We start from the raw sequence: 43258 nt of genomic DNA on the forward strand, positions 1-43258 counted from the left end.
ACTTCCTTTTGGCCGCGCCGACCGGCCGGGCCGCTAAGCGGATGAGCGAAGTGACCGGCTATGAGGCCAAGACCATCCACCGCCTGATTGGGCTGGGAATTGACGGGACGGAGCTTGACGACTTGAAGGAGCTGGAAGGGGCCATTTTGATCATTGACGAAATGTCCATGGTTGACATTTACCTCTTCAAGAAGCTTTTGTCCTGCATCAGCTATGTTTCCCATATCGTTTTGGTGGGGGACAAGGACCAATTGCCATCAGTCGGGGCCGGGAACGTCTTCAGTGACCTGATTGCCTGCCAGCACTTTCCGACGGCTAAGTTGACGGTCGTGCACCGGCAAAAGGACGGGTCAACCATCATTCCTCTGGCCCACGCCGTCAACGAGGGCAAGGACGACCAGCTTTTGTTCCAAAAGACCAAGAGCTACTCCTTTATCAAGTGCCCGCCCAGCCAGGCCGCGTCCGTTGTCGGCCAGATTGCCGCGGCAGCCTTGAAGAGCGGCTTTCCGGCTGACGACATCCAGGTCTTGGGGGCCATGTACCGGGGGGATGCCGGAATCAACCGCCTCAACGACGTCCTGCAGGAAGTCTTGAATCCGCCTCAGGCCAAAAGCAAGCTCTTGCAGGTGCACGATGAGGTCTTCCGGGCCGGCGATCGGATCCTGCAGCTGCAGAATGATCCGGAAAAGGGCATCTTCAACGGGCAGATTGGCAAGGTCATTGCCGTCAACCCTGAGGACAAGGAAGAGCGGCTGCTGGCCAATTTTGACGGCAAAGAGTTGGCTTTTGCCCCTAACGACCTGAACAACCTGACCCGGGCCTACGCGGTCACCATCCACAAGTCCCAAGGGTCAGAATTTCCACTGGTGATTCTCTGCTTGACCATGCAGAACTTCATCATGCTCAAGCGGAATCTGTTGTACACGGCCATTACCCGGGCTTCAAGCAAGCTGGTAATGGTCGGCGATCCGCGGGCCTTCTCGCAGGCGATGAAGCAGGAAGGCAACCAGCGGCAGACCAGCCTGGTCTATTTGCTGCGGGAGAAGTTTGGCGAGCCAGCGGAAGAAAAGGCAGCAGCGCCAATTTCTGAAGCGGCAAAGGCAGCGCCGGCAGAAGAAAAGGCAGCCGCCTATCTGACGCCGGAATTGATTCATTCGGGCATGATTTCGCCGATGATCGGGATGGAGGAGCTTACCGCCGGCTGCGAAAATCTGCAAGAAGTCATTGCCAAGCGCGGCCAATAAGCACTGGCATGAAAAAAGACTGCATTGACTCATTTTGAGCTAATGCAGTCTTTTTGCGAAAATGTCCGCCATAAATTGCAACAGTTTGGCAATTTGTTTCCTGGCAGCTGACGGCAGGCAGCGAGTGTGGTATCCTCTAAGTATTGGTTACAAAAAGTAAGTATCTTTAGCTAACCATGTGCAAAGGCAGCGTATTTTTTCTTGATTGTCTCTTACCATTTATTACTTTTATCTTGGAAAAATACGCATTGAGGAGAAAACAATGAAGCAAGTCAAGAACATTATCATCGGCTTTGGCAAGGGGGGCAAGACCCTGGCCAAGTATTTGGCGGGGCAGGGCGAAGAAGTCCTGGTCATTGAAAAGTCAGCCCAAATGTATGGCGGCACCTGCATCAACATTGCCTGCCTGCCCTCTAAGCGCCTGATCATTGAGGCCGCTGAGGGGACGGAGTTCGTTGACGCGGTCGGCGAAAAGAATAAAATGACGGCCTTCTTGCGGAACAAGAACTATCACATGCTGGCTGATGAACCAAGCGTCACGGTCTTGGACGGAACCGCGAAATTTACTGGCAGCCACGCCGTGAGCGTGCTGACCAAAAATGGGCAGCGGGAAGACTTTACTGGCGAAAGAATTTTCATCAACACGGGTTCTTTGCCGATGATTCTGCCCGTCCCTGGCTTAAAGTCCAGCAAATTCCTGCTGGATTCAACTGCGGCCATGAATCAACAAGAGCTGCCTAAGCGGCTGCTCATCATCGGGGCAGGCTATATCGGCTTGGAATTCGCGGCCATGTTTGCTAAGTATGGCAGCCAGGTAACCGTGCTTGAACACAATCCGGTCTTTTTGCCTCGAGAAGACGAGGACATTGCCGCTTTAATCAAAAAAGACCTGGAAGACTTGGGCGTCAAGTTCATCTTAGGGGCTGACCTCAAGGGCGTCGCTGATGGAGAAGCGGAGGTCAGCTTGACTTACGAGCTGGCTGGCCAGGCAAAAGTCATCAAGGGCGACCGCGTTCTGGCCGCCACTGGCCGCAAGGCCAATACGGCCGGCTTGGATTTGGAAAAGGCCGGAATCCAAGTGGATGAGCGGGGCAATATCAAAGTCGATGACCAATTAAAGACCACGGCGAAAAACGTCTGGGCGCTGGGGGACGTCAAGGGTGGCCTGCAGTTTACGCCCATTTCCCTGGATGACTTCCGCATTATCAAGGACCAGCTGCATGGCTCAGGCCAGCGTCGCGTCAGCGACCGCAAGGTCTTGCCGTACAGCGTCTTTATCGATCCGGCCTTGTCAGCCGTTGGCTTGAATGAAAAAAGCGCCAAGCAGGCAGGAAAGAACTACCAGCTCTTCAAGCTGCCGGTCGCGGCGATTCCCAAGGCCCGCGTTGCCAAGGACCCGCGCGGGCTCTTCAAGGCACTGGTTGATCCGGAGACTGGCCTGATCCTGGGGGCAACTTTGTATGGAATTGAATCATATGAATTGATCAACCAAATCGCGCTGGCCATGCGGGCTGGCCTGCCATATACCGTTCTGCGGGATGCCTACTATACCCACCCGACGATGAGCGAGGCCTTTAACGACCTGTTCAAGTAAGACTGGCCACAAGCCGCAAAAATAAAGCAAAAAACAAAATAAAACAAAAAAGAGTGAAGCACAGCTTCACTCTTTTTCTTGTGGCTATTAAGCTTTATTTCTTTTCAACCAGCATCGGCAGGATCATTGGCCGGCGCTCAGTCTTGGAGTACAGGAAGTCCTGCAGGTTGTCGATGATGGCCTTGCGGATCTCGCTGTCCTTTGGCTTTTCCTTCTTAGCCATTTCCGTCTTCAGGACATGGTAGACATGCTTTTGGGCGGCGTTGATCAGGTCTTGGGATTCGCGCATGTAGACAAAGCCCCGGCTGAGGATGTCTGGCCCGGCCAAGACCCGCTTGTGCTTGTAGTCAACGGTGGCCACGGCCACTACCAGACCTTCTTCAGACAGGATCTGCCGGTCGCGGACCACAATGTTGCCAACGTCAGCCGCGCCAGAAGTATCGACGAAGACGTCCTTGACGTGGATGTCGCCAGCGATTCTAGCGCCTTCAGGGCCAAAGCAGACTACTTCACCATTCTTCAAGACGAAGGTGTTTTCCTTAGGCACGCCAGCTTGCTGAGCCAAGTGGGCGTGCACGACCTGCATGCGGTATTCGCCGTGGACAGGAATCATGTACTTCGGCTTGGCCAATTCCACCATCAGCTTCAGTTCTTCCTGGCCGCCGTGACCGGAAGTGTGGACATTGTTGATGCGGCCATGAACGACGTTGGCGCCGCCTTCCATCAGCTTGTTGATCAGGTGGTTGACGCTCAAGGTGTTGCCTGGAATTGGGTTGGATGAGAAGATGACCGTGTCCTTTGGCTTCAGCTTGATCTGCCGGTGGGTGCCGTTGGCGATTCTGGACAAGGCGGCCAGGGGTTCGCCTTGGCTGCCAGTACACAGGATCATGACCTTCTCAGGCGGCAGGGAGTTGATGGTTTCCGCATCGACGATCAAGCCGTCTGGCACATGCAGGTAGCCCAGGTCAATCCCGTTTTGGATGCCGTTTTCCATGCTCCGCCCGAAGACGGCAACCTTGCGGCCAGTGTCGATCGCGGCCTTGATGGCTGTTGAGACCCGGTAGAGGTTGGAGGCGAAAGTGGCAAAAATAATCCGTCCCTTGATCCCGGTGATGATATTGTGCAAAGAGCCGGCGACAAAACGCTCAGACTTGGTAAATTGCGGCACTTCAGCGTTGGTCGAGTCAGAGAGCAGGGCCAAAACGCCTTCTTTGCCCAGCTGGGCCATTCTTTGGAAGTTTGGTGCCGGCTGGTTCATGACTGGCGTCAAGTCGAACTTGAAGTCGCCAGTAAAGACCACCGCCCCAAGCGGCGTGTGCACCGCGATCCCCAAGGTGTCGGGGATGGAGTGGGTGGTTCTGAAGAAAGTGACTGACAGCTTGTCAAACTTGAGGACCGTGTCCTCGTATTCCTCATGAAGCTCAGTCTTGTTTAAAATCCCGTGTTCCTCGCACTTGCTCTTGATCAGGGCCAAGGCAAAAGGCGTGGCGTAAACTGGGATTTCCGGGATCTTTTCCAGCAGGAAAGGAATCCCGCCGATGTGGTCTTCGTGGCCGTGGCTGACAACCAGGGCCTTGATCTTGTCCCGGTTCTTGACCAGGTAGGAGTAGTCGGAGATGACATAGTTGATCCCTAAGAGGTCATCTTCCGGGAACTTGATCCCGCAGTCCATGATGACGATTTCATCCTGGTACTGGACGCAGTACATGTTTCGGCCGATTTCGTGCAATCCCCCAATAGCGAAAACGGCAACTTCGTTGTCCTTAATCTTCACTTGGCTTGTCAAAAGTGGTCAGCTTGAAGTCCGCGTGTTCTTGTTCGTACTTCAAGGAGTTGCCAGTCAATTCTTGGATGAGCTCAATGTTGTAGGGGGTGTTTTGTTCAACAAGAGTTCTAGCTTCTACCACATTGTCAGCTTCCATGTAGAGGGTTTGGGTGGTTTCTCTACGTGGGTTAACAATCTTGTTCTTCTGGTACAAAACTTTGTAGATCATAAAAATCTCCTTAAATATTTAGTTGTCGATTTGTTCTCAGTGAGAAATTTGTCAAAAATACTCAATAGCTAGATAAATTCTAACATATTTGCAAAAGCAAGTATAGAATAGGCGCTTTTGCAAAAGAGAAAAGATCCCAGCCGCCAGCAGGCAAGTGGGATCTTTAAAAATTCTTTTCAGGAAACTAAGCGATTACGATGGTATCGTCGTCCAAGGCAAACGGGTTTTCCTTGTTGATGCGGTCATAGAAGAGGTGACCGTTCAAGTGGTCGATTTCGTGGCCGGAAACGATGGCCGGGTAGCCCTTCAAGCGGATGGTCTTTTCCTCGCCGTCAACCGTCCAATAGTGGATGGTAACCTTGTTTGGCCGGGGAACGTAGCCGTCGATGACCTTGTCAACGCTCAGGCAGCCTTCGCCTTCAGCCAGGCAGGTCTTGCGGACTGATTCGGAAATGATTTCCGGGTTGACGTAGGTTTCCTTGAAGATGATTTCGCCCTTGTCGTTTGGAACCAGGAGGGCAGCCATTGAGACCCCTTCGCCGACCTGCGGGGCAGCCAGGCCAACGCCGGCCCGCAATTGGTGCTTAGCCGCGATCTTTGGATCTTGTGAGTTTACCAAGTATTCCATCATGTCGTCGGCCAGCTTCTTGTAGTGGTCAGACAATGGGAAGGTCAATTTCTTAGCAACTTGCCGCAGGACCGGATCGCCGTCGCGGACAATATCTTTCATTAAGATCAATGTAGGTTCTCCTTTTAATATAGTTTAAGCTTCGAGCTGATTTGCTTTTGGCCAGAATGCAAAATGATTTTGGCAAAAGCAGTTCTAATACTAGTTTAAACTAATGAGAAGTTGTTGACCAGCCCCTAAGGAGGTAGTACAATAAATGATTGTAAAAATTATCAACGATTACTTCGGCCAGCCTTATCATAAGAGGGCTAAAGGGAACTGTGATTAAATCACAGTTCTTTTTATGAGGAACGGGGAGGAAACATTTTTGGCAGATCAAAAGAGAAGAGAAAACATTAGAAATATCGCGATTATTGCGCACGTCGACCACGGTAAGACTACCTTGGTCAACCAGCTGTTGAAGCAATCCGATACTTTGCCAGAACACATGAACCTGGAAGACCGGGCAATGGACTCCAACGCCATTGAACGTGAACGCGGGATCACGATTTTGTCAAAGAACACCGCGGTTAAGTACAAGGATACCACGATCAACATCTTGGACACGCCAGGCCACGCCGACTTTGGTGGGGAAGTTGAACGGATCATGCACATGGTTGACGGTGCTTTGCTTTTGGTTGACGCCTACGAAGGCCCAATGCCACAAACTCGCTTCGTTTTGCAAAAGGCCTTGGAAGCCGGCGTTAAGCCAGTTGTCGTTGTCAACAAGATTGACCGTCCAGGCGCCCGTCCAGCTGAAGTCTTGGACGAAGTTCTGGAACTGTTCATTGAACTTGGCGCCAACGACGACCAACTGGAATTCCCAGTTGTCTACGCTTCTGCCCTGAATGGTACTTCAAGCTACTCAGACGACCCAGCTGACCAAGAAGAAACCATGGACCCAATCTTCGACACGATCCTGGAAAACATTCCTGCGCCGCTGGACAACGAAGACGAACCGCTGCAATTCCAGATCACCATGCTGGACTGGGACGACTACGTTGGCCGAATCGGCGTTGGCCGCGTCTTCCGCGGCAAGATCAAGGTCGGCGACGAAGTTACGGTGATGAAGCTTGACGGCACTAAGCAAAACTTCCGCGTGACCAAGCTGTTCGGCTACTTCGGCCTGAAGCGCAACGAAATCAAGGAAGCCAAGGCGGGCGACATCATTGCCATCAGCGGGATCAACGACATCTTCGTCGGCGAAACCATTGCTTCTAAGGATGAACCGGAAGCCCTGCCAGCCCTCCGGATCGACCCGCCAACCCTGCAAATGGACTTCGTTGCCAACGACTCACCATTTGCTGGCCGTGAAGGCAGCCAGGTTACTCCAGCCAAGCTGGAAGAACGCTTGATGCGCCAAACCCGGACTGACGTTTCCCTGAGGGTTGAGCCAACTGACCAATTGAACGCTTGGACTGTTTCCGGCCGTGGTGAGCTGCACTTGTCAATCCTGGTTGAAGAAATGCGCCGTGAAGGCTTTGAACTGCAATTGTCACGTCCAAAGGTTATCTACCGTGAAGTTGACGGCCAATTGTGCGAACCATTTGAAAACGTCCAAGTCGACGTGCCAGACGAATACGTTGGCTCAGTTATCGATGGCCTGTCCCAGCGCAAGGGTGAAATGCAGAACATGGAATCCAAGGGCAACGGCCAAACCCGCCTTGAATTCTCAGTTCCTTCACGTGGCTTGATCGGCTACAACAACGAATTCATGTCAGCCACTGGCGGCTACGGGATCATGAACCACACCTTTGCTGAATACAAGCCAGTCGTTAAGAACTGGAACCCAGGCCGCCGCAACGGTGCCCTGGTTTCCATCAACCAAGGTCAGTCAACCACTTACTCCCTGCAGTCAGTTGAACAGCGCGGTACCTTGTTCATCGGCGCCGGCGTTCAAGTCTACGAAGGGATGATCGTGGGGATGTCATCACGTGACCGCGACATTGCCGTTAACGTCACTAAGGGCAAGAACCTGACCAACACCCGTGCTGCCGGCAAGGACCACGCCGCAGCCATCAGAACTCCAAAGAAGATGACTTTGGAAGAATCAATCGAATTCCTGAACGATGACGAATACTGTGAAGTAACTCCAGAAAGCCTGCGCCTGCGCAAGAAGATCCTGAACACTTCAGAACGTCAAAAGTTCGACAAGAAGAAGGCCAAGACTGAAAGCAAGTAATTCTTGTTTTTTTCAGAAGTCTCTGCTTCAGCGATGAAGCAGGGGCTTTTTTGTTTTATAATAGTAAGCAACTATTGTTTTAAAGAGGGATCAAACGTGAACGAAAATCCAAAATTGGCCTGGCTTAAGAACAAGCTGCGGGGCATCAACTACCGCATCTTTCTGCCATACATCATTCTGATGACGATGGGGGTGGTTGCCGTCTACTCCGCCAGTTCAGAAATACTGATGATCAGCGGCCGGCCGGCTGCCTATTACGGAATGAAGCAGCTGGCGTATGCAATCATTGGCGTCTTCATCTGCCTGGGCTTATATTCCATCAAATTGGACTGGCTGCAGAACGGGCGGAACCTGTTTCTGCTGATTGCGCTGACCACGGGGCTGCTAGTCTATGTCCGCGTCTTTGGCCAGGCGGTCAACGGGGCCAGGGGCTGGATCAACCTGGGCGTAGTCAACGTGCAGCCGCTGGAACTAGCCAAGCTGGCCTTGATCCTGTATCTGGCTGAAATGCTGGCCAAGGCCGACGGGCACCTGGTTCCCGGGCACATCATGGAGCGGCTGCTGCCGCCGGCGATCATCGCCGGGTTCATGATGTTCCTGGTCGTGATTGAGCCAGACTTCGGCGGGACCGCGATTCTGTTTTTCCTGGTCGCGATCATGTACTCCGTTTCCGGGATTCCATCAGGCTACGCCCTGCTGAGCCTGTTTGGCATCGCCGTCTTGGTGGTCGGGGGCTTTTTCCTCATCGTCAAATGGAATCCGGACTTTTTGCAGCACGTCTACGTCTTCAAGCGTTTTATCGCCTTTTTGAACCCATTCAAGACGGCAGCCAATGAAGGGGCCCAGCTGGTCAACTCCTACTACGCCATCCACAATGGCGGCCTCTTTGGGGTCGGGATCGGCAATTCCATTCAAAAGCGGGGCTACCTGCCAGAGCCTTACACTGACTTCATTTTGTCAATCATTGCCGAAGAAGTCGGCTCAATTGGGGCTCTCCTGGTTCTGGGCCTGCTGTTCTATCTCCTGATTCAGATTATGGAAAACGGCGTCAATGCTGGTTCCCAGTACACGTCTTTGGTCTGCTTCGGGGTTTCGGCCATCATGTTCTTCCAGATCCTGTTCAACGTCGGAGCCGTTTTGGGCTTGATGCCGATTACCGGGGTGACCCTGCCCTTTATTTCCTACGGCGGGTCCTCCCTCTTCGTCTTATCGGCCAGCATCGGCCTGGTCATGAACGTGGTCGCTGAAGACGACAAATTAAAAGCAAGGAAGCATAGCAATGAGCGTAAACCAAGAACTGTCTGAGCAAGACATCACCCAGCGCACGAGCCTGATCGTCTATCTGCGCAATGCCAGCAACGATCAATTCAAATTGCGCCGCTATGGGGACATCGTTTATTTTTCCAAAAAGCTGCACTACCTGGTGATGTACGTCAATGCCAGTGAGGCAGAAGAGACCGCTGTCCGCCTGCGCGCGCTCAGCTTCGTCAAGGGCGTGGACCTGTCCGCGGCTGACGAGCTCAAGCTGGACAACGAAGACACGGAAAAGCAGCTGACTGAAATGGCCAAGGAGGCCGAAGCCAAACTGGCCGCGGCCAACAATGGCGAAAGAAGCGAGGACTGGATCAAGTGAGAATCATTTCCGGCAAATATGCCAAGCGCAACCTGTTTACTTTGAAGAGCCAGAAGACCCGGCCAACCAGCGACAAGGTCAAGGAATCCTTGTTCAATTCGCTGGGCCAGTTCTTTGCTGGCGGCCAAGTTCTGGACCTGTATGGCGGCTCTGGCGCCCTGGGGATTGAGGCCGTGTCGCGGGGGTGTGACCATGCCGTCTTAAACGACGTCAGCCGGGCTGCAGTGGCCATCATCAAAAAGAACGTGGCCTTGACCAAGGAAGCGGACCGCTTTGACGTGACCAACATGCCGGCCAAGGTAGCCTTGAAAGTCCTGGCCCAAAAGGGCCGCAAGTTCGACCTGGTCTTTTTGGACCCGCCATATGCCAAGCAGCAGATGGTCAAGGATATGACGGTCATGAAGCAGCTGGACTTGCTCAATGACGGCGCGCTGGTCGTGGCCGAGACTGACGACCAGACCGACTTGCCGGCCATCGCGGGCTTTGACCTGCTGAAAGAGCACCATCTGGGCAAGACTTTAGTGAGATTCTATCGAAAGGCAGCAGAATGACGAACGCGCTTTTTCCCGGAAGCTTTGATCCGGTAACCAAGGGACACATGGATACGGTCGTGCAGGCGGCCAGAGCCTTTGACCACCTGTATGTGGTCGTGATGACCAATACGAGCAAGCAGCAGCTGTTCACGCCGGCGGAGCGGGCGGATTTTTTGCAAGCTGCGGTGGCTGAAGCTGGCTTGACCAACGTTACGGTCTTAGCCCGGCCAGCCCAATTGACGGTGGACTTGGCCCGGGAGCTGGGGGCTGACGTCTTGGTGCGGGGAGTCCGCAATAGCGCCGACTTCTTGTACGAGCAGCAGATTGCCGGGGTAAACGGCAAATTGGCGCCTGACCTGCCAACGGTCTTGTTTTTGGCCAAGCCGGAAAACGCGGCCGTTGCCTCCAGCATGGTCAAAGAAGTGGCCCGCTATGGGGGCCGGGTTGACCAGTTTTTGCCCAAAAAGGCCGCGGCGGCCCTGGAAAAGAGGCTGAAGAATGAAGATCAAGAACAAGAATAAGTTCGCCAAGCGGGCCAAAAAGCTCTTCCTGGGGGCTGCTGCCATCGTGGTCCTGCTGGTGGTGGCCCTCTTGCCAACCAAGTATGTGATTGAGGCGCCCGGGGCTGCCTTGCCGGTGGGCGACTACATCAAGACCAGCGGGGTGAAAAGCCAGAAGAACCTGTATCTGGTGACCGTCAGCGAGCGGCGGGCGGTCCTGGCTGACTATCTCTGGTCCTTTACCCAGCCTTATGAAGAGCGGTTGACCTGGGATGAGGCAACGGGCGGCACCAGCAGCGACCAATACGAGCAGCTGCAGGAATGGTACATGCAGACCAGCCAGCAGAATGCCATCTATTACGCGGCCAAGGCGGCCCATAAGCAGGCCAAGCTGAAGTACCAGGGGGTCTACGTAATGGCGGTCCAGAAGCGCTCGTCCTTTAAGGGCAAGCTGCTCATGGGCGACACCATTGTCGCGGCCAATGGACACAAGTTCCAGTCAACCAAGGGCTTCATGAGCTATTTGCAAAAACAGCGGATCGGCGACAAGGTCACGATCACGGTTTTGCGCTCCGGGCAAAAGAAGCGTTTTTCCGGTAAGATCGTCAAGGTCAAGGGGACCGGCAAGCCGGGGATCGGGATTTCCATGGTGGAGCGGGTGAAGGTGGAAACCAGCCCGAAGACCACGATTGAAGTCGGTGACATCGGCGGCCCGTCAGCCGGATTGATGTTCAGCCTGGGCTGCTACCAGAACTTTACGGGCAAGAACCTGGCCAAGGGCCACAAGGTGGCCGGGACGGGGACGATTGACGCCCAAGGCAAGGTTGGCATTATCGGCGGCGTGGACAAAAAGGTCGTGGCGGCCGACAAGGAGGGGGCAGAGGTCTTCTTTGCCCCAACCGACCGGACTGGCGGGGTCAAGAAGTCCCAGACCAACTACGCCGTAGCCAAGCGGACGGCCAAGAAGCTGGGGACCAAGATGAAGATCGTTCCAGTCGCTGATTTTGAAGACGCGCTGCACTACTTGGAGCAGCACTACAAATAAGGCCGGATTAAGCCAAATTCAATTAGCTGAAGAGCAAGCGCTCTTCAGCTTTTTTCTTGGCAAAATTTTTTGAAATTTTTTCGGTAAAAAGGGGGTGAAAATGCGTATTAGTAAGTGAGGTGATAAAAATGAAAAAAATCAATCCAGATCAGATCAAAGATTGGCTCCTGGACAAGAAGGTCTACGTCGTGGCCGTGGCTTTGGCCGCGGGAGCCTTCTTTTACTGGCAGCAAAAGCCGCAGCCAGCCGACAATTCAGCGCTCCTGAGCCAGACAAAGCTGCAGTCCAGCAGTCAGTCAGCGGCCAGCCGCCAGACGGGTGCCTCCAGCGCGTCAAGCGCAGCCAGCAGCAAAGTCGTCTGCGATATTTCCGGGGCAGTCAAGGAAGAGGGGGTCTATACCCTGAAAAGCGGCTCCAGGCTGCAGGACCTGATTGACGCGGCGGGCGGCTTGACTTCCCGGGCCCAGATCAAGGCCATCAACCGCAGCCTGCTTCTGCAAGACCAAGACAAGGTCTACATCCCCTATAAGGGGGAAAAGACCGCGGCAGCCCCAACGGCGGGGATGGCCAGCAATGCAGTTGCGTCCAGCTCTTCCAGCTCTTCCAGCTCATCCAGCCCAGCCGCGTCCAACGCGGCCGGCAAGGTCAACCTGAATACGGCCACGGCTGCTGACTTGCAAAAATTGAATGGGATCGGGGAAAAGAAGGCCGAACAGATTATTGCCTACCGGGAGCAAAAAGGGGGCTTTAAATCTATTGACGAATTAAAGGAAGTGTCAGGCATTGGCGACAAGACTTTCGACGCGCTCAAGGACCAAATTACGGTCTAGCCTGGAGGCGGGCTTTTTCTGCTTATGCGCGCTGTGCGCGGCTTCCCTGGCGGCCTGCATCTGCTTGCCCCAGCTGCCCAGCCGCCTGGCTGCGGGCTTGTTTGCGGCCTATTTTGCCGGCCTGCTTTGGCACAAGTATTCCAGTCTGCGCGCTTTGGCGACTGCACTTATGGCCATAATTGGCTTGGCTGTGCTTTTTGGCTTGAGAAAGCCCGCTCTGCTGACCCATGCTCCAGAGACGGTCCTCCTTTATCCCGATGAAGTTCAAGTCAAGGATGGCTGCCTGACCGGCATTGGGCATTTAAAAGACCGCAAGCTGGTGGTTTTTGGCAAGGCCGACGAGCAGCTGGAGGGATTGGTCATGTCCGGGCAGACCGTGCTGCTTGGTCCTGGAGAGGGCGAGATCAGCGAACTTGAGCCGGCGACCAACCAGGGGCAGTTTGACTACCGGACCTATTACGCGGCTAAAGGCATCAGCCAGCGGCTGAAGTTCACGGGCGCGGTCCTGGAAGGGACGAAAAATTCGCCAGTCGCCCGTTTGCACGGCCTGCGCCGAAAAATCGCCAGCCGCCTGGCGGCCTTGCCGCGCCTTTTGGCCTTTTTTGCCAGCGAGCTCCTGCTGGCCCAAAATCCCAGCCAGGAAAACGCGGTCAACATGAACAACTACCGGGACCTGGGCGTGATTCACATTTTGAGCATCTCAGGGATGCACGTGGGGATTTACGTCATGGCCCTGTCGCTGGCCTGTGCCTGGGGCCGGCTGACGGAAGAGGAGACTTTTGCCGTCTGCATGCTCTTTCTGGCTTTTGAGATCTTTTTAAGCGGCTGGCAGCCGGGCTTCATCCGGGCCAGCCTGACCTATGGCCTGCGGCAGGCTTTTTCCTTGAAAAAGGTCCAGGTGACCGGGGCGGACGTGCTGGGGCTGACTTTCCTGCTCCACCTGCTCGTCAGTCCCAGACTCCTGCTGTCGACGGGGGCTGTCTTAAGCTATGTCCTGGCTATGGGCTTGGTGCTGACGCCGGGGATGCCTAAGCTGGCCCAGTCCTGCTGGTTAAACCTTCTGCTAACCCCTTTTCTGCTCAAGAATTTTTACCAGATCAATATCTGCACGATTTTTTACAATTTCCTGGTGGTGCCCTACTTCAACTGGGTGGTCATGCCGGTCAGCTTGGCCAGTTTGCTTTTGCGGCCTTTTCCAGGAATCCTGCGGATCTTTGAAAGCATCTTGGAGCTGCTTGAGGGCTTGCTGGGGCAGATTTCCCAGCTGGGGATCGGCCGGCTCATTTTTGGCCAGATTACGGCCTTGCAGCTGGCGGGACTTTTCACGCTGACGGCCGCCATCTTGGCCTTACTTTCAAAAGCGCCAAGAGAGAAAGGTCAGACAAGGGCAAAGAAAAAGCTGACCGCTCGCGGTCAGCTGGCTAAGCGCCTGACATATGTCCTGGGCAGCTGCTATTTGCTCTTGTACCTGGGGATTCACTTTCCTTTGAAAGGGCAGGTGACCTTTATCGACGTGGGGCAGGGGGACAGCATTCTGCTGACAACGCCGCTTTTGCGCAAGGTCTACTTGATCGACACGGGCGGGAAAGTGGCTTTTGGCGGCCAAAAGCGGCCAAAGCCAAAGCCCCAGATTGAGTCGATTACCCTGCCTTTTTTGAAATCACAGGGCATCAGCAAGATCGATGCCGTCTTCGTCAGCCACCAGGATGCCGACCATGTCGGTGATCTGGGGCCGCTATTGAGTGAGATCCAGGTTGACCGTCTGTATTTTGGCAAGGGCCTGCTGGAGAATCCCGGCTTTCAAAAACGCCTGGCCGGGAGGATCAAGCAGACCAAGCTGGTGGAGCTGCAGGCCGGAATGCGGGTCTTGGATCAGGGCGGGCACGGAATCGACTTTCTGGTCCTGCATCCCTTGGCAGGGGGACCAGGCGAAAACAAGGACTCCCTGTCCCTGGCCTGCGGCTTGGCCGGCAAGACCTGGGCTTTTACGGGCGACTTGGACCAGGCCGGGGAGCGGCAGATTCTGGAGCGGATGCCCAATTTAAAAGTCGACTACTTCAAGCTGGGCCACCATGGCAGCGACACGTCGTCAGCTCCGGACTTCCTGCAAAGGATCAATCCCCAGCTGGTCTTTATTTCCGCTGGCCGCAACAACCGCTACCACCACCCTAAGCCGGAAACCCTGGCTGTTTTGCGCCAGCTGGGCATCCCCTATTATTCAACCCAGGACTGCGGGATGATCAGCTGGTACTATGGATTAGGCATTAAGCCATATTTTGCTTCCTTTCTGCGCGGCAGACTGCCGGCTGATCCGTAAATATGATAAAGTAAAGGTTAGCTTAGAGAAACGGAGTCCAGTCATGAGTCTATTGTCACTATTTTCCAACAGCCAGCCCAATAATCCCAACGTCCTCTTGCAGGGGCCGGATGCTTTTTTGAACGACTACTTGGCCCGCGACTACGTCAGCAACCCGCGTTTTGACGGCTTGGAAAAGGTGACGGTCGACTGTGAGGCGGACTCGCTGGATGATCTGGTGGCCGATTTGGCGGAAGCCAGCCTGTTTGCTGCCCAGAAACTGGTCTTGATCAAGAACCCAATTTTTTTGACTGGGAAAATGCCAGCCAAGTACAAAAAGCAGGCTGACCAGCTGCAGGCAATTTTTGACCATGTCGACCAGATTGACGATATTGTGGTCATCGTGGCCAGCTATGAGAAGCTGGACCGGCGCAAGAAGCTCACCAAGAGCGTGGAAAAGGGGCTGAACACGGTCAAGACGGCCGTCAAGTCCTATGAAAGCGGCAAGTTCATGCAGGCTCTGATCGCGGCGGAAGGCTACCGCATCGACCGGCCAGCCCTTGACCTGCTCCTTGAGCGCAGCGACCAGGTTGTCGACGCGGCCTTGGGCAACTACAACAAGCTGAAGGCCATCAGCAACTCGAAGACCATCTCAAAGGAATTGGTTGACCGGAACGTTGACATGAGCCTGGCCCAGAACGTCTTTGCCATCCTGGAGGCGGCTTTGGCCCACAACTACCAGGAAGCCAGCGACCGCCTGCAGGCGCAGCTTAGAGAAGGGACCTACCCGGTCCAGCTGGTGGCCGTCTTCATCAGCCAAGTTGAATTTTTGACCTGCGTCAAGGTCTTGAGCCAGCGGCGCAGAAGCGAAAGCGAGATCGTCAAGGAGCTGGGCGCCCACCCGTACCGGGTCAAGACGGCCCTGCGGACCCGCATTGGGGTCAAGCAGCTGGAGCGAATGCTGGGCCGATTGATCGACCTGGACTACAAGTACAAGAATGGGACCTACCGGGATGCCAAGGTCTTGGAGGTCTTCATCCTGTCTTGTTGAAGGACAGAAAAACAAAAAAGGAAAAATAAAAAGGACGGGAAACATTGCGTTTCTCGTCCTTTCTTGATTTCGTTGCTATTGATTACTTAGCAAGCTTAGCCAAACGACTCTTGTCACGGTTAGCCTTGTTCTTGTGGATCAAGCCCTTTGAAGCAGCCTTGTCCAATTCACGAACAGCAGCAAGGTGTAATTCGGAGGCGTTGTCTGCGCCAGCAGCTGAAGCAGCCTTGAACTTCTTGACAGCAGTTCTCATTTCGCTCAATTGAGCGGCGTTGCGCTTGTTAGCAGCAGCTTGGGTCTTAACACGCTTGATAGCAGATTTGATTTGTGGCATTAGATTCACCTCCAATAATTGTTTAAAATTCACTCAATTATTATACTTAAAGCCAGAGGGTTATGCAAGGTCAAATTTTGCTTTTTTTAAAAGCAATCGGCAGATTTGGCTTGCTTTTTTTCGAAAAACAGGTATCATTAAGTCTGTTATGAACCCCTAACGTTGTCTGCTCGCTCCACCTGACGGCGGACGCTGTTAATGGGCAATTTTTAATCAGAAAGGTGCAAACAGAATGGCTGTTTCAAAAGAAAGAAAGAACGAAATCATCAAGGAATACGCAACCCACGAAGGCGACACTGGCTCAGTAGAAGTACAAGTTGCTGTTTTGACTGAAGACATCAACAACTTGACTGAACACATGCGTCAACACTCACACGACCACCACTCATACGTTGGTCTGTTGAAGAAGATCGGTCACCGTCGTAACTTGCTTCGTTACCTGCAAGAAAACGACTTGGAACGCTACCGCGCATTGATCGCTCGCTTGGGTCTGCGTCGTTAATTCTGACGAAGATCGCGTTAAGAGGCTGGGTTTTCCCGGCCTCTTTTATTTTTGGCTTTTTCTTTTGTTTTTTCTGTCTGCCTTTCTTCGTTGCTGCTTTTAGCTGGCTAATTTTTTGCCAGGGCCTCTCGACTACCGCGGACATGATGTTTATGATAAAATTAATAAGATTCAAAACGTTGTGATCGCTTTAGATCCATATTTTTAAAGACAGTAATGCAATTAAGCTATTTATTTTGCGAGAAAAGGGGAGAGTCATGTCAGACCAACTAAAAATCATGATATTAAGTGGCGTGCGCGAACAGGGCAAGGATATGTTCGCCGTGCAAGTTAAGGACGAGATCTTCGTGCTTGATGCAGGGCTGAAGTACCCTGACAGCTCCTTGTTCGGGATCGACGTCGTGATTCCAGACATGGAATTCTTTAAGCAATACGGCGACCAGGTGGCGGGGATCTTCCTGACCCACGGGCATGCCGACTCAATCGGCGCCTTGCCGTATATCTTGCGCAACTGGGACATCCCGGTCTTCGGGTCCAAGCTGACCATCGAGCTGGCCAAGATTGACGTTCAAAGAGAAAACAAGCACAGAAACAATGACTTGTTCAACGTGATCGATGCCGACACGGAAATTGACTTCAAAAACGCGTCCGTTTCCTTCTTCCACACGACCCACTCAGTGCCTGACTCACTGGGGGTCGTAGTCCACACGCCAATGGGCGAGGTCGTCTATACTGGCGACTTCAAGTTCGATCCATCAGCCCGGCCGGACTACCGGACCGACATGGGTCGCTTGGCTGAAATCCAAGAGGGCGGCGTTTTAGCCCTGCTGAGCGACTCTTCAAACGCGGAAGCCAACTTCCCAAATGCCAGTGAGAATGAAGTCGGCACTTACATTACCAACGTCTTCCGCAATGCCAGCGGCAGAATCATCGTTGCCGCCAAGGCATCCAACCTCAACCGAGTGCAGCAGGTCATCAGCGCCGCGGCCGCGACTGGCCGCCGGGTTCTGCTGACTGGCCGGGACGTGGCCAAAATCGTGCACACGGCCATGAAGCTGGGCTACCTGGAAGTGCCAGACGGCTTGCTGATGAAGGTCAAGGAGCTCAAGGACGTGCCTGAAGAGAAGACGGTCATTCTGGAAACCGGCCGCATGGGCGAGCCGCTCCACTCCTTGCAGAAGATGGCCAACAACCGCCACCGGATGATCAAGATCCACTCAGGCGACCTGGTCTTCATCGCGACTACCCCGTCCCATGCCGTGGAAACCACGGTTGCCGTTACCAGCGACATGGTTTACCGGGCTGGCGGCACGGTCATTGAACTGGGCCGCAACATGCACACCAGCGGCCATGCTACTGGCCGCGACATCCAGACCATGATCGACCTGCTCAAGCCGAAGTTCCTGATTCCAGTCATCGGCGACTACCGGCTGCTGGAAAAGGTCAAGGATTTGGCCGAGGAAACCGGCATGCCGGCTGACAACGTCTTCATCACCCAAAACGGCGACTGCCTGGCCTATGATGAAAAGCGTGACCGCTTGGTCCGTGATGCTGCCGTGCCAGGCGAAGACACCATGATCGATGGCTCCGGCGTCGGCGACGTCGGCAATATCGTCCTGCGCGACCGGGAAGTCTTGTCAGATGACGGGATCTTCATTGCCGTGGTGACGATTGACCGCAAGAAGAAGAAGATCATTGCCGAGCCGCAAGTCACCAGCCGGGGCTTTGTCTACATCAAGGCCAACCACAAGCTGATGGAAGACTCAATTCAGGTCATCAAGGACGCCATCCAAGCCAACTTTGAACACAAGAAGTTTGACTGGTCTGAGCTCAAGCAGGATATCCGCAACAACCTGGAGAAGTTCCTCTACAAGCAGACCAACCGGCACCCAGTCGTTCTGCCAGTCGTAATGGAAGTCAACCAGAACCGCCACCGCGCGATGCAAAAGCGGACTGAAGACCAAAAGAAGGGCGAAGAGGCAGGCAAGCCCCAAAGCAAGAAGGGGGCCAAGAAGACCGGCAAGGCTGCTAAAAAGCACGCCCAAAACAAGAAGGCTCCGAAAAACGGCAAAGGCAAGCCTGGCCAAAAGCCCAGAAGCGCCAAGAAGACCGGCAAGCCCCAAGGACAGAAGGCAGGCAAGGAATAAGGATGACAAGCATTAGTCAAGCGAACCTGCTGGCTTTAGCCCGGACTTGTGAAGCCAAAGGCGACAGCGAAGGGGCCATTGCCAATCTAGAAGAGGCCCTGCGCTCTGGCTTTGACAATGCCGTAGGGGCTGAATTGGCGAAAGTCTATCGCCTTAACGGACAAGAAGATCAGGCATATGCCGTTTTAAAGACGGCGCCTGATCTTTTTTCTGACCAGGCCTTGTTTGAAGAATACCAGCAGACGCTAAAGGCCAATCACTATTTGATTGAAGCCTTGCAGGTCAAGCACCTCACCGGCGGCCAGGTGGAAATTCCGGTTGAAGCGGCCAGCTTGGCCCAGCAGCAAGAGATCATGCAGAATTTCCGCAAAGCCGCGGTCGTCACCAACGTCTACTATCAAAGCCTTTTCAAATTGGATTTGCCCAGCTACCTGCCCTTTGTCCAAAGCCTGCTGCTTGATCCAAGCCAGGGCTTTGCCTTGCGCCTTGCGCTTTGCGAGGATCTGGTCAAGCTGGGAATTGACCAGAAAATCAGCGTCTTGACCTTGGGCGAGGTCAAGTCCTTCCTGCCAAGCACGGCCAGCCTCTTGCGGCAAGACCCAGTCTACCGGGAGGCAATCGGCTCAGTGGCGGACAAGCTGCGCCGCCGGCCCAGCGAATTGCCACTATACTTGAATGAAGCCAACCTGGCGCTGGGATCTCTGTATCCGTTTATTGCAGACTATGTATCCAATCCGGATTCATTTGCCAAAGCCTTGCTGAGCTACTTGCAAAAGCAGGGCGGATTTGAGTATCAGGACCTGCTTGACCGGATCTATCAAAAAAATGCGGCCAGTTTTGAGTAAATTACTTTACATTTAGGGTGCATTTAGTATAATCATTTTTGGACATTTTCAAAGGAGATGCGCATTTCATACTAGCGTATCTCTGATGAAAGTAGTACAATATTCAACAGAGAATCATCCGTTAGTTTTGTCTCAACGGACTTCTTGTAAAATTTCAGGAGGGTCATTTTAATGGCAGAAAAAGAACATTACGTTAGAACTAAGCCACACGTTAACATTGGTACTATTGGCCACGTTGACCACGGTAAGACTACTTTAACCGCAGCTATCACTACTGTGTTGGCTAAGAAGGGTTTGGCACAAGCTGAAGATTACTCACAAATCGACGCTGCTCCAGAAGAAAAGGAACGTGGTATCACTATCAACACTGCCCACGTTGAATACGAAACTGAAAAGCGCCACTACGCCCACATGGACGCCCCAGGCCACGCCGACTACATCAAGAACATGATCACTGGTGCGGCTCAAATGGATGGTGCCATCTTGGTTGTTGCCGCAACTGACGGTCCTATGCCACAAACTCGTGAACACATTTTGTTGGCTCGTCAGGTTGGTGTTAAATACATCGTTGTCTTCTTGAACAAGTGCGACCTTGTTGACGACCCAGAATTGATCGACCTGGTTGAAATGGAAGTAAGAGACTTGCTTTCAGAATACGGTTACCCTGGTGACGACGTTCCTGTTGTTCGTGGTTCAGCTTTGAAGGCCCTTGAAGGCGATGAAGAAGCTCAAAAGAAGATCGAAGAATTGATGGACGTTGTTGACGAATACATCCCAACTCCAGAACGTGACACTGACAAGCCATTCTTGATGCCAGTTGAAGACGTCTTCACTATCACTGGTCGTGGTACTGTTGCTTCAGGCCGTATCGACCGTGGTACTGTTAAGGTCGGCGACGAAGTTGAAATCGTTGGTTTGGTAGAAAAGGTTCTTAAGTCAGTTGTAACTGGTTTGGAAATGTTCCACAAGACTCTTGACTTGGGTGAAGCCGGCGACAACGTTGGTGTATTGCTGCGTGGTATCGACCGTGACCAAGTTGTTCGTGGTCAAGTTCTGGCAGCTCCAGGCTCAATCAAGACTCACGAAACTTTCAAGGGTCAAGTCTACATCTTGAGCAAGGACGAAGGTGGCCGTCACACTCCATTCTTCTCAGACTACCGTCCACAATTCTACTTCCACACCACTGACATCACTGGTGAAATCGAATTGCCAGAAGGTACTGAAATGGTTATGCCTGGTGACAACACTGAATTCTCAGTTACTTTGATCAAGCCAGCCGCTATCGAAGTTGGTACTAAGTTCACTATCCGTGAAGGTGGTAGAACTGTTGGTGCCGGCCAAGTTACTGAAATTGACGACTAATTGATTAGTTCAATAATTTATTAGTTCTAACAGTAAGAAAAAGACGTTCTTCTCTGAAGAACGCCTTTTTTATTGTAAATATTCGCTATTTTGAGGCACTTTCATTGTTTTTTGCCCGTCTTTAAGGTAATATATTTAAAGTATGCAAAGTAGCAAACTCAAAATAGACATTGGAGGTATTTGATTAATGTCTGCTAATTGGAAAACCACCGGTAAGACCACTGGTGAACTTACTTTCGAAATTTCTCAAGATGAAGTAAAGAAGAGCTTGGACCAAGCTTTCAAGCGCGTCAAGAAGAACCTGCGCGTGCCTGGCTTCCGTAAGGGTCACGTTTCCCGCGTAATCTTTGACCAATACTACGGTGAAGAAGCACTTTACGAAGACGCTTTGAACATTGCTTTGCCAAAGGCTTACTCAGAAGCCGTTAAAGAAGCTGGCATCAAGGCTGTTGGCCAACCGCAAATCGCCCCTATCTCATTGGAAAAAGGCAAGGCTTGGGAAATGAAGGCTACTGTGACTGTCGAACCAGAAGTCAAGCTTGGCCAATACAAGGAAATCGAAGTTCCAAAGCAAAACACCCGTGTCTACCAAAAGGACATCGACGCTGAACTGACTAAGCGCCAAGAACAAAACGCTGAAATGGTCTTGAAGAACGGCAAGGCTGAAAACGGCGATACTGTTACGATCGACTACGTTGGGACTGTAGACGGCAAGGAATTTGACGGCGGCTCAGCTCAAAACTACTCACTGGAATTGGGCTCACAAACCTTCATTCCTGGCTTTGAAGACCAACTTGTTGGCCACGAAGCCGGCGACGAAGTAGACGTAGTCGTTACCTTCCCAGAAGACTACGGCGCTAAGGATTTGGCTGGCAAGGAAGCTCACTTCCAAACCAAGATCCACGAAGTCAAGTCAAAGCAATTGCCAGAACTTGACGACGAATTCGCTAAGGACGTTGACGACTCAGTTGAAACCTTGGACGAATTGAAGGACAAGATCAAGGCTGACCTGAAGGCTGACAAGGAAGAAGCCGCTAAGCGCGCTATCCAAGAAGCAGCAATCACTACTGCCGTTAAGAACGCTACTGTAGACGAAATTCCTGACGTCATGATCCAAGAAGACGTTGACACGCAACTCAACCAATACTTGGGCGACATGCAACGTCAAGGCATTGACCCAGCTACTTACTTCAAGCTGACCAATACCACTGAAGACCAGCTGCGCAAGCAACTTTCAGCCAACGCTGCTGAACGCGTTAAGACCAACCTGGTTCTTGAAGCAATCGTTAAGGCTGAAGGCTTCACTGCTTCTGAAGAAGAAATCGACAACGAAATCAAGGAATTGGCCCACGAATACAACATGGACGAAAAGGTTGTTCGCAACACTTTGAGCAACGAAATGCTGTCACACGACATCAACGTTCGCAAGGCCATGGACTTGATCACTGACTCCGCAAAGCAAGTTGCTAAAGCTAAGCTTGAAGAAGGCAGCGATGACGAACAGTCAGAAGACTAATGAATTTAAGCTGCTAGCTTAAATTTATTTGGAACCCCGTAATGGCTCTGGGCCATGCGGGGTTTTTCTTTGGACCTTTTTAGCCTTTTTAATGCTTAATTTAGGCAATGAAGGCTCTTTTATGCTAATCTAGTCTTTAGCAAATAGAGGAGGGAATACATGGCTACAAAGTTTACAGATCCAGAAGAAGTGAGATGCTCATTCTGCGGGAAATCTGCCAGCCAAGTTAAGAAGATGATCGCCGGCAACGGCGTGTATATCTGCAACGAGGACGTTGACCTCGCCAAGCATATTATCGATGATGAATTGCGACTGGATTCGCTCAAGGAAGCCCGGGAGCTGCCAAAGCCAATGGAAATCAAGCAGCAGCTTGACCAATACGTGATCGGGCAAGACAGAGCCAAGCGCGTGCTGTCCGTGGCCGTTTACAACCATTACAAGCGCATCAGCCAAATGGACGTGGACTCTTCAACGGAATTGCAAAAGTCCAACATCGCCCTGATCGGGCCGACTGGCTCAGGCAAGACCTACCTGGCCCAAACTCTGGCCAGAATCTTGAACGTGCCATTCGCGATCGCGGATGCCACGACTTTGACTGAAGCCGGCTATGTGGGTGAAGACGTGGAGAACATTCTGCTCAAGCTCTTGCAAAACGCTGACTACGACTTGGAAAGAGCCCAGCGCGGGATTATCTACATTGATGAAATCGACAAGATCTCCAAGAAGTCGGAGAATGTCTCAATCACCCGGGACGTTTCTGGGGAAGGCGTGCAGCAGGCGCTTTTGAAGATCTTGGAAGGCACGATCGCTTCCGTTCCGCCGCAGGGCGGCCGCAAGCACCCGCAGCAGGAAATGATCCGGATGGATACGACCAACATTCTCTTCATCGTCGGCGGGGCCTTTGACGGGATCGAACAGATCGTCAAGAACCGCTTGGGCAAGAAGACGATCGGCTTTGGTGCTGAGCAAGAGGCAGGCAAGGTTGATGATGACAACTGGAACCAGTTCCTGACGACGGGCGACTTGGTCAAGTTTGGGCTGATTCCGGAATTCATCGGCCGGATTCCAATCATCACGACCCTTGACCGGCTGGACGCGGACGACCTGGTCCGGATTCTGACTGAGCCAAAGAATGCCTTGGTCAAGCAATACCAGAAGCTTCTGTCCCTTGACGGGGTTGACCTGGAATTTGAACCTGCCGCCGTGCGGGAAATTGCCAACCTGGCCATTGAGCGCAAGATGGGGGCTAGAGGCCTGCGGACCATCATTGAAAACTCTCTGATGGACGTCATGTACAAGACGCCTAGCGAAAAGGACATTGCCAAGGTCATCATTACGCCGGAAACCATCAGCGGGATGGGCAAGCCAAAGATTGTCCGCCGAGAATTGAAAGAGGCCGCCGATGATCGTTAAAAGCAGCGAATTTACGACCAGCGCGGTCTATGAGAGCCAGTATCCAACCGATGGCTTGGATGAGATCGCTTTGGCTGGCCGCTCCAATGTTGGCAAGTCCAGTCTGATCAATACCCTGCTGAAGCGGAAGAACCTGGCCAGAACCTCATCATCGCCGGGCAAGACCCAGACTTTGAATTTCTACAAGGTCAATGGCGACTTTTACCTAGTCGACGTGCCAGGCTATGGCTACGCCAAGGTGTCAAAGAAGCAGCGGGAAGAATTTGGCCAGATGATCCAGGACTACCTGGAAACCCGGGCCTACCTGAAGGGCTTAATCATCTTGATTGATGGCCGCCATGCCCCAACTGATGATGACATCGCGATGTTTGACTATGCCCAGTACCTGAAGCTGCCAATTCTGGTAGTGGCGACTAAGATGGACAAGGTTAAGAAGAATGCCTTCAATAAGACTTATTCCGCCTTTAACAAGGCCTTGGGCCTGAGCAAGCTGGACAATGTCGACTTCCTGTACTTTTCATCCGTGGATAAGCTCCACGTGGATGAATTGGGCAAGTGGATTGACGATCGCCTGCAGGAAGACTAGGCAGATGCATATTAAGCAGTCAAAAAGATAAAAACAAAAAAACTGTTGCGCGGCAAGCGCAACAGTTTTTTAGTCTTTTCTTTCGGATTACCGGTGCCGTTTTGGCATCTTTGGCCGGTGGGTGAAGAGCTCGCCAAGCAGCTTGAAGGCCCCATAGGCGATCAGAAGGGCGCCGATGATGATGATTGACCGGTGGTTGAAGTATTCCGGATTGATGATCACCACGATGCCCAGGGCAAAGGAAATCAAGGCTTCAGCCCCTGTGATGATCATCCGGAAAATGCCATGCTCCTTGTGGAGGATGATCTTCCGGCTGCGGCCGTAGGCATAAAAGAGGAGGAAGATCCCCAGGAAGTAGTGGGCCAGGAAGATCAGCAGCTGGTTGTTGGACAAAAGGGCGACCGAGACCGCGAACAGGATCAGGTAGGTGATGATGAAAAAGCGCTTCTGCTGGGGCTTAAAGGCGGAGACGGAAACTTTCAGGATATGGTTGAAGCTGAACATGATCCCGCCGGCGGCTACCAGAACGCCGAAGGCTTTAAAGGCATAGTTAGGCGCGGTCAAGCTGATGATGCCGGCCAGGACCAAGAGCCAGCCGGTCAGGCTGTCTCTGGAGAAGAGGGCCGAACCGATCTGCTGGTCCTTGATCATTCTCCAGATAGAGCTGAACAGGTTGCCCAGGACGAACTTGGTTCTTCTGGAGGAGTTGGCCACTGACAAAAGAATGGCCCCAAAGCCGCCAAAACCGTTCTTGTCCAGCTGGTTGATCTTGGTTGACCCACTGGCCGCCAGGGCGTCAAACAGGTCGTTGGTCAAGGCCTCACGCTCGTCCAGCTTGGCTTCGCCAATCCATTGGCTGATCAATTGGTTGTAGATCCGCGACTCTGAGTTGGGCCGCTTGCGGGTCACGAACTGGTGGCCCTTGATCTGCCAGGAGTAGGTGTCGTGCTGGGCCAGGTTGCCGTTGGTTGAGTAGACGATCGTAGGCTCAATGTCCTTTGGCTCAAACAGGCGGCCAATGATGGAGTAGTCTGGCACATAGCGGTGCAGAATCCGCTTGAGATAGTCGCCGTTGCAGTCGCCGGACACTTCATCGGCCAGGCCAGGACTGTCAAAAGTATAGACGGCCTTGATCCGGTCATGGTACTGGCTGGCCAGGTGAATGGCCGCGTACTCGGCCAGGTTGCCGCCCTTGGAGTGGCCACCCAAGATATATGGGGCGCTGTCTTCGTTCAGGATCTTGGTCATGTACCTGACGCTCATCGTCTGTGCCCTGGTCTCCTTAAAGGAAATCTCAAAGTCTTCCTTCCAGCCTACCAGGGTGTCGTCAGTGCCGCGGAAAGCCACGAAGTGGGTATCATCCTCCAGGACCACCTTGACGGCGCTGAATTGGCTTTGGTCGGTCAAAGTCGTGTTAAAGTGCGACAGCTTGGCCTTTTTGAAGCGGTCAGCCTCCGACATCAGGCGGAAGAGCTGCTGGTACTGGGACGCGTCGCGCTCATGCTCTTCTTTGGCGAAGTATTTCTTGGCGGCACTGTCCAGAGTAACGTATTTCTTCCCCGCCGGAATGTAGTCCTCTAAGTTCAAATATGAAAAAATTGCCAGCACCAAGGCGTCGATCTCATTGAATGGCGACTTGTCCAGGGGGATGTCGCCGCGCCATTCCAAATAGGTCAGCAGGTTGCTGTTGTCATTGTCCATTGCCGCTCACTTCCTAACGCATAGTCGATTGCTTCTTCTAATTTTTATTTTAGCCTAAATGTAGTGCTGGCGGGGATGAAAACGCATAATTTTTACCTGCCTTTAGAAAAAATTAGAGGTCGAAAAATGGCAAAAAAAGAGACCATCAGTTGATGGTCAGGCAGCTTACTTGTGTTCGTCCGTGGCTTTATCGTCTTTCTTGGCGTCTTTGGCGTCCTTGCCCTTGCCCGCGCCTTTTGGCGTCTTCTTTGGGTCAGGGACGCTGGCAAACTTGTCGAACAAGCGGTCCAGGTCATTGTTGTTTCTAAAGGTCAAGCCCATCTGTTTCTCCTCCTTTGGTCAGCTTTTGAATCAATTATAGCGATTCTTTGCGTGAAAAGCCAATTCTGTGCTATATTAACGAAAAGTAAGCATCGTCATGAAAAAGAAAGAGGCAAGCAATGGACGCAATTGAAGCAATCAAGAACCGCCGCAGCATCCGCTGGTTTGACAAGGACAAGGAAGTGCCAGAGGCAACCTTGCGCGAAATCGTCGCTTTGGCGCAAAGAGCTCCATCCTGGGTTGACTCCCAGCCTTGGCGGGTCTATCTCGCGACTGGGGAGAGCCTGAAGGCCCTGCGGCAAAGGCACCTGGACAATGTTGCCAGTGGCCAGGAAGCCGCGCCTGACTGGCCAACGACCCACCGCACGGACTGGGATCCCTTCCCGCAGGCCAACATGGCCAAGCACAACGAGGCTACGGCCGCATACCTGAACACGCCAGAACTCAAGGAACTCAGAGGGGTCACCCTGCAAAAGCAGCTCTTTGATGCCCCGGCCATTGCCTACCTGACTTTGCCAAAGATCTCCAACCAGTGGTCCATCTATGACTTGGGGGCCTTTGGCCAGACTTTGGCCCTGGCGGCCCAAGGCTTGGGGGTATCCTCCATGCCGGCCTATGAATTCGTCAAATACCCGGATGAAGTCCGCGCCGTCATGGGCATCCCTGACGACCAATGGGTTGCCATGGGGATTGGCCTGGGCTATCCAAAGGACCACTACGTCAATGGCTATGACGCGCCCCGCTGCCCGCTTGACCAGGTCTTGACCCTGAAAAAATAAAAGTTACAAAAGTCAACTAAAACTGTTGACTTTTAGTAAGCGGATCGGTATGATTTAACTAAATCGGTGAAAGGAGCTAAGTCAATGTTTGCATCACAAAACTGTCAAGTTATGTCAGCATGTTGTATGTGTCACGCATACGACTCATTTGTGATGCCGAAATTGGATTTAGCCTTTCAAGCGGATTTGCCAAGCAGGTAGCTGACCAAGGGTCACTATCAGCGAAATTATCAATAATGGCAGAGAACGAGCAGCTGTTTCCAACTTTGGAGACGGCTGCTTTTTTTGTCAGTATGGAGGAAAAAACATGAGCAAGTTTAAGAAATTGGCGGCCGCCGGCTTGAGCGTCAGCGCGGCCCTGTTGCTGGCTGCCTGCGGCACGAATGGCGCGGCCCAAAAGACCAGTAGGGACAAGCAGGTCTTGAACCTGTCGGCTACGGCCCCCCTGGACACTATCGACATCAGCAAGGCCACGGGCTATGGACAGACGGGGAATGTCTTTGAAAGCTTCTACCGCTTGGGCAAGAAGGGGACGCCAGCACCTGGCCTGGCAAAGGAAGGCCAAGTCTCCAAGGACGGGAAGACCTGGACCTTCAAAATCCGTCCCAATGCCAAATGGTCCAACGGCGAAAAGATCACGGCGCAGGACTTTGTCTACTCCTGGCACCGGACGATCAATCCCAAGACCGCGTCCCCATATTCCTACCTGTTTTCAGGCATAAAGAACGCGGACGCGATCATTGCGGGCAAAAAGCGTCCGAGTTCGCTGGGCATTTCCGCCAAGGGCCAGGACACGGTCATCGTCAAGCTGGACAAGCCAATCGCCTACTTCAAGGTCCTGATGGCTTACCCGCTCTTTGGGCCGCAAAACGAGGCCTTCATCAAGAAGACTGGCAAGAAGTACGCGACCAGCTCCAAGTACATGCTTTATTCCGGCCCGTTCAAAATGACTGGCTGGAAGGGGACCAATGACAGCTGGTCGTTTGTCAAGAATGGACAGTACTGGGACAAGCAGGCCGTCAAGCTGCAGAAGATCAACTACCAAGTGGTCAAGACGACTAACACCGGCTACCAGCTCTACCAGCAGGGCAAGCTGGACTTGACGCCCCTGTCAAGCGAGCAGGTCAAGCAGCTTAAGACCAGCAAGGACTACAGAACCTACGGTTATTCTTACGTAGCCTTTCTGGCCTACAATTTCAAGGCCAAGAATCCGGTGGTCAAAAAGGCACTCAGCAACAAGAATATCCGCTTGGCCATGTCCCTGGCCCTTGACCGCAAGACTTTGACGACCAAGGTCTTTGGCGATGGCTCAACCGTGCCTAAGGGCTTCGTTTCCTCAGGCCTGGCTTACGATCCGGCAAGCAAGCGGGATTTCGCTGACGAGCAGGAAGTGGCTAATACCGTCGACTACGATGAAAAACTGGCGGAAAAGCACTGGCGGGCCGGCTTGAAGGCGCTGGGCAGCAAGAAGCTGACGATTACCCTGCTTGCTTCAAACGAGTCAACCAACGCCGACGCACTGACCCAGTATATCCAGTCCCAATGGACCAAGGTCTTGAAGGGAATCAGCGTCAAGGTTTCCAGCATCCCCGGCAAAAATGCCTATGCCAAGGCCGGCGATGGCGACTTTGACGTTTACGTTTCCGGCTGGGGCGGGGACTTCAACGACCCGATGACCTTCATGCAGATCATGGAAAGCGGCACTTCCTACAACTACGGCAAGTGGACCAGCGCCAAGTACGACGCCCTGATCAAGCGGGCATTGAACCAAGACGCCAATGACCCGCAAAAACGCTGGAATGATCTGGTGGCTGCGGCCCGCCTGGTCAACAGCGAGCAGGCCATCACGCCGATCTACCAGCAGACCACGGCCTACCTGCAAAAGAGCAAGGTCAAGGGCATCATTCACAACAATGCCGGGACCCAGTGGAGCTACAAGTACGCTTACATCAAGTAAAGCGTTCAAGCAAAAAACAAGCACCGAGGCCGGTGCTTGTTTTTTAGTCTTCGCCGATGATCTTGAAGCCGTAGCCGTGAATATGATTCTTGAGCAGCTGCAGGTACCTTTGTGCCAGGTGGCTCAGGCGGGCATGCTGGTGGCAGGCCACGCCTAAAGTAATCGGGTCGTCCAGGTCCAGGGGGATCGCGACGATCTTGTCGTCGTTCAGCTTGCTGGAGATGATCCCGGAACTGATGGTGTAGCTGTTAAGGCCAACAATGAGGTTGAAGATCGTGGCCCGGTCGCTGACCTTGATTTCTTTCTTGTGGGGGATGCCTGCTGGCAAGATATTTGTGTAAAAGCAAAAGGGCGCAGATCATGCTGTGAGATCTGCGTCCTTTTGTCATATGCCGTTTTTAGTGCCGGACAGCCCGGTGGTCGCTCGTGCCTTTAATCTTGTGAACCCGGCGCTTGAAGTGCTGGTGCTGGTCAGAGACAAACTTGAAATGCCGCATTTTTCCGGCGAAGGGGCGGCCGGACAAACGGATGGAAGTCCAGTCTTTCATCAGGCTGGTCATGTTGTCTAAATCTTTTAGCCGCTCCTGGCTGCCTTCAGCGGCAGCGGCTTGGCGGATGTCGCCTTCAAGGCGGGCGATCAGGTTGTTGTGGTAGGCCATTAGCTCCGGAGTCAGGGGAGCGTGGCGGTACTGGTTGAAGAGCTTTTGAATCAGCTCCATGGCTTCTTGGGCATTTTGCGGCTGCACGTAGCGGTGTTCTGCTGACATTTTTCCTCCAATAATGATCTGCTGACTGAGTTTTGCGTGTTCTATTTTAACACGCTGGTGCCTATTTGCCTTGGCTGGGGCAGGTTAATTACGCTTAAAATTTATTTAAAGGAATCTGCTGTTTTCCGGATTAAGTGAGAAAAATTAAAATGGCAAAATAAGGCTGGATTTTTTCTCATTTTTTTGTAATAATATAGGCAAAAAGTCTGGAAGGAGAACAAAATGAAAGCGTACGTATTCAGCCTGTCTCCCGTTGAGGAACGGTTCTTTCAAGAATGGGAAGACCAGCATGCTGATGATGAAATCAAATATACCACCAGTCCATTGACGGACGACACCGTTGACCTGACCAAGGGCTTTGATGCCGTCTCCGTTCAGCAGATGGAGCAGATTAAAGATGAAAAGATCTATAAGGCCTTGGCAGACAATGGGATCAAGCACTTGGCCATCCGCCAGGTTGGCGTCGACATCGTGGACTTGAAGCTGGCCAAGAAGTATGGCATCGTCGTTTCAAACGTTCCGGCCTATTCACCGCGCGCCATTGCCGAAAACGGCCTGACCGGGGCCATGTACCTGCTGCGCAAATGGGGCTACTACCACCGCAAGATGCGGCGCGGGGACTTTACCCGGCCAGTTGAGCTGATGAGCGATGAAATCTTCAACCAGACGGTCGGGATCGTCGGCCTGGGCCGGATCGGGTCAGCCGCGGCGGAACTCTATCATGCCCTTGGGGCCCGCGTGATTGGCTATGATCCGGTCTATAATGCATCTTTGGAGCCTTTTCTGGACTTCGTTGACCTGGAGACCTTGATCAAGACGGCGGACATCATCCAGCTGCATATTCCGTTGACCAAGGACAACGTGGGGATGTTCAGCGCCAACGAATTCGCGGAAATGAAGGATGACGCGATCATCGTCAATGAATCCCGCGGGGAATTGATTGACACCAAGGCCCTGATCGTGGCCTTGAAGTACCACGAAATTGGCGGGGCGGCTTTGGACGTGCTTGAAGGGGAAAGCAAGATTTTTGGCCGCAAGTTTGAAGACGTGGGCTCACTACCTGAAGACTATACTGAACTGATCAACATGCCGAACGTGGTCATGTCGCCGCACTCAGCCTACTACACCAAGATGGCGGTCAAGAACATGTTCTTCCAAAGCATGACCGACATCCAGCGCACTTTGGACGGCCAGGCGGCTATCTTCCAAGTAAAATAGACAAAATCAAAATACAGGGAAAGAAAAAATAAAGAAATACAGCTTGCAAAATAGAGCGAATAGACGATAAGCGCCAAAAAAGCCGGAGAGAACTGGTCTCCGGCTTTTTTGGACTGTTAAGCTTGCGGCTTCTGCTGGCTGCTCTTGTCCCAGATCTGGGCCGCGGCAGGAATCTTGCCTAAGTCGCCGATCTCGTCCTTGTCCAGGATGATCAGGTTGTTGGGACCGGCCGCCAGGTTGTTGAAGGAGTCCAGGCTCTGATTTCTGAAGTAGCCTTCACCAGCGTGGCTTAAGGCTTCTTCCAGCTTGCTGATCCGGTAGGCGTCAGCATCGGCTTGGGTGCGGATGGCCTCCGCCTTGGCCTTGGCGGTGGCTACCAGGGCATCGTTCTTGGCCTTGGTGGTCAGCTCGATATTGCGGGCTTCCCCTTCAGCGCGGGCGATGGCAGCGGTCTTTTCCCGGTCAGCCGTCAATTGCTTGTCCATGGCCTTTTGAATTTCCGGGCTGGGCAGGAGTTCATCGACGTTGACCCGGACCACGCGGATCCCGTAGATGTCGGTCAAGTCGCCGATGGCATCGGACAATTGAGCGTTGATCTGGCTGGTTGAGCCTAAGGCCTCGTTCAGTTCCATCCGCCCGATGATGTCGCGCAGGTGGCCGCGGATCAGCTGAACCATGGATTCAACGGAATCGGTGTTGTTGTAAAAGTACTTGTAGGAATCGGTGACCAGGTAGTTCAAGGTCAGGCTGGTGGTAATCTCCGCGTTGTCCTTGGTGATGATGGAGTACTTGGAGATTTCCAGCGGCTGCAGGGCCAGGGAAACTTTTCTTAAGCGCTGGATGAAGGGAATGAGCAGGGTAGGTCCGGCTTTTACGGTCCGGCTGTAGCGGCCCAGGGTCTCAATCAGCCCTTCGGAATTCTGCGGTACGATCCTGATGCCCGCGGCCAGCAGGATCAAGACTAAGACGATCAATAAAATCCTTACAATAATCATTGGCAATCCTCCAGATTGTAAATAAAAAATGATGCACTGCTATCCATAATACTTTTTGGATATGGACAATATTATAGCCAAGAAAGAGCTTAAAGAACATCTAAATTTGCTTTTTGCGGCAAAAAGTCTGTTAGACTTGAGGGGGAAAAAGACTTAATCATTTTTGTTTTAGAGTTTTAGAAAAGGACGTATCGATGGCTAATCAAGATCAACAATATTTGGATTTGCTTAGAAAAATCATGGAAGAAGGCCACGACAAGAGCGACCGGACCGGAACGGGGACGCGAAGCCTGTTTGGGGCCCAGATGCGCTTTGACCTGAGCCAGGGCTTTCCGCTTTTGACGACCAAGCGGGTGCCTTTTGGCTTGATCAAGAGCGAGCTGCTCTGGTTCCTGCGCGGGGACACCAACATCCGCTTCCTGCTCCAGCACAAGAACCACATTTGGGATGAGTGGGCCTTCAAGAACTGGGTCACCAGCCCGGAATACCAAGGTCCGGACATGACCGACTTTGGCCTGCGCAGTCAAACGGACCCGGATTTCAAGCGGGTCTACGATGAAGAGATGGGCAAGTTCTGCCAGCGGATATTGGATGACAGCGACTTTGCCCAAAAATACGGCGACCTGGGCGACGTCTATGGGGCCCAGTGGCGTCATTGGGGCAAGCGGGGCGGCGGCTTTATCGACCAGATCGCCAACGTGATCGAGCAGATCAAGACCACGCCGGACTCCCGCCGGATGATCGTCACTGCCTGGAATCCCGAAGACGTGCCAGCCAGCGCTTTGCCGCCTTGCCATGTCTTGTTCCAGTTCTACGTGGCCGATGGCAAGCTCTCCTTGCAGCTCTACCAAAGATCAGGCGACATGTTCCTGGGCGTGCCTTTCAACATTGCCAGCTATTCTTTGCTTTTGTCGCTGGTGGCCAGGGAAACCGGCCTGGAAGTGGGCGAATTCGTGCACACCTTGGGCGATGCCCACATCTACCGCAACCACTTTGACCAAGTCAAGGAGCAGCTGACCCGGCAGCCATATGACGCGCCAACCTTGTGGCTCAACCCGGAAAAGCGGGCGGTGGCTGACTTTGAGATGAAGGACATCAAGGTCCTTGACTATAAGCACCATGGCACCATTAAGGCGCCAGTAGCGGTATAATTGCTTTCTGTATCTAGTCAAAGGAGATTCAAATGATTACTTTTGTCTGGGCGGAAGACGAAAACGGGGCGATCGGGCTGAATGGCCACTTGCCCTGGCATCTGCCCGCTGACCTGCACCACTTTAAAGACAAGACCATGGGTCACCCGATGCTGATGGGGCGCAAGACCTTTGCCTCCTTCCCCAAGCTGTTGCCGGGCCGGGTTCACGTCGTTTTGACCCGGAGCGCGGATTTTGCCCGAGAATACGCGGACAACGACCGCGTGCTCGTCTTGACCAGCCAGGAGGCTATGAACCAGTGGCTGGCGGCGAACGCGGACGTGGAAGTCTGCGCCATCGGCGGGGCCAGCCTGTTTGAAATGCTGGCCAGCCGGGCTGACCGGCTGGAGCGGACGGTGATCAAGGCGGCCTTTGCGGCCGACACCTACATGCCGGCCATTGACTACGGGCAGTTTGACCTGGTGGCTGCTGAAAGCCATGAGCCGGATGCCAAGAACAAGTACCCTTATGTTTTTGAAAGCTATCAGCGCAAGCACTAAAAACGTGCGGTGATGAATGAAGAAAAGCTGCACGGAAAGATGAGAGGGTGAAAAAATGAAAACGAATGTTGAGACGGGCTTGACCCAAGCCGAGGTTGACCAGCGGGTTGCGGCCGGGAAGGTCAACGTCGCGATTGATGATGAATTCAAGACCAACAAGCAGATTATCAGGGAGAACGTCTTTACCTACTTCAACCTGATTTTCCTGGTCTTGACTATCCTGTTGCTGATTGCCGGGGACATCCGGGACCTGACCTTCCTGCCGGTCATTATCTTGAACACGGTGATTGGGATCGTTCAGGAAATCCGGGCCAAGTCGGTCTTAAGCAAGCTGAGCGTCCTGAACCAGGCCGAAGTGGTGGCCATCCGCGGCAAGAAGCGGGTTCGGGTCCCGATTGACCAATTGGTGGCTGATGATCTAGTCTTGCTGAAGACTGGGGACCAGATTCCAGCTGACGCGGTCGTCGTTGACGGGGAAGTCCACGTCAATGAGTCCCTGCTGACGGGGGAAGCCGATGAAATTGCCAAGAGCCCAGGCGACCAGCTATTGTCTGGCTCCTTTATCGTTTCCGGCAAGGTCCTGGCCCAGCTGGTCAAGGTTGGCGCCGACTCCTACATCGCCAAGCTGACGGCCCAGGCCAAAGCGATGGGCGGCGGGGAAGAGTCGGCGATGATTCGCGCAATCAACCGCTTGATCAAGTGGGTCGGGATCATTATCATTCCCCTTGGCGTGGCTCTGTTTGCCCAAGCTTATTTCATGAACCGTCAGGGTTTCGCAGAATCCATCAGTTCCATGGAAGCGGCCATTATCGGGATGATTCCGGAAGGGCTCTACCTGCTGACGACCGTGGCCCTGGCCCTGGCTGCAATGCGCCTGGCCCGCAACCAGGTCATGCTGCACGACATGAAGAGCGTGGAGACTTTGGCCCGGGTCAACGTCCTCTGCGTTGACAAGACGGGGACGATTACGGAACCGAAGATGGCGGTTGAAAAAGCCATCCAGTCCCCCCACTACCAAGGCCGGGACTTAGAGGCTCTGTTGACCGACTATGCCGCCAGCATGCCAGTGGACAACATTACGGCCGAAGCCCTGAGCCAAAAGTATGGCCAAGAGGGCGGCGGCAAAGCCAAGGCAATTATTCCGTTCACTTCCGTGAACAAGTACAGCGGGGCGGTTTTTGACGGCTATACGCTGCTGATGGGGGCACCTGAAATGCTCTTGCAGGGCGAGTTGCCGGAATACCAGGAAGAATTTGCCAAATATCCTGAAGAAGGCTACCGGGTCCTGGCCTTTTGCCGCTATCCACTGGAGATGGCAGATGAAAAAGAAACTCTGACCCAGCCGGTGGAAGTTCTTGGCTACGTGCTTTTGTCCAACCCGATCAGACGCGAGGCCAAGGATACCTTCCAGTACTTCGCCAAGCAGGGCGTGGACATCAAGGTCATTTCCGGGGACAATCCGGTAACCGTCTCCAGAGTCGCGGCCCAGGCTGGCATTGCCGGGGCGGACAAGTATCTTGACGCCCAGACGATCAAAGACGGCGAATATGAAAAAGCCGTTGCTGACTACAATGTCTTTGGCCGGGTCAAGCCGGAACAGAAGAAGAAGTTCGTCAATGCCTTGCAAAAGCAGGGCAAGACGGTGGCCATGACTGGCGACGGGGTCAACGACATCCTGGCCATGAAAGAAGCTGACTGCTCAATTGCCATGGCCTCAGGCAACAGCGCGGCCGTACAGGCCTCGCAGGTCGTCTTGCTGGACTCCAACTTTGCCAAGATGCCGCAGGTCGTCAATGAAGGCCGGCAGGTAGTCAACAACATTGAGCGCTCAGCTGGCCTGTTTTTGGTCAAGAACATCTTCTCTTTATTGATGGCCTTGATGTCCTTGATCTTGACCATTAATTACCCGCTCAAGCCAGCCCAGATCACCCTGATTTCCAGCTTTACCATTGGCCTGCCATCCTTCCTTTTGGCACTTGAGACCAACCATAAGCGCATTCGCGGCAACTTTACGGTCAATATCCTGACCAAGTCCATTCCTGGCGGGATTACCGACTGGCTGGCCGTCAGCATCCTGGTCTTGACCGACAAATTTATCAATATTGGCTCTAAGGAAGTAGGAACCTCGTCAACCATCCTCTTGGTCTTGGTAGGCATGATGGTGCTCTTCTGGATCTCGCGGCCGCTGAACAAGTACCGGCTGCTGGTAATGGCGGTCTCCGCGGTCTGCATCATCTTGTCGATCATCTTCATCCCTGGCTTCTTCAGGCTCTCAGCTCTGTCGAAGCGGGCAGTCTTCACGATCATCGTCCTCTTCTTTGCCGGCATGACCTTGTTCAGGGGCATGTCCCGGATCTGCGACGGGATTAAAGAAGTCTCCAATGTCATCAGCGAAAAGGGCCGTGAGGCCAAGGTCGGCGACATTATCAAGGCTTACCGCAAGGATGCCGGTGAACTATAGGAAAAACAATATTAAAAAAATCCGGACTTTTTTAATATTGTTTCTTGACGACCTTAAAAAATGATGATAGATTATAAACATCAAATGAAATACAAGTTATCTCGAAAAGCAGAGTAGCTGGAGCAAGCTTCTTCACAGAGAGTCGCCGGTTGGTGAAAGGCGACAGAAGCTACCTGGCGAAGATGGGCTTGGAATGATATGGGCCGGTGATATTTAGCCGGCTCCGGGGTTGCTCTCGTTAAACAAGCAAGCTGGTTCCCTGATGAATTGGGGAGACAGTTGGTGAGATTCGCTGTGCAAGCAGTGAATGAACTAAAGGTGGTAACACGAAGCGCTTCGTCCTTTACAGAGGGACGGAGCGCTTTTTTTATTCCCGCTCGGCCAATCGCGATTACTTGTAGAAATCAGTGTTTTTAGAGATAAGAGTTTATTTAATCTGGAAATAAAAGTATGGGAGGATCTTCAAAATGAAGAAAAAGAAGCAAAGAAATATTATTATTGCCGTTGTTGTCGTAGTGGCCTTGGTCTTGATCGGCTGGCTGTCATTCGGCAAGAAGGGGTCAAACGACTCAGCCAAGAGCGAGACCGTAACGGTCGGCGTCGTTGGCGCGACTAAGGCTGAACGGGCCATCTGGAAGAGCGTGGCGCAAACCGCCAAGAAGAAGTACAACGTGACCGTCAAGATCAAGAACTTCTCTGACTACAACCAGCCAAACAGTGCCTTGAAGTCAGGCGACCTGGACCTGAACGCTTTCCAGCACTACAACTTCCTGAACAACTGGAACAAGGCCAATAAGGGCAACCTGGTAGCCATCGGCAAGACCTACATTGCCCCAATCCGTCTTTACTCACTGAAGTACAAGTCACTCAAGGCTCTGCCAAAGGGCGCGACGATTGCCATTCCTAACGATGCAACCAACGAAGCCCGGGCCCTGCTGGTATTGAAGAACGCCGGCCTGATTACCCTGAAAGGGACCAGCGCAACCAAGATTTACTCAGTTGCTGACATCAAGAGCAACCCAAAGAACTTCAAGATCAAGGAAGTTGCAACTGAACAAGCTGCCCGCGTTTTGAAGTCAGTTGACGCCGCCGTTGTCAACAACGACTACGCTAACCCAGCTGGCCTTGGCGACAAGCAAACCATCTACGTTGAGCCAATCAACAAGGACTCATTCCAATGGATCAACATCATCGTTGCCAACAAGAAGGACAAGAATAAGCAGGCTTACAAGGATGTCGTAAAGGCATACCAAACCGCGAAGACCAAGAAGCTGTACAAGAAGTACTACGGCACTAAGCAAGAAGCAGCTTGGGACGCTAAGTTCTAAGCCAACTAAGCAAGCATAATCAACAAAAGGACGGTCATCTATGAGCATTATTCAACTAGACCATGTCAGCGTGACTTTTAAGCGCAAGAAGGAAGAGGACGTTAAAGCCGTGCAGGACGTTACCCTGCACATTGAAAAAGGGGACGTCTACGGGATCGTTGGCTTCTCAGGTGCCGGCAAGTCGACCCTGGTTCGCACCATCAACCTGCTGCAAAAGCCATCTGCCGGCAGCGTCACGGTTGACGGGGTAGAATTCGTAAAAGACGGCAAGCAAGTCATTTCCGAAAAGGACCTGCGTGCTCATAGACGAAAGATTGGCATGATTTTCCAGCAGTTCAACCTGTTGAACGAGACCACGGTCATTGAAAACATTGCCTTCGCCCTCAAGCACTCCGGCTTGAGCGATGAAGACCTGGAAGCCAAATGCCGCAAGCTCTTAAAGCTGGTTGACCTGGAAGACAAGGCGGAGGCATATCCAGCCCAATTGTCTGGTGGCCAGCAGCAGCGGGTGGCCATTGCCCGGGCTTTGGCCAACGATCCGGACATCCTTTTGTCGGACGAAGCCACGAGTGCCCTGGACCCGCAGACCACCATCCAGATCCTGGACCTGCTCAAGAAATTGAACAAGGAACTGGGCCTGACCATCGTCTTGATCACCCACGAAATGGACGCTGTCAAGAAAGTAGCCAACAAGGTTGCCGTCATGGAAAACGGGAAAGTCATCGAAAAGGGCAACCTGCGGGAAGTCTTCCTGCACCCGCAAAAGGAATTGACTCAGAAGTTCGTGGGCGGCTCATTGCAAGTCGTGGACACCTTGAAGGGGCTGGACATTACCCTGCACGAAAACGAGGCCCTCTACCAGCTGGTCTACAACTTGAACAACGTGGAAAAGTCAATCATCATTGAGCTTTACCGGCAGCTGGGCGTTGAAGCCTCCATGCTGTACGGGAACGTGGAGATTCTGGCCGACGAGCCGGTCGGCACGCTGCTGATCACCGCCAAGGGGGATGCCGACCAGCAAAAGGCCACGGTCAAGTTCCTGAACGAGCAAGGGGTTACGGTTACTGAATTGGATGAAAGGGGCAATCGCTTATAATGAACGCATTTGTACATTGGATCGCTGTCAACTTCCCTAACATTTACAACTTAGGCTGGAGCGGGGACACCGGCTGGGGCACCTCCATCATGCAGATCATTTACATGACCTTTTGGCCATCTGTCTTTGGGGGCATCCTGGGGCTTTTCTTCGGGGTCGTCCTGGTCTTGACTGAACCCGGCGGCATTTTGGAAAACAAGTTCTGGTACAACGTATGCGACAAGCTGGTTTCCATCCTGCGGGCCGTCCCATTCATTATTTTGCTGGCCTTCGTGTCACCTTTGACCCGCTTGATCGTCGGGACTGAAATCGGAGATACCGCGGCTTTGGTGCCATTGACCTTGGGGATCTTCCCATTCTATGCCCGCCAGGTCCAAGTTGCTTTGGAAAGCCTGGACCCAGGCAAGGTTGAAGCCGCCAAGAGCTTGGGGGCTTCCAACTGGGACATTATCTTTGACGTCTACTTGAAGGAAACCCGGTCCGAAATCGTCCGCGTATCCACCGTCTCCATCATCAGCTTGATCGGCTTGACCGCCATGGCTGGGGCCGTTGGGGCCGGCGGCTTGGGTACGACGGCTATCCAATACGGCTACCGTGACTTCGCGACCGACGTAACCTTCCTGGCAACGCTGCTGGTTGTCATCATGATCTTCATCGTGCAAGTCGTCGGCGACTTCTTGGCCAAGAAGCTCAACCACCAGCACCGCTAATTATTAAGCAGGCTCTGCAAAAGACTCTCCGCTGGAGAGTCTTTTTTTGCGTTTGGCAAGCACTGATTGCAGCGCTTTCAAGCTTTTGAACTCTAGCGGCAATTATTTGAACATTTTAAAATAACACCTTTTAATTTCAAAAAATACAAAAGTGGCTTATAATGAGAGTGTAAGCAGAAATAATTTTAAGTAGAGGAAAAGACATGGCAAAATACGTATTCAAAACAAGTCCAATTGATTTGGTCAACCCGAGCTATGACGTAGTAATTATTGGCTCCGGCGGCACTGGCTTGTCAGCTGCCTTGCAGGCACATGAACTGGGCGCCAGCGTGGCCGTTTTTGAAAAGAATGAGGCCCTTGGCGGCAACACCAACAAGGCTTCTTCTGGCATGAACGCGGCTGAATCCCTGGTGCAATACGATCATGGGATCATTGACAACAAGGCTGACTTCTACAAGGAAACCTTAAAGGGCGGCGGCTGCCTGAACGATACCGAGATGCTCCATTACTTTGTCGATCATGCTCCTTTGGCGATTGACTGGCTTAAGGAACATGACATTGAGCTTTCCGATTTGACCATCACTGGGGGGATGAGCCAGAAGCGGGCCCACCGTCCGGCTTCCATGGCTCCAGTTGGCGGCTACCTGGTGACGGGCCTGCTCAAGAGCGTTGAAAAGGAAAGAATCTCTGTTTTCAACCAGGCCAAGGTCACCAAACTGCTGCAGGATGAAAACAAACGGGTTACCGGGGTTGAGATTGCTGGCCCTGACGGCCGCAGAACCGTGAAGGCCAAGGCCGTGATCCTGGCGACTGGGGGCTTTGGCGCTTCTAAGGAAATCATCAAGAAATACCGGCCTGACCTGGCTGACTACAAGACGACCAACCAGGCTGGCGCGACTGGTGACGGCCTGCTGCTGGCGGAAGGAGTAGACGCCCAGCTGATCCAGATGCGCTTTATCCAAGTACACCCAACGGCCCAAACCGATGGTCCTAGAACCTTCTTGATCGGCGAAGCAGTCCGCGGGGAAGGCGCTATTTTGGTCAACCAGGCCGGCCAGCGCTTCGTTAACGAACTGGACACCCGGAAGGTCGTTTCAGCGGCCATCACCGGCTTGAATGAGGATGGGGCCTACCTGATCTTTGACCAAGGCATCCGGGACCACGTGAAGGCGGTTGAGTTCTATGATTCAATCGGCTTGGTTGAACATGGCCAAAGCCTGGAAGAACTGGCCGGCAAGATCGGCGTCGACGCTGCTGGCCTGGAAGCCACGGTGGCTGCCTGGAACGGGGCGGTTGAAAAGCATGACGACCAAGCTTTTGGCAGAACCACGGGGATGGACCGCGGCGTGACTGACGCGCCATTCTTCGCCATCCACATTCACCCAGCCATCCACTACACGATGGGCGGGATCCACATCACGCCTGAAACCGAAGTCTTGGACACCAACGGTCACGAAATTCCTGGCCTCTACGCTGCTGGTGAGGTTTCCGGGGGGCTGCACGGCAACAACCGGATTGGCGGGAACTCAATCGCGGAAACGGTCGTTTTTGGCCGGCAAGCCGGCATTCAAGCCGTGAAGTACGTCCGTGGCAACTAGTTTTGTAAGACATTTTCATGAATAGTCTCTGAAAGCACTTCAGTCCGAAGTGCTTTTTCTTTTGCGTTTTTACAAAGAATTACCGTGAATTTAACTAAATCGAAGCGATTTCATAAGATTATTAAAAGACTTTGACACAATGTTTGATTCTTCACAAAGAACTTGCTATGATTAAGACAAGGAGAAAATGTAACCGCTTTTGAAAAATACGGAAGGAACCAGAAAGATGAGTACGAAAGAACGTTTTAAGCAAAATGAACTGAAAAGATCCAACCCGGTCTTCAGCCGCGTGCGCGCGACGATCGAAAGTGCCTTTTACGGCAACAACGTGCATGAGGTGACCAGCGTCGCTGAAGCCTATGAATTGGCAAAGAAGCAGTCAGGCGTGATCGTGACTGACCTGCCAATCCTGCACACTAAGGAATTAGGCTTGCCAATGGGAGCCACCCAGCTGGTCTACAACCACGGCAAGATCTTGGGCCGGACGGCCAGCGCCCGGCACTTTGTCGACGATCCGAAGGAAGACCCGGCAGCCTTGGCAAGCAACCTGTATGAAGATATTTATGCTGGCCATGAGCAGCGGTACTTGAAGGCGACGGTCCTGGTTGGTCTTGATGAATCATTCACGGTTAAGGCGCACGTGATGATGCCGGAAGACCAGGCTTTCAACCTTTTAAGCTACATTTTGAACTTCCAGTTCTTCGATGAGGAAGCAGCCAAGATGTACAAGAACTCAAAGGCGTATGATGAGGGCGATATCTACTTCTACTTTGACCCTAACGTCACTGATCCTGACTACCCAAAGGGCTTTGGCGTCTTTGACGCTCCCCACAACGCGGCCGCGGTCTTTGGCCTGCGCTACTTCGGGGAGTTGAAGAAGGGGACTTTGACCTTGGCCTGGGCCATGGCCCACCGGCACGGCTACGCGGCCTGCCACGGCGGGGAAAAGGCCTTCCACTTCAAGGACAAGAACGACAAGGTCTTTGCTTTTTACGGCTTGTCAGGCTCAGGCAAGTCAACCCTGACCCACGCGACCCATGGCGGCAAGTATGACATCACGGTGCTGCACGATGACGCCTTCATTATTTCAAGAGAAGATGGCTCATCCGTAGCCCTTGAGCCAGCCTACTTTGACAAGACCCACGACTATCCGGCCGGCCACCACGAAACCGAGTACTATACGGTAGTGATGAACTGCGCGGTGACTCAGGATGAAGCCGGGAGAAAGGTCTTGGTGACTGAGGACCTGCGCAACCACAACGGCCGGGTGATCAAGAGCCGCTACACTTCCGCCAACCGGGTAGACGTGGAAAAGGACCCAATCACGGCCTTGTTCTGGATCATGAAGGACAATTCTTTGCCGCCAGTCTTGAAGATTGACGACCCGGTCCTGGCCACGACCATGGGCTTGACTCTGGCCACCAAGCGGACTTCCGCGGAAAACCTGCCAAAGGGCTTTGACATGAACACCTTGGTCATCGAGCCATTTGCTGACCCGTTCAGAGCCTACCCAGTGGCTGGCGACTATGGCGACTTTAAGGAACTATTCACTGAGCGTCACGCGGCCTGCTACGTTTTGAACACGGATGCCTTCATGGGCAAGGACATTCCTAAGGAGCTGACCATGAAGATCCTGGAATACCTGGCTGACGATACTGATGAGTGGAAGCCGTTTGGCGACTTCAAGGGCGTTTCCTACATGCCGCTGGCAGGCTTTGAGGTCAAGCTGGATGATCCAGACTACAAGAAGACCTTGGTGGCGAGAATGCAGGACCGGCTTGACTGGGTCAACGACTACAATGACAAGAATCCGGAAAATCCATTGCCAAATGAGGCAAAGGAAACATTGCAAGGCATCATCAAGGAACTCAGCTGATAAAGCAGCAGAATCCGGCATAGTTTCCAAACGGCCAATCCTACAAACTAAAAGAAAAAATTAAGACAAAGCAACTGAATAAGCAAAAAGAAGCCTGCAGGCGCCGGGCTTCTTTTTTGTTTTTTTACCGTATTTTCTTAATTTTTTTGCTTGAAAAAACAAAAAAGAAAAAAGTTTGGGAAATTTCAAAGAATAAAATCAGTAATTCCCGAACAATCAGCGAGAAGAATAGAAGAGATTAACATTGCAAAGCGATGTTTTATAAAGCCTAAATCAATAGCATATTACAACGCACCCGTGCGTTTATGGCACAAAACGAATGAAAAGGGCAATTTGACATAAAAGCAAAAAGCAGGTAAAGTATTAACTGTTCCCGAAGAAAAGTCGAAGCGCTTTCCTAAGGAAACGAAATCTTAAAAAGATGTTGACAAGGATTCATCATCTTGCTAAGATATAAAACGTTGCGTCGCCGAAAGGCAAGCAACAA

Annotated in this window: 37 protein-coding genes, 1 pseudogene and 1 other annotated feature (1 of these 39 running past the window's edge); of the genes and pseudogenes, 29 read left to right on the plus strand and 9 right to left on the minus strand. The window is 52.7% G+C overall.

Annotation, left to right across the window (positions count from 1 at the left end; genetic code table 11):
- A protein-coding gene (locus OCH80_RS04415) for an ATP-dependent RecD-like DNA helicase (protein WP_404538201.1) crosses the window boundary here: on the plus strand, window positions 1-1244 show its 3' portion. 1126 nt of this gene lie to the left of the window's left edge; 1244 of the gene's 2370 nt are visible here — the last part of the coding sequence; its start codon lies off the left edge, out of view; its stop codon occupies window positions 1242-1244.
- 262 nt (window positions 1245-1506) lie between these two features.
- The gene (locus OCH80_RS04420; RefSeq protein WP_404538204.1) at window positions 1507-2838 is read left to right on the plus strand and encodes an FAD-dependent oxidoreductase; all 1332 of its coding nucleotides are present in this window, start codon (window positions 1507-1509) and stop codon (window positions 2836-2838) included.
- A 94-nt stretch (window positions 2839-2932) separates the two neighbouring features.
- Here OCH80_RS04420 and rnjA read toward each other — a convergent pair whose 3' ends face one another.
- The 3 genes from rnjA to def all read right to left on the minus strand — a co-directional run bounded on the left by rnjA (window position 2933) and on the right by def (window position 5571).
- Window positions 2933-4612: a ribonuclease J1 gene (gene rnjA, locus OCH80_RS04425; protein ID WP_318282408.1), complete on the minus strand. Its 1680-nt coding sequence runs from the start codon at window positions 4610-4612 to the stop codon at window positions 2933-2935.
- Window positions 4602-4832 (minus strand): DNA-dependent RNA polymerase subunit epsilon, encoded by a 231-nt coding sequence (locus OCH80_RS04430; protein ID WP_206987436.1) that lies wholly within the window; start codon window positions 4830-4832, stop codon window positions 4602-4604. Before OCH80_RS04430 ends, rnjA begins: the two co-directional genes overlap by 11 nt.
- 184 nt (window positions 4833-5016) lie before the next feature.
- On the minus strand, window positions 5017-5571 hold the full coding sequence (gene def / locus OCH80_RS04435; RefSeq protein ID WP_154546962.1) for a peptide deformylase: 555 nt from the start codon (window positions 5569-5571) through the stop codon (window positions 5017-5019).
- Between the two features lie 232 nt (window positions 5572-5803).
- On the opposite strand from def, the gene typA reads away from it, so the two are divergent.
- The 9 genes from typA to holA all read left to right on the plus strand — a co-directional run bounded on the left by typA (window position 5804) and on the right by holA (window position 15569).
- Window positions 5804-7681 carry a translational GTPase TypA gene (gene typA / locus OCH80_RS04440; protein ID WP_404538209.1) on the plus strand — a complete coding sequence of 626 codons (1878 nt, stop codon included), beginning with the start codon at window positions 5804-5806 and terminating at the stop codon, window positions 7679-7681.
- A 180-nt stretch (window positions 7682-7861) separates the two neighbouring features.
- A complete protein-coding gene (locus OCH80_RS04445; RefSeq protein WP_404538281.1) occupies window positions 7862-8986 on the plus strand; it encodes an FtsW/RodA/SpoVE family cell cycle protein in 1125 nt (374 codons plus the stop codon).
- Window positions 8961-9314, plus strand: coding sequence for a YlbG family protein (locus tag OCH80_RS04450; RefSeq protein ID WP_206987434.1), 354 nt, complete (start codon window positions 8961-8963; stop codon window positions 9312-9314). The genes OCH80_RS04445 and OCH80_RS04450 overlap by 26 nt, the downstream gene beginning before the upstream one ends.
- Window positions 9311-9865: a 16S rRNA (guanine(966)-N(2))-methyltransferase RsmD gene (gene rsmD / locus OCH80_RS04455; protein ID WP_404538212.1), complete on the plus strand. Its 555-nt coding sequence runs from the start codon at window positions 9311-9313 to the stop codon at window positions 9863-9865. The genes OCH80_RS04450 and rsmD overlap by 4 nt, the downstream gene beginning before the upstream one ends.
- Window positions 9862-10368, plus strand: coding sequence for a pantetheine-phosphate adenylyltransferase (gene coaD / locus OCH80_RS04460; RefSeq protein ID WP_404538215.1), 507 nt, complete (start codon window positions 9862-9864; stop codon window positions 10366-10368). Before rsmD ends, coaD begins: the two co-directional genes overlap by 4 nt.
- Complete coding sequence (locus OCH80_RS04465; RefSeq protein WP_404538218.1) at window positions 10346-11392, plus strand: SepM family pheromone-processing serine protease; 1047 nt, start codon at window positions 10346-10348, stop codon at window positions 11390-11392. Before coaD ends, OCH80_RS04465 begins: the two co-directional genes overlap by 23 nt.
- Window positions 11393-11520: 128 nt before the next feature.
- Window positions 11521-12222: a helix-hairpin-helix domain-containing protein gene (locus OCH80_RS04470; RefSeq protein WP_404538221.1), complete on the plus strand. Its 702-nt coding sequence runs from the start codon at window positions 11521-11523 to the stop codon at window positions 12220-12222.
- Window positions 12223-12253: 31 nt separating this feature from the next.
- Window positions 12254-14539 carry a DNA internalization-related competence protein ComEC/Rec2 gene (locus OCH80_RS04475; protein WP_404538284.1) on the plus strand — a complete coding sequence of 762 codons (2286 nt, stop codon included), beginning with the start codon at window positions 12254-12256 and terminating at the stop codon, window positions 14537-14539.
- A gap of 43 nt (window positions 14540-14582) precedes the next feature.
- Window positions 14583-15569, plus strand: a complete 987-nt coding sequence (holA, locus tag OCH80_RS04480; protein ID WP_302187218.1) for a DNA polymerase III subunit delta — start codon at window positions 14583-14585, stop codon at window positions 15567-15569.
- Between the two features lie 82 nt (window positions 15570-15651).
- On the opposite strand, the gene rpsT is transcribed toward holA, so the two are convergent.
- Window positions 15652-15903 carry a 30S ribosomal protein S20 gene (rpsT, locus tag OCH80_RS04485; protein ID WP_154546953.1) on the minus strand — a complete coding sequence of 84 codons (252 nt, stop codon included), beginning with the start codon at window positions 15901-15903 and terminating at the stop codon, window positions 15652-15654.
- A gap of 232 nt (window positions 15904-16135) precedes the next feature.
- Between rpsT and rpsO the strand changes: the two genes are divergently transcribed.
- The 7 genes from rpsO to yihA all read left to right on the plus strand — a co-directional run bounded on the left by rpsO (window position 16136) and on the right by yihA (window position 24274).
- On the plus strand, window positions 16136-16405 hold the full coding sequence (rpsO, locus tag OCH80_RS04490; RefSeq protein ID WP_154546952.1) for a 30S ribosomal protein S15: 270 nt from the start codon (window positions 16136-16138) through the stop codon (window positions 16403-16405).
- A gap of 257 nt (window positions 16406-16662) precedes the next feature.
- A complete protein-coding gene (locus OCH80_RS04495; RefSeq protein ID WP_404538226.1) occupies window positions 16663-18552 on the plus strand; it encodes a ribonuclease J in 1890 nt (629 codons plus the stop codon).
- Window positions 18553-18554: 2 nt separating this feature from the next.
- Window positions 18555-19397, plus strand: coding sequence for a tetratricopeptide repeat protein (locus OCH80_RS04500; RefSeq protein WP_404538229.1), 843 nt, complete (start codon window positions 18555-18557; stop codon window positions 19395-19397).
- 171 nt (window positions 19398-19568) lie between these two features.
- Complete coding sequence (gene tuf / locus OCH80_RS04505) at window positions 19569-20759, plus strand: elongation factor Tu (RefSeq protein WP_154546949.1); 1191 nt, start codon at window positions 19569-19571, stop codon at window positions 20757-20759.
- A gap of 187 nt (window positions 20760-20946) precedes the next feature.
- The gene (tig, locus tag OCH80_RS04510; protein WP_154546948.1) at window positions 20947-22275 is read left to right on the plus strand and encodes a trigger factor; all 1329 of its coding nucleotides are present in this window, start codon (window positions 20947-20949) and stop codon (window positions 22273-22275) included.
- A gap of 159 nt (window positions 22276-22434) precedes the next feature.
- Complete coding sequence (clpX, locus tag OCH80_RS04515) at window positions 22435-23688, plus strand: ATP-dependent Clp protease ATP-binding subunit ClpX (protein WP_404538234.1); 1254 nt, start codon at window positions 22435-22437, stop codon at window positions 23686-23688.
- Window positions 23678-24274: a ribosome biogenesis GTP-binding protein YihA/YsxC gene (gene yihA, locus OCH80_RS04520; protein ID WP_404538238.1), complete on the plus strand. Its 597-nt coding sequence runs from the start codon at window positions 23678-23680 to the stop codon at window positions 24272-24274. The genes clpX and yihA overlap by 11 nt, the downstream gene beginning before the upstream one ends.
- 87 nt (window positions 24275-24361) lie before the next feature.
- Here yihA and OCH80_RS04525 read toward each other — a convergent pair whose 3' ends face one another.
- Together OCH80_RS04525 and OCH80_RS04530 are read right to left on the minus strand one after the other, a co-directional pair.
- Entirely contained in the window at window positions 24362-25975 is a 1614-nt protein-coding gene (locus tag OCH80_RS04525; protein ID WP_154546945.1) for an Mbeg1-like protein, read from the minus strand.
- 165 nt (window positions 25976-26140) lie between these two features.
- On the minus strand, window positions 26141-26296 hold the full coding sequence (locus tag OCH80_RS04530) for an SPJ_0845 family protein (protein WP_404538243.1): 156 nt from the start codon (window positions 26294-26296) through the stop codon (window positions 26141-26143).
- 119 nt (window positions 26297-26415) lie between these two features.
- On the opposite strand from OCH80_RS04530, the gene OCH80_RS04535 reads away from it, so the two are divergent.
- Complete coding sequence (locus tag OCH80_RS04535) at window positions 26416-27075, plus strand: nitroreductase (RefSeq protein WP_404538246.1); 660 nt, start codon at window positions 26416-26418, stop codon at window positions 27073-27075.
- A 307-nt stretch (window positions 27076-27382) separates the two neighbouring features.
- On the plus strand, window positions 27383-29032 hold the full coding sequence (locus tag OCH80_RS04540; protein WP_404538249.1) for a peptide ABC transporter substrate-binding protein: 1650 nt from the start codon (window positions 27383-27385) through the stop codon (window positions 29030-29032).
- A 43-nt stretch (window positions 29033-29075) separates the two neighbouring features.
- Here OCH80_RS04540 and OCH80_RS04545 read toward each other — a convergent pair.
- Together OCH80_RS04545 and OCH80_RS04550 are read right to left on the minus strand one after the other, a co-directional pair.
- Window positions 29076-29345, minus strand: a pseudogene (locus OCH80_RS04545) (LysR family transcriptional regulator); the annotation flags it as partial.
- Window positions 29346-29430: 85 nt separating this feature from the next.
- On the minus strand, window positions 29431-29799 hold the full coding sequence (locus tag OCH80_RS04550) for a hypothetical protein (RefSeq protein WP_404538251.1): 369 nt from the start codon (window positions 29797-29799) through the stop codon (window positions 29431-29433).
- Between the two features lie 222 nt (window positions 29800-30021).
- On the opposite strand from OCH80_RS04550, the gene OCH80_RS04555 reads away from it, so the two are divergent.
- Window positions 30022-31017: an NAD(P)-dependent oxidoreductase gene (locus OCH80_RS04555; RefSeq protein WP_206987423.1), complete on the plus strand. Its 996-nt coding sequence runs from the start codon at window positions 30022-30024 to the stop codon at window positions 31015-31017.
- A 116-nt stretch (window positions 31018-31133) separates the two neighbouring features.
- Here OCH80_RS04555 and OCH80_RS04560 read toward each other — a convergent pair whose 3' ends face one another.
- On the minus strand, window positions 31134-32012 hold the full coding sequence (locus OCH80_RS04560) for an SPFH domain-containing protein (protein ID WP_404538255.1): 879 nt from the start codon (window positions 32010-32012) through the stop codon (window positions 31134-31136).
- A gap of 194 nt (window positions 32013-32206) precedes the next feature.
- On the opposite strand from OCH80_RS04560, the gene OCH80_RS04565 reads away from it, so the two are divergent.
- From OCH80_RS04565 to OCH80_RS04600, 8 genes are all read left to right on the plus strand, one after another.
- Window positions 32207-33163 carry a thymidylate synthase gene (locus tag OCH80_RS04565; protein WP_404538258.1) on the plus strand — a complete coding sequence of 319 codons (957 nt, stop codon included), beginning with the start codon at window positions 32207-32209 and terminating at the stop codon, window positions 33161-33163.
- Window positions 33164-33195: 32 nt separating this feature from the next.
- Window positions 33196-33702, plus strand: coding sequence for a dihydrofolate reductase (locus tag OCH80_RS04570; RefSeq protein ID WP_404538261.1), 507 nt, complete (start codon window positions 33196-33198; stop codon window positions 33700-33702).
- Window positions 33703-33757: 55 nt separating this feature from the next.
- The gene (locus tag OCH80_RS04575; protein WP_404538264.1) at window positions 33758-36163 is read left to right on the plus strand and encodes an HAD-IC family P-type ATPase; all 2406 of its coding nucleotides are present in this window, start codon (window positions 33758-33760) and stop codon (window positions 36161-36163) included.
- A gap of 92 nt (window positions 36164-36255) precedes the next feature.
- Window positions 36256-36510: a binding site (T-box leader), on the plus strand.
- A gap of 120 nt (window positions 36511-36630) precedes the next feature.
- Complete coding sequence (locus OCH80_RS04580; protein ID WP_154546936.1) at window positions 36631-37491, plus strand: MetQ/NlpA family ABC transporter substrate-binding protein; 861 nt, start codon at window positions 36631-36633, stop codon at window positions 37489-37491.
- A 40-nt stretch (window positions 37492-37531) separates the two neighbouring features.
- Window positions 37532-38587 (plus strand): methionine ABC transporter ATP-binding protein, encoded by a 1056-nt coding sequence (locus OCH80_RS04585; protein ID WP_404538268.1) that lies wholly within the window; start codon window positions 37532-37534, stop codon window positions 38585-38587.
- Window positions 38584-39297: a methionine ABC transporter permease gene (locus tag OCH80_RS04590; RefSeq protein ID WP_404538287.1), complete on the plus strand. Its 714-nt coding sequence runs from the start codon at window positions 38584-38586 to the stop codon at window positions 39295-39297. The genes OCH80_RS04585 and OCH80_RS04590 overlap by 4 nt, the downstream gene beginning before the upstream one ends.
- Window positions 39298-39500: 203 nt before the next feature.
- Complete coding sequence (locus OCH80_RS04595; protein ID WP_404538272.1) at window positions 39501-40895, plus strand: flavocytochrome c; 1395 nt, start codon at window positions 39501-39503, stop codon at window positions 40893-40895.
- 226 nt (window positions 40896-41121) lie between these two features.
- On the plus strand, window positions 41122-42771 hold the full coding sequence (locus tag OCH80_RS04600) for a phosphoenolpyruvate carboxykinase (ATP) (RefSeq protein WP_404538275.1): 1650 nt from the start codon (window positions 41122-41124) through the stop codon (window positions 42769-42771).
- Window positions 42772-43258: the final 487 nt, after the last annotated feature.

This window comes from Lactobacillus sp. 23-2 (genome assembly GCF_044902225.1).
Lineage (GTDB): Bacteria > Bacillota > Bacilli > Lactobacillales > Lactobacillaceae > Lactobacillus > Lactobacillus absianus.

What these genes read in the sequence shown, in the direction of transcription:
- tuf (WP_154546949.1), top strand. Translation starts at nt 19,569, where the DNA reads ATGGCAGAAAAAGAACATTACGTTAGAACTAAGCCACACGTTAACATT.
- OCH80_RS04560 (WP_404538255.1), bottom strand. Translation starts at nt 32,012, where the DNA reads ATGATTATTGTAAGGATTTTATTGATCGTCTTAGTCTTGATCCTGCTG.
- OCH80_RS04580 (WP_154546936.1), top strand. Translation starts at nt 36,631, where the DNA reads ATGAAGAAAAAGAAGCAAAGAAATATTATTATTGCCGTTGTTGTCGTA.
- OCH80_RS04500 (WP_404538229.1), top strand. Translation starts at nt 18,555, where the DNA reads ATGACAAGCATTAGTCAAGCGAACCTGCTGGCTTTAGCCCGGACTTGT.
- OCH80_RS04600 (WP_404538275.1), top strand. Translation starts at nt 41,122, where the DNA reads ATGAGTACGAAAGAACGTTTTAAGCAAAATGAACTGAAAAGATCCAAC.
- OCH80_RS04465 (WP_404538218.1), top strand. Translation starts at nt 10,346, where the DNA reads ATGAAGATCAAGAACAAGAATAAGTTCGCCAAGCGGGCCAAAAAGCTC.
- typA (WP_404538209.1), top strand. Translation starts at nt 5,804, where the DNA reads ATGAGGAACGGGGAGGAAACATTTTTGGCAGATCAAAAGAGAAGAGAA.
- OCH80_RS04430 (WP_206987436.1), bottom strand. Translation starts at nt 4,832, where the DNA reads ATGATCTACAAAGTTTTGTACCAGAAGAACAAGATTGTTAACCCACGT.
- OCH80_RS04530 (WP_404538243.1), bottom strand. Translation starts at nt 26,296, where the DNA reads ATGGGCTTGACCTTTAGAAACAACAATGACCTGGACCGCTTGTTCGAC.
- OCH80_RS04445 (WP_404538281.1), top strand. Translation starts at nt 7,862, where the DNA reads ATGACGATGGGGGTGGTTGCCGTCTACTCCGCCAGTTCAGAAATACTG.
- OCH80_RS04575 (WP_404538264.1), top strand. Translation starts at nt 33,758, where the DNA reads ATGAAAACGAATGTTGAGACGGGCTTGACCCAAGCCGAGGTTGACCAG.
- coaD (WP_404538215.1), top strand. Translation starts at nt 9,862, where the DNA reads ATGACGAACGCGCTTTTTCCCGGAAGCTTTGATCCGGTAACCAAGGGA.
- OCH80_RS04555 (WP_206987423.1), top strand. Translation starts at nt 30,022, where the DNA reads ATGAAAGCGTACGTATTCAGCCTGTCTCCCGTTGAGGAACGGTTCTTT.
- rpsO (WP_154546952.1), top strand. Translation starts at nt 16,136, where the DNA reads ATGGCTGTTTCAAAAGAAAGAAAGAACGAAATCATCAAGGAATACGCA.
- tig (WP_154546948.1), top strand. Translation starts at nt 20,947, where the DNA reads ATGTCTGCTAATTGGAAAACCACCGGTAAGACCACTGGTGAACTTACT.
- OCH80_RS04495 (WP_404538226.1), top strand. Translation starts at nt 16,663, where the DNA reads ATGTCAGACCAACTAAAAATCATGATATTAAGTGGCGTGCGCGAACAG.
- clpX (WP_404538234.1), top strand. Translation starts at nt 22,435, where the DNA reads ATGGCTACAAAGTTTACAGATCCAGAAGAAGTGAGATGCTCATTCTGC.
- rpsT (WP_154546953.1), bottom strand. Translation starts at nt 15,903, where the DNA reads ATGCCACAAATCAAATCTGCTATCAAGCGTGTTAAGACCCAAGCTGCT.
- OCH80_RS04525 (WP_154546945.1), bottom strand. Translation starts at nt 25,975, where the DNA reads ATGGACAATGACAACAGCAACCTGCTGACCTATTTGGAATGGCGCGGC.
- OCH80_RS04570 (WP_404538261.1), top strand. Translation starts at nt 33,196, where the DNA reads ATGATTACTTTTGTCTGGGCGGAAGACGAAAACGGGGCGATCGGGCTG.
- holA (WP_302187218.1), top strand. Translation starts at nt 14,583, where the DNA reads ATGAGTCTATTGTCACTATTTTCCAACAGCCAGCCCAATAATCCCAAC.
- OCH80_RS04540 (WP_404538249.1), top strand. Translation starts at nt 27,383, where the DNA reads ATGAGCAAGTTTAAGAAATTGGCGGCCGCCGGCTTGAGCGTCAGCGCG.
- OCH80_RS04565 (WP_404538258.1), top strand. Translation starts at nt 32,207, where the DNA reads ATGGCTAATCAAGATCAACAATATTTGGATTTGCTTAGAAAAATCATG.
- OCH80_RS04550 (WP_404538251.1), bottom strand. Translation starts at nt 29,799, where the DNA reads ATGTCAGCAGAACACCGCTACGTGCAGCCGCAAAATGCCCAAGAAGCC.
- yihA (WP_404538238.1), top strand. Translation starts at nt 23,678, where the DNA reads ATGATCGTTAAAAGCAGCGAATTTACGACCAGCGCGGTCTATGAGAGC.
- OCH80_RS04585 (WP_404538268.1), top strand. Translation starts at nt 37,532, where the DNA reads ATGAGCATTATTCAACTAGACCATGTCAGCGTGACTTTTAAGCGCAAG.
- OCH80_RS04595 (WP_404538272.1), top strand. Translation starts at nt 39,501, where the DNA reads ATGGCAAAATACGTATTCAAAACAAGTCCAATTGATTTGGTCAACCCG.
- OCH80_RS04470 (WP_404538221.1), top strand. Translation starts at nt 11,521, where the DNA reads ATGAAAAAAATCAATCCAGATCAGATCAAAGATTGGCTCCTGGACAAG.
- OCH80_RS04535 (WP_404538246.1), top strand. Translation starts at nt 26,416, where the DNA reads ATGGACGCAATTGAAGCAATCAAGAACCGCCGCAGCATCCGCTGGTTT.
- OCH80_RS04450 (WP_206987434.1), top strand. Translation starts at nt 8,961, where the DNA reads ATGAGCGTAAACCAAGAACTGTCTGAGCAAGACATCACCCAGCGCACG.
- OCH80_RS04420 (WP_404538204.1), top strand. Translation starts at nt 1,507, where the DNA reads ATGAAGCAAGTCAAGAACATTATCATCGGCTTTGGCAAGGGGGGCAAG.